At 41.3% G+C, this 57,671-nt stretch carries 51 protein-coding genes (1 of these 51 running past the window's edge); 10 read left to right on the forward strand and 41 right to left on the reverse strand.

The genetic code is table 11. From position 1 onward, the window contains the following. Window positions 1-344: 344 nt before the first annotated feature. From I4V44_RS00005 to I4V44_RS00035, 7 genes are all read right to left on the reverse strand, one after another. Window positions 345-2,789, reverse strand: a complete 2,445-nt coding sequence (locus I4V44_RS00005) for an ABC transporter permease (RefSeq protein ID WP_196002110.1) — start codon at window positions 2,787-2,789, stop codon at window positions 345-347. Continuing rightward, window positions 2,786-3,460, reverse strand: coding sequence for an ABC transporter ATP-binding protein (locus tag I4V44_RS00010; RefSeq protein ID WP_006426335.1), 675 nt, complete (start codon window positions 3,458-3,460; stop codon window positions 2,786-2,788). The genes I4V44_RS00005 and I4V44_RS00010 overlap by 4 nt, the downstream gene beginning before the upstream one ends. Before the next feature lie 177 nt (window positions 3,461-3,637). After that, complete coding sequence (locus I4V44_RS00015) at window positions 3,638-4,903, reverse strand: sensor histidine kinase (RefSeq protein WP_008706583.1); 1,266 nt, start codon at window positions 4,901-4,903, stop codon at window positions 3,638-3,640. Further along, window positions 4,879-5,568 carry a response regulator transcription factor gene (locus I4V44_RS00020; RefSeq protein ID WP_196002111.1) on the reverse strand — a complete coding sequence of 230 codons (690 nt, stop codon included), beginning with the start codon at window positions 5,566-5,568 and terminating at the stop codon, window positions 4,879-4,881. Before I4V44_RS00020 ends, I4V44_RS00015 begins: the two co-directional genes overlap by 25 nt. A 20-nt stretch (window positions 5,569-5,588) precedes the next feature. Continuing rightward, the gene (locus I4V44_RS00025; protein WP_117576305.1) at window positions 5,589-5,831 is read right to left on the reverse strand and encodes a tRNA (uracil-5-)-methyltransferase; all 243 of its coding nucleotides are present in this window, start codon (window positions 5,829-5,831) and stop codon (window positions 5,589-5,591) included. A 26-nt stretch (window positions 5,832-5,857) separates the two neighbouring features. Next, window positions 5,858-7,237 (reverse strand): 23S rRNA (uracil(1939)-C(5))-methyltransferase RlmD, encoded by a 1,380-nt coding sequence (rlmD, locus tag I4V44_RS00030; protein ID WP_055052661.1) that lies wholly within the window; start codon window positions 7,235-7,237, stop codon window positions 5,858-5,860. Between the two features lie 66 nt (window positions 7,238-7,303). Continuing rightward, window positions 7,304-7,525 (reverse strand): hypothetical protein, encoded by a 222-nt coding sequence (locus I4V44_RS00035; RefSeq protein WP_008706577.1) that lies wholly within the window; start codon window positions 7,523-7,525, stop codon window positions 7,304-7,306. Window positions 7,526-7,813: 288 nt separating this feature from the next. On the opposite strand from I4V44_RS00035, the gene I4V44_RS00040 reads away from it, so the two are divergent. Further along, entirely contained in the window at window positions 7,814-8,497 is a 684-nt protein-coding gene (locus I4V44_RS00040) for a YjjG family noncanonical pyrimidine nucleotidase (protein ID WP_118330153.1), read from the forward strand. Window positions 8,498-8,574: 77 nt separating this feature from the next. Here the strand turns inward: I4V44_RS00040 and pcrA are convergent, their stop codons facing one another. Continuing rightward, the gene (gene pcrA / locus I4V44_RS00045) at window positions 8,575-10,809 is read right to left on the reverse strand and encodes a DNA helicase PcrA (RefSeq protein WP_118617435.1); all 2,235 of its coding nucleotides are present in this window, start codon (window positions 10,807-10,809) and stop codon (window positions 8,575-8,577) included. A 293-nt stretch (window positions 10,810-11,102) separates the two neighbouring features. Here pcrA and I4V44_RS00050 point away from each other — a divergent pair, with 293 nt between their 5' ends. Then, window positions 11,103-11,720, forward strand: a complete 618-nt coding sequence (locus I4V44_RS00050; protein ID WP_026649969.1) for a DUF1836 domain-containing protein — start codon at window positions 11,103-11,105, stop codon at window positions 11,718-11,720. Window positions 11,721-11,860: 140 nt separating this feature from the next. Here I4V44_RS00050 and I4V44_RS00055 read toward each other — a convergent pair whose 3' ends face one another. After that, complete coding sequence (locus tag I4V44_RS00055) at window positions 11,861-14,062, reverse strand: alpha-galactosidase (RefSeq protein WP_178688248.1); 2,202 nt, start codon at window positions 14,060-14,062, stop codon at window positions 11,861-11,863. A gap of 88 nt (window positions 14,063-14,150) precedes the next feature. Continuing rightward, entirely contained in the window at window positions 14,151-14,816 is a 666-nt protein-coding gene (locus tag I4V44_RS00060; RefSeq protein ID WP_196002112.1) for a YesL family protein, read from the reverse strand. 79 nt (window positions 14,817-14,895) lie between these two features. Between I4V44_RS00060 and I4V44_RS18440 the strand changes: the two genes are divergently transcribed. Continuing rightward, a complete protein-coding gene (locus I4V44_RS18440; RefSeq protein ID WP_370793401.1) occupies window positions 14,896-15,009 on the forward strand; it encodes a DUF6783 domain-containing protein in 114 nt (37 codons plus the stop codon). A 73-nt stretch (window positions 15,010-15,082) separates the two neighbouring features. Here I4V44_RS18440 and I4V44_RS00065 read toward each other — a convergent pair whose 3' ends face one another. The 3 genes from I4V44_RS00065 to I4V44_RS00075 all read right to left on the reverse strand — a co-directional run bounded on the left by I4V44_RS00065 (window position 15,083) and on the right by I4V44_RS00075 (window position 18,244). Next, the gene (locus tag I4V44_RS00065; RefSeq protein WP_008706570.1) at window positions 15,083-15,907 is read right to left on the reverse strand and encodes a carbohydrate ABC transporter permease; all 825 of its coding nucleotides are present in this window, start codon (window positions 15,905-15,907) and stop codon (window positions 15,083-15,085) included. A gap of 12 nt (window positions 15,908-15,919) precedes the next feature. After that, complete coding sequence (locus I4V44_RS00070) at window positions 15,920-16,813, reverse strand: carbohydrate ABC transporter permease (protein ID WP_020993601.1); 894 nt, start codon at window positions 16,811-16,813, stop codon at window positions 15,920-15,922. A 165-nt stretch (window positions 16,814-16,978) separates the two neighbouring features. Further along, window positions 16,979-18,244: an ABC transporter substrate-binding protein gene (locus tag I4V44_RS00075; RefSeq protein ID WP_055059362.1), complete on the reverse strand. Its 1,266-nt coding sequence runs from the start codon at window positions 18,242-18,244 to the stop codon at window positions 16,979-16,981. A 243-nt stretch (window positions 18,245-18,487) separates the two neighbouring features. Between I4V44_RS00075 and I4V44_RS00080 the strand changes: the two genes are divergently transcribed. Beyond that, complete coding sequence (locus I4V44_RS00080; protein ID WP_196002113.1) at window positions 18,488-19,393, forward strand: AraC family transcriptional regulator; 906 nt, start codon at window positions 18,488-18,490, stop codon at window positions 19,391-19,393. 83 nt (window positions 19,394-19,476) lie between these two features. Here I4V44_RS00080 and I4V44_RS00085 read toward each other — a convergent pair whose 3' ends face one another. The 18 genes from I4V44_RS00085 to I4V44_RS00170 all read right to left on the reverse strand — a co-directional run bounded on the left by I4V44_RS00085 (window position 19,477) and on the right by I4V44_RS00170 (window position 43,767). Beyond that, on the reverse strand, window positions 19,477-21,699 hold the full coding sequence (locus I4V44_RS00085; RefSeq protein ID WP_196002114.1) for an alpha-galactosidase: 2,223 nt from the start codon (window positions 21,697-21,699) through the stop codon (window positions 19,477-19,479). A 174-nt stretch (window positions 21,700-21,873) separates the two neighbouring features. Continuing rightward, entirely contained in the window at window positions 21,874-22,785 is a 912-nt protein-coding gene (locus tag I4V44_RS00090; RefSeq protein ID WP_178688113.1) for an AraC family transcriptional regulator, read from the reverse strand. Between the two features lie 52 nt (window positions 22,786-22,837). Then, window positions 22,838-23,833: an L-glyceraldehyde 3-phosphate reductase gene (mgrA, locus tag I4V44_RS00095; RefSeq protein WP_055149566.1), complete on the reverse strand. Its 996-nt coding sequence runs from the start codon at window positions 23,831-23,833 to the stop codon at window positions 22,838-22,840. 58 nt (window positions 23,834-23,891) lie between these two features. Then, window positions 23,892-24,569, reverse strand: a complete 678-nt coding sequence (locus tag I4V44_RS00100; RefSeq protein ID WP_118339232.1) for a hypothetical protein — start codon at window positions 24,567-24,569, stop codon at window positions 23,892-23,894. A gap of 1 nt (window position 24,570) precedes the next feature. After that, entirely contained in the window at window positions 24,571-24,990 is a 420-nt protein-coding gene (locus I4V44_RS00105; RefSeq protein ID WP_226852626.1) for an ATPase, read from the reverse strand. Further along, window positions 24,962-25,414: a DUF4869 domain-containing protein gene (locus I4V44_RS00110; RefSeq protein ID WP_118758734.1), complete on the reverse strand. Its 453-nt coding sequence runs from the start codon at window positions 25,412-25,414 to the stop codon at window positions 24,962-24,964. Before I4V44_RS00110 ends, I4V44_RS00105 begins: the two co-directional genes overlap by 29 nt. A 306-nt stretch (window positions 25,415-25,720) precedes the next feature. Continuing rightward, on the reverse strand, window positions 25,721-26,767 hold the full coding sequence (locus I4V44_RS00115; protein WP_243102213.1) for a TIR domain-containing protein: 1,047 nt from the start codon (window positions 26,765-26,767) through the stop codon (window positions 25,721-25,723). A gap of 18 nt (window positions 26,768-26,785) precedes the next feature. Then, window positions 26,786-28,918 (reverse strand): type I restriction endonuclease subunit R, encoded by a 2,133-nt coding sequence (locus I4V44_RS00120; protein WP_207666110.1) that lies wholly within the window; start codon window positions 28,916-28,918, stop codon window positions 26,786-26,788. Window positions 28,919-29,082: 164 nt separating this feature from the next. Next, window positions 29,083-32,265: a glycoside hydrolase family 2 TIM barrel-domain containing protein gene (locus I4V44_RS00125; protein WP_196002115.1), complete on the reverse strand. Its 3,183-nt coding sequence runs from the start codon at window positions 32,263-32,265 to the stop codon at window positions 29,083-29,085. Window positions 32,266-32,661: 396 nt separating this feature from the next. Continuing rightward, window positions 32,662-32,967, reverse strand: coding sequence for a YerC/YecD family TrpR-related protein (locus I4V44_RS00130; protein WP_008706557.1), 306 nt, complete (start codon window positions 32,965-32,967; stop codon window positions 32,662-32,664). A 237-nt stretch (window positions 32,968-33,204) separates the two neighbouring features. Next, complete coding sequence (locus tag I4V44_RS00135) at window positions 33,205-33,927, reverse strand: phosphatase (RefSeq protein ID WP_118758736.1); 723 nt, start codon at window positions 33,925-33,927, stop codon at window positions 33,205-33,207. Between the two features lie 479 nt (window positions 33,928-34,406). Then, window positions 34,407-35,579, reverse strand: a complete 1,173-nt coding sequence (mmsB, locus tag I4V44_RS00140) for a multiple monosaccharide ABC transporter permease (RefSeq protein ID WP_118758737.1) — start codon at window positions 35,577-35,579, stop codon at window positions 34,407-34,409. Window positions 35,580-35,584: 5 nt separating this feature from the next. Beyond that, entirely contained in the window at window positions 35,585-37,123 is a 1,539-nt protein-coding gene (gene mmsA, locus I4V44_RS00145; protein WP_025578092.1) for a multiple monosaccharide ABC transporter ATP-binding protein, read from the reverse strand. Window positions 37,124-37,265: 142 nt separating this feature from the next. Beyond that, window positions 37,266-38,282 carry a multiple monosaccharide ABC transporter substrate-binding protein gene (gene chvE / locus I4V44_RS00150; protein ID WP_420314063.1) on the reverse strand — a complete coding sequence of 339 codons (1,017 nt, stop codon included), beginning with the start codon at window positions 38,280-38,282 and terminating at the stop codon, window positions 37,266-37,268. A 268-nt stretch (window positions 38,283-38,550) separates the two neighbouring features. Continuing rightward, a complete protein-coding gene (locus I4V44_RS00155) occupies window positions 38,551-39,648 on the reverse strand; it encodes a sugar ABC transporter substrate-binding protein (protein ID WP_020993603.1) in 1,098 nt (365 codons plus the stop codon). Beyond that, complete coding sequence (locus tag I4V44_RS00160) at window positions 39,648-41,243, reverse strand: helix-turn-helix domain-containing protein (protein ID WP_055052672.1); 1,596 nt, start codon at window positions 41,241-41,243, stop codon at window positions 39,648-39,650. The genes I4V44_RS00155 and I4V44_RS00160 overlap by 1 nt, the downstream gene beginning before the upstream one ends. 26 nt (window positions 41,244-41,269) lie before the next feature. Further along, entirely contained in the window at window positions 41,270-42,751 is a 1,482-nt protein-coding gene (locus tag I4V44_RS00165; RefSeq protein ID WP_055059352.1) for a sensor histidine kinase, read from the reverse strand. Next, window positions 42,748-43,767: a sugar ABC transporter substrate-binding protein gene (locus tag I4V44_RS00170; RefSeq protein WP_196002116.1), complete on the reverse strand. Its 1,020-nt coding sequence runs from the start codon at window positions 43,765-43,767 to the stop codon at window positions 42,748-42,750. The genes I4V44_RS00165 and I4V44_RS00170 overlap by 4 nt, the downstream gene beginning before the upstream one ends. Window positions 43,768-43,958: 191 nt before the next feature. On the opposite strand from I4V44_RS00170, the gene I4V44_RS00175 reads away from it, so the two are divergent. The 5 genes from I4V44_RS00175 (at window position 43,959) to I4V44_RS00195 (ending at window position 48,536) form a co-directional block, all read left to right on the forward strand. After that, window positions 43,959-44,711: a polysaccharide deacetylase family protein gene (locus I4V44_RS00175; protein ID WP_243102214.1), complete on the forward strand. Its 753-nt coding sequence runs from the start codon at window positions 43,959-43,961 to the stop codon at window positions 44,709-44,711. A gap of 124 nt (window positions 44,712-44,835) precedes the next feature. Continuing rightward, window positions 44,836-45,543: a YesL family protein gene (locus I4V44_RS00180; protein WP_196002117.1), complete on the forward strand. Its 708-nt coding sequence runs from the start codon at window positions 44,836-44,838 to the stop codon at window positions 45,541-45,543. Then, window positions 45,540-46,466: a TIGR01212 family radical SAM protein gene (locus I4V44_RS00185; RefSeq protein WP_118758739.1), complete on the forward strand. Its 927-nt coding sequence runs from the start codon at window positions 45,540-45,542 to the stop codon at window positions 46,464-46,466. The genes I4V44_RS00180 and I4V44_RS00185 overlap by 4 nt, the downstream gene beginning before the upstream one ends. A 36-nt stretch (window positions 46,467-46,502) precedes the next feature. Beyond that, on the forward strand, window positions 46,503-47,015 hold the full coding sequence (locus I4V44_RS00190; RefSeq protein ID WP_008706534.1) for a DUF4364 family protein: 513 nt from the start codon (window positions 46,503-46,505) through the stop codon (window positions 47,013-47,015). A gap of 201 nt (window positions 47,016-47,216) precedes the next feature. After that, entirely contained in the window at window positions 47,217-48,536 is a 1,320-nt protein-coding gene (locus tag I4V44_RS00195; protein ID WP_118758740.1) for a replication-associated recombination protein A, read from the forward strand. Window positions 48,537-48,577: 41 nt separating this feature from the next. Here I4V44_RS00195 and I4V44_RS00200 read toward each other — a convergent pair whose 3' ends face one another. The 9 genes from I4V44_RS00200 to infC all read right to left on the reverse strand — a co-directional run bounded on the left by I4V44_RS00200 (window position 48,578) and on the right by infC (window position 55,624). Next, window positions 48,578-49,201, reverse strand: a complete 624-nt coding sequence (locus I4V44_RS00200) for a cytidylate kinase-like family protein (protein WP_008706532.1) — start codon at window positions 49,199-49,201, stop codon at window positions 48,578-48,580. A gap of 14 nt (window positions 49,202-49,215) precedes the next feature. After that, window positions 49,216-49,926 carry an ABC transporter ATP-binding protein gene (locus I4V44_RS00205; protein WP_020993607.1) on the reverse strand — a complete coding sequence of 237 codons (711 nt, stop codon included), beginning with the start codon at window positions 49,924-49,926 and terminating at the stop codon, window positions 49,216-49,218. 12 nt (window positions 49,927-49,938) lie between these two features. Continuing rightward, a complete protein-coding gene (locus tag I4V44_RS00210; RefSeq protein ID WP_022380173.1) occupies window positions 49,939-50,697 on the reverse strand; it encodes an ABC transporter ATP-binding protein in 759 nt (252 codons plus the stop codon). Between the two features lie 3 nt (window positions 50,698-50,700). Then, window positions 50,701-51,756, reverse strand: a complete 1,056-nt coding sequence (locus tag I4V44_RS00215) for a branched-chain amino acid ABC transporter permease (RefSeq protein WP_196002118.1) — start codon at window positions 51,754-51,756, stop codon at window positions 50,701-50,703. A gap of 10 nt (window positions 51,757-51,766) precedes the next feature. Next, complete coding sequence (locus I4V44_RS00220) at window positions 51,767-52,654, reverse strand: branched-chain amino acid ABC transporter permease (RefSeq protein WP_008706530.1); 888 nt, start codon at window positions 52,652-52,654, stop codon at window positions 51,767-51,769. Window positions 52,655-52,902: 248 nt separating this feature from the next. Continuing rightward, on the reverse strand, window positions 52,903-54,057 hold the full coding sequence (locus I4V44_RS00225; RefSeq protein ID WP_196002119.1) for an ABC transporter substrate-binding protein: 1,155 nt from the start codon (window positions 54,055-54,057) through the stop codon (window positions 52,903-52,905). A 435-nt stretch (window positions 54,058-54,492) separates the two neighbouring features. After that, window positions 54,493-54,849, reverse strand: a complete 357-nt coding sequence (gene rplT / locus I4V44_RS00230; protein ID WP_196002120.1) for a 50S ribosomal protein L20 — start codon at window positions 54,847-54,849, stop codon at window positions 54,493-54,495. A 47-nt stretch (window positions 54,850-54,896) separates the two neighbouring features. Then, complete coding sequence (gene rpmI, locus I4V44_RS00235; protein WP_008706525.1) at window positions 54,897-55,094, reverse strand: 50S ribosomal protein L35; 198 nt, start codon at window positions 55,092-55,094, stop codon at window positions 54,897-54,899. 35 nt (window positions 55,095-55,129) lie between these two features. Continuing rightward, the gene (gene infC, locus I4V44_RS00240) at window positions 55,130-55,624 is read right to left on the reverse strand and encodes a translation initiation factor IF-3 (RefSeq protein WP_008706524.1); all 495 of its coding nucleotides are present in this window, start codon (window positions 55,622-55,624) and stop codon (window positions 55,130-55,132) included. 606 nt (window positions 55,625-56,230) lie between these two features. On the opposite strand from infC, the gene I4V44_RS00245 reads away from it, so the two are divergent. Next, window positions 56,231-56,560, forward strand: a complete 330-nt coding sequence (locus tag I4V44_RS00245; protein ID WP_008706523.1) for a DUF1540 domain-containing protein — start codon at window positions 56,231-56,233, stop codon at window positions 56,558-56,560. Window positions 56,561-56,706: 146 nt separating this feature from the next. Here I4V44_RS00245 and ftsZ read toward each other — a convergent pair whose 3' ends face one another. Beyond that, a protein-coding gene (gene ftsZ, locus I4V44_RS00250; protein ID WP_008706522.1) for a cell division protein FtsZ crosses the window boundary here: on the reverse strand, window positions 56,707-57,671 show its 3' portion. It continues 214 nt past the right edge of the window; only the last 965 of its 1,179 coding nucleotides appear in the window; its start codon lies beyond the right edge, outside the window; it ends in the stop codon at window positions 56,707-56,709.

The raw sequence follows: 57,671 nt of genomic DNA on the forward strand, positions 1-57,671 counted from the left end.
AAATAAGCCCGCCAAAAGGCGAGCTTATTTAGAATGCTTGTTTATAGGTTATCGCTGAACTACGTTTTCAGGACAGCCCCTCAGGAAATGTTGCTAAAATACTGTTTAGATTTATCATACATACAAAATGGAAATTATCTATTTCTCCTCTTCGTTAAGATCTAGTACAGCGAAAATTAAGTTTCTGCTATATTGATGCAGGATGATTTCTTCAGCTGCAAGGCGGAGGAATGAGGCGTAGCGGTGGCTACGGTGATTGACGACAACGCCGCAGATGAAAAATCAGACAAGTCAATATAGCAGTTACTTAATATTCGCTGTACTAGTTCATTACATATTACTTGCTATCCCTGATACCTTATTCTTTCTACCAGCGTTTCCTTTTTCAGATTACTGCTTAAAACGCAGGAAAGTACAATCTGCAACAGACCGACCAAAAAAATCATAATAAAAATTGGTACGATTGGAACATGATAGATATTCATTCCAAATATTCCATTATGTTTTGCATAGGAAAAAAGTGCATAGCCGAGCGGCAGACCAATGATCAAAGCTACGCATATGGTACCAACCGTAAACATCATTCCCTGTAACTGCAGACATAAATTTAATTGTTTATTTGTCATACCTACTGCCTGTAATACACCATATTCCTGCTTTTTTGTCGTAATATTCATGATTATGGTGTTTGCCATATTCATAAAACCGATGAGTCCTACAACCGCCATAAACAGATAACAGCCAAGCTTCATCATGCGAGCTGTGAATTCTGCAGATTGTAACTGTGCATGATAGGTATCCATTTTTATATGCGAAGTATTAGAAATCAAAGTATTCAGACTCTGTTCCACAGATGCAACATCTTTTTTATCACAGTCCACCCACAGATAGCCATAGGCTGTTCCCCTCGGATTCATGGAACGATATACACCTTCCGGAATGACAAGATAAGTGTCCGCACTTACAAAAGATCCTGCAATCTTTCCCTGATAGGTATAGGTTCCACTTCCATTCTCAAAGTCAAATGCAATGGATTCACCCAGAGCATATCCATCTTGTTCCATCCACGTTGACCAGCCAAAGAAAATATCACCATTCTTTACCGCCTGATCATAGTCCATAGAGCCAATATCCCCTTCTTGGCGCATAAAATCAAAATCATTTTTACTCACAATATCAGCCGGAAATCTTGTTCCGTTCAGATTTACAGAGACAATCTCTCTCGTCATGACATCTGTCACTCCTGGAATGCTTTTGATTTCTTCAATCAGCGAATCATTCAATGGATCATCCGTCAGAATCGTATCCAGATTATTCTCCGGATATCTTTCATCATACTCAGCAGAATAGTCAAGCTGCAGTTCAAATTGTCCATGATTAACTGAAAGACGTGCTTCATGCTCCGTGTCAATATTTCCCACATAATTAGAGATAATCACAAACAATACGCAAGAAAAACCCATTGTGAGGATAGTACCAATGGTTCTTTTGGGATTACCCGTTATATTTGCCATTGCCATAGAAAACACGGTGACATTTTTTCTGCCATTTCGTTTTCCTTTTTTGTGTGTTTCTGCATTTTCTAAATACCGTGTTGCTTCGATAGGTGAAATCCGTGAAACAATTTTCATTGGTTTACGCAGTGCCAAAGCAACGGTAAGAAATGATACGAAAATACAGAGAAGCATAACAGGCAGGGAAAACAGAGGCACCTGCTGATTTTGAACTCCCATAGAGCCAGTTCCGGTTGATACAAGGTTCCCCTGTTCTATCAGCCAGTTAAAACCGCATTTTGCAATCAGAAAACCAAGAAGCAATCCAACTGGTATTGAAGAAATTGTCAAAAACATACCCTCTCTGAAGATCAGTTGTTTCATCTGCTTTTTTGTCGCTCCCAGAGCCTTGATTTTTCCATACTCCTGTATCTTGTTGGCAATACCGACTTGAAAAATATTATAAATGACCACAACAGAGAAAAGTACAATTGCAAGAATCAAAACCCCGCATACCGCAATCATTTCATAACTCGGCTGCAAGACCCATTGCAAATAGAGATCATTGACTATAACGTTTTTTTCTTCGATCCCACAAGCTGCTGCAATCTGCTTTATAACCGAATCAATATTATTCATAGATACATTTGCAGAATCATTTAAAGTAAAATAAATATTATACTGTCTGTCATTCTCTGCGACGTGCTCATCATAAAACTCCTGTGACCCGAAAGCAACATAAGATGCCTCGATGGTATACTCATCCCGATCATATAGGATTCCGCTGACAACAAATTCTTCCGGCTTATATTCTGACTGCATCCCTGCGCGGTAATCCAGTGTAACTGTATCTCCGATCTTTACATCACCATACCCCATTGCACGAAAAAATGCTCTTCCTGCGGCAATTTCCTGCATTTTTTCCGGATACTTTCCTTCCTTCAACTCATATTCTTTATTATAAGGAAGCATTTTTCTTGCAGTCTCATCCATGCAGACAAACCCGCCTTTTTCATTGCCTTTTATGATACCTTCGGTGCACATAGTGCCTATAGCATCTATTTCCGCACGGCGGTTTACTTCTTTTAACTGCGATCCGTCTGCGGAAACAAACAGACCATAATTGCTTCCATATGATCCTGCCGCCTGACTTTTCTGTAAATGAATTACCCCATTTCCCACAGTACTGATGATAACAAGCAGCATCGTGGTCAGACAGATTGCCATCATGATCAGTATACTTCTTGTCCTGTTCCTTTTGTCATTGCTATATGCAATCCTGCTTATTGTCTTCATCTGAAATCCACCACCTGTCCGTCCTCAATCACCAGAATACGGTCAGCGACCTGTGCAATTTCGTCATCATGGGTAATCATTACAATTGTCTGTCCATATTTTTTTGCTGTCATCTTAAGCAGAGCGATTACCTCATCACTGGTCTTAGAATCAAGATTTCCTGTCGGCTCATCTGCAAATATAATTTCCGGACGATTCACCAGTGCTCTTGCAATTGCTACTCTCTGCTGCTGTCCTCCGGATAACTGATTTGGCAGATTATAAATCCGGTTTTCAATCCCCAGAGTTGCAATAATATCATTTACATACGCTTCATCCACTTTTCTTCCATCCAGCCCCAGTGGCAGTACAATATTTTCCCAGACATTAACAGATGAAACCAGATTAAATGCCTGAAAAACAAATCCGATTTTTCTTCTGCGGAAAACAGCAAGGGCATCTTCCTTCATCCTGTATAAATCTTTCCCTGCTAAAGTAACACTGCCTTTTGTCGGGGTGTCTAGCCCTCCAAGCATATGAAGTAATGTACTTTTACCGGAACCTGACTTTCCAACAATTGCGACAAATTCTCCCTGCTCAATCTGAATGTCCACCTGATTGACCGCTTTGACCTGATTCTCACCTGCGCCATAAAACTTACAAAGCTGCTTGGTTTCTAATATCACACTCATGTGTTGCCTCCTTTTCAATTCTGTAAAGCGTACCTTTTCAGCACGCTTTCTTTGCCTGTTTATATATTTGGTCATTTTTCAACCTACATCCAAATTGTATCAGGACAATCTTTCATTTCACTTTCAAAAAACGAGCAGAAATCTTACAGAATTGTAAGATTTCTGCTCACTTAAAATTTAACCAACATATGGTAATTGAATCACAAACGTGCTTCCTTTTTTCTTTTTGCCGGAGGTTACCGTAATCGTACCTGCGTGTTTTTCGATAATTTCTCTCGATAGAAAAAGTCCGATTCCTGTACCACTCTTTTCCATGACCTCCTTGGAACTTCCTCTGTAAAATCGTTGAAAAATTTTGTGATACTCATTCTGCGGAATACCAATTCCCTGATCCTCAATTTCCATTCTTACAAGATCGTTTCTTTTTTGTAACCGGATAAATATTTTTGAACCACACGGACTGTACTTGACCGCATTATCCAGAACGTTGATCACAGCTTCACCAAGCCACCTTTTATCCTGCATAATCGTGCATGTTTCCAGCTCTTTTTCATAGTCAAAAACGAATTCAATTTCTTTCTCATCCGCTTTAGGATAAGTGCGGTTCACAGCAGATATGACAGTATCCATAAGCGGAAGTTTTTTCTTATTAATCTGAATCAGTCCAGTTTCCATCTTGGATATTTCAAGAAGCGACTGCAATAATGTCTCCAGTCCATCCAGAGCACTCCGACAACGGATACGAAACTCCTCCTGTTCTGTGGCACTTAAGTCATTCTGCATCAGCACACTAAAACATGTATCCAAAGCTGCAACCGGTGTCTTTAACTGGTGAGAAATATCAGAAACCATTTCTTTCGTGTTCTCCTTTTCTGCCCTTGCTTCTTCCTTTATCAACTGAATATGATGTCCGATTGCTTCAAGCTGGTCATTCAATTTTTCCAGTTCTGCATGATTTTCCGTTTTCAGTAAATCATCAAATTTATTTTCACGGAATCTGATCAGAATTTCTTCCAACTGGTCTAAAATTTTCTGATGACACGCATCTTCTTTTTTCTTCCAATAAAGTAAAAAAGTCAAAAGAAGCACGCATATCACAGTGCTTACAGCACCGGTCACCATAACCTGATGCCGGAATTGCGAATAAAATGCATTCCCTTTATTCCCCCAGTATCCATATTGCTCCAATAATCGCCTTCCCTGTTCGTTAGTTTCAATATCCTTATCCTTAAGCAATTCCGAAACAGCATCCAGCCCGGAAAATTCTTCCTTTGCAGCAATCTCTGTCATAAGATTCATTTTATATTTATAATCTTCATAAAACACATACGTGGTAAAGCAATTTAATATTGCAAACAATAATATGACAGGTAATACCAAGGAGAGCACTACTGTAATCTTCTTGCGATATCTCTTTGTCACTGCCTTACCTCCTGATTCCATATATACCCAAGACCTCTGATATTCTTTATATAGACCGGTGCAGCCGGATTGTCTTCGATTTTCTCACGGAGTCTTCTGATATTGACAGCGATTGTATTTTCATCCACAAAATCCCCTTCCAGATCAAACACATTTTCCAATATTTGTGTTTTTGAAAGAATCTGTTTCGGATTCTGAAGAAAAAAAGTCAGCATTTTCAACTCCGTTTTTGTCAGACTGATTTCACGACTCTTTATCAGGACTTTCATTTCTCCTGCGATAAATACGATATCTCCCGAAATCATCTTTCCGGCTTCCGTTTTCTCCTGTCTGCGGCGGAAATGTGCTTCTATTTTCAAAAGAAGTACCGAAAGACTAAACGGCTTTGTAATATAATCATCTGCCCCTGCTTCATATCCCATGACCTGATCCATCTCCTGATCTAGTGCTGTAAGACAAATAATGTATGTATTATAATTGCATCTCATCCACCTTACAAATTCCAGTCCATTCCCATCCGGAAGATTCACATCACAAATGGTAACATCCACATTATTATCACTTGCAATTCTTTTCGCTTTTTTCACTGATTCTGCTGAAAAAACCTCATATCCGGATTTTTTCAGTGAAAATGTAATTCCACGATTTAAATTTTCATCATCTTCAACCACGAGTATACTTGGCATAGCATCTGCACCTCTCTTTATTAACTATTCATCTTAAAATGCTTCAATGCCTCCACAATTGCACTCTCTTTATCTTCTGGACACTGCGGTTGCCTGCTATCTTCATTTTTAGGTAAATTATAATTCTTTCCAACCTCAATTCCGCATTTTCTCTTTACCTGTGAGATATACAGATTGGAAACCTTCATGCCGGCATTATGTTCAGCCACATACTTCTTTATCTCATCATATGTAGCCTTAGTCTCTGCAGATGTTATATCCATATCATCAAGTTCAATCGTGACATTAATTAATCATCCGGCTTTTGTTTCAGTTGGGACAAAAGAACAACCGTCTCCACATGAACAGTCTGACAAAATTGATCAACGCAACAGGCTTTTTCCAGCTTATATCCTGCCGCCAGAAATGCCGGAAGATCTCTTGCCAGGCTGGTCGCTTTGCAGGAAATATATACAATATGGTCTACCCCATAAGAAAGAATCTTCGGCAATGCTTTGGGATGGATTCCATCCCTTGGCGGATCCAGAATGATCACATCCGGTTTCTCCGTCAGATCATCCAGGACTTTAAGGACATCTCCTGCAATAAATTTGCAATTACTCAGGTTATTCAGTGCTGCATTCTGTTTTGCAGCTTCTACTGCCTCTTCCACAATTTCCACACCTATCACTTCGTCCGCTACGGAGGCTGCAAGCTGGGCAATCGTTCCGGTTCCGCTGTAAAGGTCGAACACTACTTTATCCTTTGTATCTCCGATATACTCACGTACAATAGAATAAAGCACTTCCGCAGCCAGTGAATTAGGCTGGAAAAATGAAAATGTACTGATCTTAAATCGCAGTCCCAGAAGCGTTTCATAAAAGAAATCCTGACCGTAAAGGATACGTGTCTCATCACTCTGCACCACATCAGAAAGAGAATCATTGATAATATGCATGATTCCCACAATTTTACCCTCCAACGGAAGTGCAAGAAGTTCTTCTTTCAGAGATTCCAGATCATGTTCTTCCTGACTGGTGGTAATCACATGGACCAGAATCTCTCCTGTAGTCACACCGCGGCGGAGAAGCAGATGGCGCAGATATCCTGTATGCTGCATCTTTTTATAATAGGAAACGTTTCGTTTCAGGAAGTATTCATGCACACAAGTCAGGATTTTCGTCATATCTTCATGAACCAGTTGACAGTCATCTGCTGTAAGAACATCATAGGTACTGCCTTTTTTGTGCAGACCCAGCGTCAACGGACCATCCTTATATGCATCACCAAAGGAGAATTCCATTTTATTTCGATATCTGAATTCAATGGGACTTCCATGAATTCCCTCCCACTGGTAATCAGTGCCGTTCAATGCACCATCCAACAGTTCACGAACCTGACATTCTTTCATTTTGAGCTGGTTTTCATAGGACATGGTCTGATACATGCATCCTCCACATTCCGGAAAAATGCTACAGACCGGTTCTCTTGTTTCAAGCGGAGACTTCTCCAACACTTCCAGAAGTCTTCCCTCTGCACGTCCGGAACGCTTCTTATTGATCATAAAACGAACTTTCTGTCCGGGCATTCCGTTCTTTACGGTAACTTTTTGTCCGTCTGTTATCACAATTCCCTTATTGGGAAAATCTACTTTCTCAATCACGCCTTCATAAATTTCGCCTTTTTTCATATAACCTCCATAAAAATAGCCCCGGTATAAGCCGGAGCTATTCTTCCATTTTCATATTACAGGTAATTATTCTTCTTCATCTTCGAAATAATCGTCGAAGTCATCGTCAAAATCCTCTTCAAAATCTTCCAGATAATCCGGAGCAAAGAAATGATATACAGCAAATGCGATACCTGCTACTGCTGCAACTGCGCCAATGATTGCCAGTACCCAGAGGACTGTATTTTTTTCTTTCTCTTCTTCTTTTCTGTTTAATGCTGATAATAATTCTTCAATTTTGATATTCATAATCGCACCATCCTCTCAATAATTCATCAGCTGACACTTAACACTTCTGCCGTCTGCTGTTTAATGAAATTATTATAACACTTTTTCTGTAATTTTACCATAAGATATCTGCATTTATTCTATACTTTTGTTAGTTTCTTTATTATAATGATATCAGGGGGTTACTGTTCACACAATCCCGAGATATACAATCCAAAATTCCATTGCCGCAGGCAATCTGGAATGAATTTTGCCCCTGACTTAAAAATATGCCGACAGCAACGATCTGATAAGAGAGGATAAATACTTATGGTAGAAACACTTTTTTTTGATCTTGATAATACATTACTTGATTTTAACCGGGCAGAAAGAGCAGCTATCGCAAAAACTCTGGAAAGTTTTCACATTGCTCCCGAGCCTTCAATTCTGAAACGTTACAGTGAGCTCAACCTCGCCCAGTGGAAGCTTCTTGAACAGGGCAAGATCACCAGAGACCAGGTAAAACTTCGGAGATTCCGGCTTCTTTTTGCAGAGCTGAATGTGGATGTACCTGCAAAAGAAGCTGCACATACCTATGAAACTCTTCTGTCCCAGGGACACTATTTCATAGATGGTGCAGAAGAATTGCTCGAAACTCTTTACGGTCAATACCGGATGTATCTGGTTACAAACGGTACCTTAAGTGTCCAGAAGGGACGGCTTAAAAGTTCCGGAATTTCCCGTTACTTTGAGGGTATTTTTATCTCCGAAGAACTGGGATACAATAAACCGGGCAGGGAATACTTTGACTGCTGTTTCTCCAGAATCCCTGATTTCCATAAGGAAACAGCAGTAATCATCGGGGACAGCCTGACCTCTGATATCCAGGGCGGCATCAATGCCGGAATCCGCACGATCTGGTTTAATCCCAGCCATGAGAAGACTTCAGAAATCATCCCTGATCATGAATTTGACAGTCTTATGAAACTTCCTGAACTCCTGTCTCATATATAAAGCGGATAAAATCGTTCGCCTTACTGCTTATTGCTTTTCGCAGCCTCCGCAGGTGACTTAAGTCACCTGCCCCATTACTATATTTTTTTCAGCTTTGCAAATCCTGCGAACATTTTCTTTATTCCCACTTTGTCAAAATCAACAGTGACTTCATAATCTCTTCCGCCATCTACAATATCTTTGACAATTCCTACACCAAATTTAATGTGGCGGACAGTGTCTCCCACTTCGTAATCCAGTGTAGCAGCCTTCGTCACTTTAAATTCTCTGGGCTTGAATGTTTTCGTCTCAAAAGCCATTTTCATTTTTGCAAGGTTTCTGTCTGCCTGAATCATCTCTTCAATCTTTTTCTTCTTTTCCTGAGCTTCCTGTCCCAGATCCACAAGCTCCCGCGGAATTTCACGTACAAATCTGGATACTTTATTATACTGTACTTCTCCCCGGAGCATCCGCTGTCTGGCACTTGTCAGCGTCAGATCCTCCATAGCTCTTGTGATACCCACATAACAGAGCCTTCTCTCTTCTTCCAGATCAGATCTGTCATCTGATATAATGGACATATAAGACGGAAACATCCCATCTTCCATTCCTGCGAGAAATACTCTCGGAAACTCCAGACCTTTGGCACTATGTAGTGTCATAAGAAGCACATAATCCTGATCCGGATCCACGCTGTCAATGTCTGCGATCAGTGCAATCTCCTCGAGAAAACCTGAAAGCGTGGCAGTCTGTCCCTGTTCTTCCATTGCTTCCTGATAGGATTCTGTCTTGGAAATAAGTTCATCAATATTCTCGATTCTTGCCTTCGATTCATCTGTATCTTCAGCCTGCAGCTCTGCCACATATCCGGTAAGTTCAATCACTTCTTCCAGAAGTTCACGTACTGTATAAGACTCTGCCTTACTTTTTAAACTCTGAATAAAGGTTACAAATCCATCAATCTTTGAAAGGCTTCTTCCAATAGACGGGACCTCCTCTGCCACACGCAAGGCATCATAGAAACTCACACTCATTTTATCCGCATAATCCTGTATTCTGCCAAGAGTTGTGGCTCCGATTCCACGCTTCGGTACATTGATGATACGGCGGACTGCCAGATCATCTCTGGAATTGTCAATTGTCTTCAGATAACATAACAGGTCTTTGATTTCTTTACGCGCATAGAAATTCACACCGCCTACAATCTTGTAAGGGATATTCGCAAGAAGACACTTCTCTTCAAAGAGTCGTGACTGTGCATTGGTCCTGTACAGAACTGCACAGTCTTTATACTTCGCACCATTCTCTCTGTGAGCTCTGGAAATCTCGCCTACCACATACTCTGCTTCCTCATATCCGTTCATGAACTGGCGGAAATGGATTCGTTCCCCCTCCGAATTCTCAGTCCAGAGTGTTTTTGATTTACGTGAAGTATTGTTTGCGATCACCGCATTGGCTGCATTCAGAATATTCTTTGTGGAACGGTAATTCTGTTCCAGACGGATAACTTTTGCATCTGGAAAAACATGCTCAAATCCAAGAATATTTCCTATATTTGCACCGCGGAATTTATAGATAGACTGGTCATCATCACCGACTACACAGAGGTTTTCATATTTAGAGGCCAACAGGCTTATAAACTTAAACTGTGCAGTATTGGTATCCTGATACTCATCCACCATGATATATCTGAAACGTTCCTGATAGTTTTCCAGAACATCTCCGCAGTTCTGAAAAAGCTCTACGGTCTTTACGATCAGATCATCAAAATCCAGCGCATTATTTCTGCGCAAAGCAGCCTGATATTCCCGATATACCTCAGCAACCTTCTTTTTAACAAAGTCCCCACCTGCATTCAGTTCCATCTCATCCGGTGTGATCAGTTCATCTTTTGCATGGGAAATCTGTGCCAGAAGAGAACGTTCCTTTGTTTTCTTGGTGTCAATATTCAGTTTTCTGCATACTTCTTTCATCAGAGTTTTCTGATCTTCTGTGTCATAAATAGCAAATCTGGTATCATATCCAAGACGGTCAATATAACGACGCAGAATACGCACACAGGTAGAATGGAATGTGGAAACCCATACGCTCTCGGAACCAAATCCGACTATTTTATCTACACGTTCTCTCATCTCACTGGCTGCTTTATTTGTAAATGTGATAGCCAGAATGTTCCAGGGATTGATTCCCTTTTTATCTATCAGGTAAGCAATGCGGTGGGTTAGTACTCTTGTCTTTCCCGAACCCGCTCCCGCAAGGATCAGCAGTGGACCTTCTGTATGGTAAACCGCTTCCTGCTGCTGAGGATTTAATGTACTATAAATATCGCTCATATTTTCTCCTGTCTTCTTCCTGTACGGTACATTATTTTACAAACAACCATGCTGATCAACAAGTTGATTCCTGCAACAATCTTTCAGATTCAAAATATGTACCGGTTACCGTTTACATCTCTCGAAATATTTTTTGTGCCTGAACAGGCATATATCTTTATGATTATACACAAAAATCTGTTCGCCTACAACTGATTCCTGTAAATTCAAGCGGATATAATTTTGTAATTAGTGAAAAAAACATTTACAAGTAGTATTTAAAACTATATAATAAGGAACAGAGGTGATGAAAGATGACAATCGATGATAAAGATATGATAAACAGCATTCTGGAAAGTGTATCCAGGATTGACTATATTAAACCGGAAGACATCCCAAATATTGATTTATATATGGATCAGGTGACAACCTTTATGGAAGAACAGCTCGTTTCTTCTAAACGTTACGCAGACGACAAGATTCTCACCAAGACTATGATCAACAATTATGCAAAGAATAAGCTCCTTCCCCCGCCTGAGAAGAAACGTTATTCCAAAGAACATGTGCTGATGCTGATTTTTATTTACTATTTCAAGAATATTCTTTCCATCAATGATATCCAGACTCTGCTCACACCGATTGCGCAGAAATATTTTAAATCCATGACTGAGAAAGATATGACTTATATTTATAATGAAGTTTTCAGCATGGAAAAGGAACAGATTGAATCCCTGAAAAAAGACCTTCTGCGCAAATACAAAACAGCACAGGATACTTTCGGGGACGCAGATGAAGAAGATCAGGCGAATCTGAAAAGATTTTCCTTTATCTGTCTGTTAAGCTTTGATGTTTATGTAAAAAAGATGATGATCGAGCATATAATCGACGGGATGAATCCGGAATCGGAGCATAATTCCAAAAAGAAAAAATAATATTTCAAAAAGCAGCAGATTTTTCCTGATTTTGAAAATCTGCTGCTTTTATATGTCATAGAAATAATGATTATGCTATTTTTCCCTCTGCCGTCAGAGCCGCTTCCTTATCGACTGTGTTGATACCGATAATAACTGTATTATTTTTCCACTGCCTTAAATGTAAATCTGATTGGCTGGTAGTCACCTGTTGTCAGTGGCAGAGGCAGACCTGCCTTCATAAGAGCTGCACCTGTATATACTTTTCCTGTTGCTGTGTCTTCGTATTTCATATCAGCATCCAGCCCCTGTGGGTAGAAAAGATAAATATAAGGATTTGCTTCACTGTGGAGTCTTACTCCGCATACAACCGTTTCTTTCTTATCTTTTGATACGAACTGCCAGAGTACATGGTTGTTGTTTTCGAATGGATTCACCAGACGATAGTAGTCTCCGGACTGTACCAGATGCTCCATTTCTTTATACTTCAGAATCTGCTCTCTGGCTGTCTTTTTCTCTTCTTCGGACATCTTCATCAGATCCAGCTCATAGCCAAAGGTACCTGCGGATGCAACAATTCCTCTTGTCTCAAAAGGAGTCGTTCTTCCGGACTGATGGTTCGGGCATACGCTGACATGTGCGCCCATTGCACTTATGGGATATCCGAAGGATGTACCATACTGGATTTTCAGTCTGTCAATAGCATCTGTATTGTCACTGCACCAGATCTGCGGAGAATAGTAAAGCATTCCCGCCTCAAATCTTCCGCCTCCGCCTGAGCAGGACTCAAACAGAAGATCCGGATATCTCTGTACCAGGCTTTCCATCATTTCATAAACAGCCAGCACATATCTGTGGTAAACCTCTCCCTGACGTTCCTTTGGAAGAGCTGCTGAGAATACGTTATCTACGCTTCGGTTCATATCCCATTTCACATAATCAGCCTTGCATGCATCCAGAACCTTAAAAATCTGATTCATAATATGTTCGCGTACTTCTTTTCTGGTAATATCCAGATTTAACTGATGTCTGCTTCGGTTCATGGCACGTCCCGGGATCTTTAGTGCCCAGTCCGGATGCTCTCTGTAGAGATCACTGTCCTCAGAGATCATCTCCGGTTCTACCCACAGACCGAATTTCAATCCAAGTCCATGAATCTTCTCTGCAAGTGCGGGAAGTCCGCCTTTAATCTTCTCTTCATTTACTTCCCAATCACCAAGTGCACACCAGTCATTGTCTCTCTTTCCAAACCATCCGTCATCCAAAACAAACATATCCAGTCCGATATTTTTTGCCTCTTCTGCAATGTGGTAAATCTTATCTGCGTCAAAATCAAAATAAGTTGCTTCCCAGTTATTTACCAGGATCGGTCTTGGCTGCTCTGTATATTTGCTGCGGATCAGATTGCTTCTGTATGCATCATGATAAATCCTGGAAAGCTTTCCGAAGCCTTCTGCTGAGTATGCCATGATCACTTCCGGTGTCTCAAAACTCTCTCCCTGTTCCAATGTCCAGGAGAAATGATATGGATGGATTCCCATTGCCACACGGGTATGTCCTACCTGGTCCACTTCTGTTTCAAATAAGAAGTTTCCACTGTATGCAAGTGCATATCCATAGCAGTCTCCATAAGTTTCCTCTGTATTTCTATCACAGAGGATTACAAATGGATTGTGATGGTGGCTGGAAGTTCCGCGGATACTTCCCACAGACCAGTTGCCATGACCAAGGTGAGTTCTCTCCATCTGGCGTTCCATAACGTGCCTGCCATAGAAATGGACTGCATCCAGTTCTCTGTATTCATAGTCCATTTCCATAGACATTGCTTTTTTTACTGTAACCGGTGCTGTACCTGTATTTTCCAGGCGTACCGCTCTGGTAATCACATCAAGATGAGGAAATACACCATAGAGAAGATGTGCTTTCAGTCCGCTGACACGGTCTGTCAAAACAATTTCCAGTGTCTCTGCCTCATCTTCCTTTGCAAACATTGCAGGAAGCCCTTTCAGGCTGTACTTTCCTTTTGTAATCTCATAGGACTCAAATTTCAGATTTGCAGTATCACTGCCGTCTGCCTGCTCTGTCTCCAGGCCATTGATACGATAATCACCATTTCCATATGCAGTATATTCCTGTGGCAGGGTATCTAATGAAAATGTTCTGTCCTTTTCTGCCTCATAAGGATTTCCTGAAAATCCTCTGTCCACACATACGATCCTGTCTGTGATCAGTGCATCGCCTACCGGACTTCCATAATACAGATGAACCAGAGTATCATACTCTCTTACCTGCATCTGATAAGTGCTGTGCTCTGTTCTCAGGTCGAATACTTTCTCTGCCTCGTGATATTTAATCCATTCCATACTCTGTACCTCTCATTTCTTTGTTCTTTTTATTTTATAGATGTTCTATCTATTTTTTTACGTAACCAGGTATCGCTGCTTGTTTCGGTTAAAACGCATACTGATCAGGTTCTGTGTCCACATAGTGATGTTCCTCTTCATCTTCTTTGAAGTAGGGTTTGAACAATTTCCACATAAACCAGGAGTCTGCATAGGCAGTCAGAGAGAATCCAAACATCAGCCAGATCAGCAGATATACCGGGAAAAGTTTTGCATCTACAAGTGTCATTGTCATTGGCAGGATTGTGATCACTGCCACAGCTAAGGCATAACCTATATGTTTAACCGCAAAATAAAATGCGTTTGTGATCAAAGTCATTGTTTTATTTTCAAATGCTGCAACTGTTGGAAATACATACAGTGCAACTGCCACCAGAGGAATATATACCGCAAAGATCACATAATTAAAAATCTGTGACATGGATCCCGGCATTGTTGCCAGAGCTTCTTTTTCCATATAAATAAATATTCCTGCTGCAGCCATCAGAATCCAGATCAGTGTGGACTGCCTGAAATTCTGCTTAAAACTCTTAAAAAAATCATGAAGTACTCTGATATCTCCATCTTTATGGAGCTTCAATGTACAGTAAAATAATGCAGTGGTGGATGCCCCTGCTGTGATAATCGGAAGAGAGCACACGATCCACAGCAAATTTAATGCGATCAACTGACCTAAAAATCCAAATATTCTGTCAAAGAGACTTCCTAGTTTCATTTCTATCTACCTCTTCCTTTCATTTATCTTTTTTTATTTTATATTTCAGTTTTCTTTCTCTAGAGCATGTTAAAAAAACATTCCCACAAATTGTGACGCGCATCTTGAGGAAAGCATTTTTCAGACACACTCTAAATATTATCAAATCCAGTTTCAGGCAAGCCCTGCTACAATCTCTGGTCTGATTTTATAACAAAGCCTGCCTGTGCTGCTCAGATCAAGAGAAAACTCTGTCTGAACACCTGAACTTTTACTTAATATTTATTTTACAGCTTACCACCGGATGTTGCAATACCTTCGATGAACTGTTTCTGGAAAATCAGATACAGTACGATCATCGGGATACATGCAAGCAGAGATGCTGCCATCAGCTGCGGATAATTGTTGGTGTACTGTCCCTGCATTTTTGCAAGTGCTGCTGACAGAGGCATTACATCTTTGTTACAGATCAAAGGCCACATCAGATCTTTGTATGCAAATACTGCTGTGAAGATTCCCAGTGCCACCATGGAAGAACGTGTCAGAGGAGCCATGATGAACAGGAAGGTCTGACCGATGTTACATCCGTCAAGACGTGCAGCCTCTTCCAGATCTTTTGGAAGTCCCATATAAGCCTGTTTGAGGAGGAATGTACCAAATGCAGTAACAATACCGGGAAATACCAGGGCAAAAATGGTATTGAGCATTCCCATTTTGCTTACCATTAAGTACTGTGGGATAATGAAAATCTGTCCAGGAACCATCATCTGGAAAAGGACCAGAGAGAACATCAGGTTTTTCCCCCTGAAGTTCAGACGTCCAAATGCATAGCCTGCCAGTGTTGCTGTCAGAACCGCACATACAACACGACCCAGGATCAGAAGTAAGGTATTGATATACAGATGTAAGAAATCCATATTTGCGCTTACTTCTCTAAAACTGTCCCATCTCCATGTAGACGGGAGGATTACGAACGGGTTGACAGAGGTTGCCTCTGTCATAGTTTTGAAAGCTGTCAGGATCATCCATAAGAAAGGAACCAGCATGGTAATAGATACCAGTATCAGGATAACATGGATCAGAACTCTGTTTGCTTTATCTCTTGCTGACATAATTATCCCTCCTTAGTTATAATGAACCCACTTCTTCTGCGCAATATTCTGGAATACTGTCATAATCATAATTACAACCAGAAGAAGTACGACGATTGTTGAACCATAACCTTTGTTATTCTGTACAAAGGAATTCTGGTAGAACAGGTAAACAAGTGACTGTGTTTTGTAAAGTGCAGGACTGTTTCTGTCCATAACCATGAAGATCAGGTCGAATACCTGCATGGCACCGATGACACGGGTAACCATTACAAAGAAGATGGTCGGTGAAAGCAGCGGGATTGTAATGTGGAAGAACTGTTTGATTCCGGTTGCTCCGTCAATGCTTGCTGCTTCATAATAATCTCTTGGGATTTCCTGCAGACCTGACAGGAAAAGAACCATATTGTAGCCAATGATGGACCATACACCGATCACTGCGATCGCATAGACTGCAATCTTCGGATCAGAAATCCAGTTAATCTTTGTATGAAAAATGTGATTGAGAAGACCAAACTCTGAGTTAAACAGCCATCTCCATACCATGGCGATCGCAGCCGGAGCAGCAACCATAGGCAGGAAGAAAATAGTTCTGTAAACAGCACGGCCTTTCATTTTACGGTTTAATAAAACTGCCAGTACAAGTGCAATGGCAATGGAAAACGGAACTTCCACAATGGCATATTTAAATGTATTTAATAATGCCTGCCATACTTCCGCATCGTGGAACAGCTTTACGTAGTTGTCAAAACCAATGAAGATATTTCCCTTACCGAAATCTCCGGTCTTGAAAAAGCTCTCATAAATGGTCTTAAAAATCGGATAGATATTTAAGATGATCAGACCAAGCATTGTAGGAAGAATGAACGCCCATCCCCAGATGAATTCATTCCGCGCCTGACTGGTACCTTTTTTTGGATTTGCCACGGCTCTCACTCCTTCTTATCGTAAAATTCTGTTGCTGATTTGAACGGAAAACTGCCGCACATCTGCATATCTGTTGTGACTTCTGCGGTTATCACATGATCGGAATCTTTTCTGCGGCAGCTTTTCTGTTTCTTATTTTTTATGAATGGTTTTGTTGAATATTAATTAATAGGACTCTTCTGCGATGGCATCGTTCATAATAGTAACGATATTCTTGCATGCATCATCCATGCTTTCTTCATCATTCCATGGTTTCTTCAGTTCTTCGCACATTGGGTTCCACCATGCAAGTGTTGCATTTGTATGTGGCCTGAATACGATGTTATCCATTGCATCCATGTATGGCTGTAAGTTGAAGCAGTCAACACTGTTAACCCATCCATCGGATATTCCTTCGTAAGCTGCCATTGTTACACCAAGGTCAGCCTGTTTCTGCTGCATATCTTTGGAACCGAACCACTCAATAAGCTGGAAAGCTTCGTCCGGCATATCTGTGTTTGCAGATGCTGCCCATCCAAGACCATTGTAAAGAGATACGCTCTCTCCTGTTTCAGCATCTTTCGGAAGTCTTGCCACATCACAGTGTTCTTTGATATAATCGTTGTCTTTGAAAGCAGATACCATCCAGGATCCCTGAGAGATCATAGCTACTTTACCAGATCCGAAGAGTACGTCTGTACCTGTTTCGGACATTGTAGATGCAGGAGGCATTACATTTTTAACGCATTTGTCAACAAATTCCATTGCCTTGATGGTATTAGGATCATCAAAACCGGATTTGTTGTCATCTGTCAGTACACATCCGCCCATGGAGTAAACAATATTCATCCATGTATCCTGCTCGTTAGATGGGTTTGCTGCGAAACCATACTGGCTTCCGTCTTCTTTTGTAAGTTTCTCTGCAATATCATAGAATTCATCCCATGTCCAGCTTCCGTCCGGATAGTCGATTCCTGCTTCATCAAACATATCTTTGTTGTACCACATAGCAATTGTATCGATGTCCTTCGGTACTGCGTATGTTTTTCCGTCCCACTGATACATTTCTTTGATATCTTCCGGGAATTTGTCCATTTCCAGTTTGTCGCTGTCTGCAATCTTGTCAGTCAGATCAAGTAAGATATCATTGGACATATATCTTACAGCTTCATTGGAATGCATCCAGAATACGTCCGGCATGTCTCCGCCTGATGCACCTGCTTCAAGAAGTGTCCAGTAGCTGCTCCACTCTACTACCTGAAGTTCAGTTTTGATTCCGGTCTCTTTTGTAAACTCATCCATGATTTCCTGAAGTCCGGCTTTCTGTCCGTTATCCCAGATTGCAACTGTCAGAGTTTTGTCTTTCGCCTGTGCGCTTACTGGTGCAAGTGCAGTAACTGTCATAGCACCGATCACTGTTGCGACTGTGAGTTTTTTCATGTTTTTTCTCATATACATCCTCCTTTATTCGTCGTTTCGACGTGTTCCTTGTGATTCTTATTATACGTTTTTGTCTATTTTTTTAAATGGACTAATGAAATGAATTTATGTCATAATCGTTATGGAAAAAACGCTGAATTTATGGTAAAATGTCAACTAAGGCTTGAATTTATGCGTATTTGCATGATATCAGTCCTTATGTCTTTATATCAACAATATCTGCAGTCAAAGAAAATAGAAAAAGGAATTGCGCAAATGCCAAATGTAAAATATACGGACAGCGCTACTTTCCGCTGTCTTGAAAACCTGAAAGAGGGCTCCCTTGATATCAGTCTGATCCATACGGGCAAAGAACACTGCCCGCCCGGACATATCTGTTCCATGCCAAGAGATGAGTTCATCATCCATTTTGTGCTGAACGGTACCGGATTCTATTCTGCCGGAGGTCAGACCTGGAGCCTTACTCCCGGACAGATGTTTGTAATTTATCCAAATGAACCTATCACATATGGTTCAGACGAAATCAATCCCTGGACTTATGCCTGGATTGGTTTTCGCGGAATCCGAGCTCATTCGATGGTAAAAGAATGTGGATTTTCCAAAAATCAATTAGTGCTTCCTGCACCGGATCAGAAAATAATCCTGAAACATATTGATTATATGCTGAATCATAAGCAGCTTTCCAGAGCCAATGATCTAAAGCGCCAGGCTTATCTGATCCTGTTGTTAGCCGAGCTTGCCGACTTTCATGAAAAACAGTCTGCACAGAACAAAAAAAATATCAAATATGCTTACAGCACCAGTGTTTACGTGGAGCTTGCCATTGAATATATTAAAGATATGTATCAAAAGGGAATCGGGATTTCTGATATTGCAGATAATATCGGAATCAGCCGTGCCTATCTGAACAGTTCCTTTCAGAAAGAGCTTGGAATGTCCGCACAGACCTTCCTCATTGATTATAAGATGCATAAAGCAGCCAGTCTTCTGGTCAGCACCAGTCTGTCTGTTAAAGAGATTGCTAATAATGTGGGCTATGAAGACCAACTTGTTTTTTCAAAAGCTTTTAAGAAGAAGTTTGGAATGAGTCCGAAGAATTATAAGACTCATAAAGAAATGATGGATAAATTTAACGAAAAGCAGGTAGACGATCCCGTGTGATCGTTCTGCCTGCTTTTTGTTGATTTTTTATTTCTATCTATTGCTTTTCGCAACCTCCATAAGGAGCTTACCTGATTCGGTTATTATTTTGCAGTTAAAACATAAATTCTGGACTCATAGTCTGTGCATGGTTCGTCTTCACTTGTAGGTTCACCTGCTGTACAGTCTGTAGTGAGCAGTCCCAGATTCATCAGCTCATCCCCGTAGTTTTCTGTTTCATTATACTCATTTCTGTAGATAAGATCCGGATCCAGTCCCTGAAGCCGCACTCTGGTAAAATCTGCGTTTACTACATTTCTTTCCCTGTACCAGAATACCAGCGCTGTTTTTTTGTCCTCGCTGACTGTCATCCACACAGTTTCATTGCCCTCAAAAGGACTCTTCAGTCTGTAAAAAGTTCCAAACTGGATCAGTTCTCTGTATTCTTTCATAAAGGTAATCTGCTGTTTTACTTCACTGATTTCCTCATCAGACAGTTTATTCAGATCCAGCTCATATCCGAAAGTTCCAAAATAAGCTACATTTGCTCTTGTATGTAGCGGAGTTTTGCGGTTTAACTGATGGTTTGGTACTACAGAAACATGACTTCCCATGGAGCTTACCGGATAACACATGCTTGTGCCGTACTGGATTTTCACACGCTCTGCCGCATCTGTATCATCACTGGTCCATCCCTGTGGCGCATAATAAAGGATTCCCGGGTCAAAACGCCCGCCGCCGCTTGCGCAGGACTCAAAGAGGATCTGCGAAAATGCAGTATTTAACCGCTCATACAGATCATAAACTCCGAGAATATATCTGTGAAATACTTCTCCCTGACGGTCTGCAGGAAGTGCAGCCGAATAACATTCCGTGATACTTCTGTTCATATCCCATTTGATGTAGGAAACCTTCGCTTCTGAGAGAATTTTATACATCATCTCATAAATACAGTCCACTACTTCTTTTCTGGAAAAGTCCAACACATACTGGTTTCTGCCATGACAGGAATGCCTCTGCGGTGTCTGCAGAATCCAGTCCGGATGTACACGATAAAGATCTGAATCCTTGTTCACCATCTCCGGCTCAAACCACAGACCAAATTTCATACCCATCTCTTCAATCCTGTCTGCGATTCCCTTGATTCCCTGGGGAAGACGCTCTCTGTTTGCCACCCAGTCACCAAGTCCTGCATAATCGTTGCTTCGTGCACCGAACCATCCGTCATCCAGTACAAATAATTCAACACCGCATTCCTTTGCCTTTGCTGCGATTTCTACCAGACGGTCCTCTGTAAAATCAAAATAAGTAGCTTCCCAGTTATTGTTAAGGATTGGTCTGGGACGGTCTCTCCAGTAACCTCTTGCCAGTCTCTTCTGATATAATTTATGGAAGGTCTGGCTCATTCCATTCAGACCCTTATCAGAAAATACTACTACTGCTTCCGGAGTCTGAAAGCTCTCACCACAGTCCAGCTTCCAGTCAAAATTCTGCGGATTGATCCCTGCAGTGATACGGGTTGTATCATGAGTATCCACCTCTGCCTGCATTCTGTGATTTCCGCTGTAGATCAGGCTGAATCCCATCACTTCTCCTGCGTTTTCTGTTGCTGACGGACGTCGGAGTACAATAAAGGGATTATGTTCATGAGAGGAATTTCCTCTGATGCTTCCCACAGACTGGATTCCCTGCTCTAATCTGCGTTCTTTCACATGACGTTCTCTGGACCATGCGCCGGAAAACTGCATCCACACATAATCCTTGTCCGGCAGATCAAGGCTGAGGCTCATTGCATTTAACAGATGTACTGATGATGTACCCTCGTTTGTAAATCTGGCACTTCTGGTGATGATTCCCCCTTGTGCAAAAATAGTATAAAGCAATTCCAGTACAATTCCTGTTACTTCATCTTTCAGTTTTATACATAAGGTCTGGGCTTCTTCGTCTTTCTCAGTATAAGTAGCCGGAAGTCCCTGAAGTTTTGGTTTTCCAGCTGCAATTGTATAACTTACATAAGTAAAATCAGAAATCCTGCTGCCGTTTTCCTGAAGGATTTCCATTGCCGGATAACGGTAATCAGAACTACCATACACCGGATATTCCAGTTTCAGATGCTCCAGCGAAAATTTGCGGTTTTCCTCATAAACACAGGCTGTCATTGGTCGCTGCTTCATCTCAAGAAGATATGAAAAATCTTCTCTGTCATGGATTCTTTTCCCAAAATAGAGATTTCCAAGATGTCCATTTGGAAGCACACACATAATATAACTGATGTCACTGTTGTATAAATGGAATGTGTTTGAACTTTCATGAAAAATAATACTCATAACTGTCCCCTTTCTATAATAAATTCAATATACATGAAGTTAGGGGCAAAAGGTTTTTTGACCCTAACTTGATATCACGGATTGCTCCGCGGCTGTGCTGATATCATATACATTATTATAGAGAAAGTTATTCTGAGGCGTTATGGCATTATGTTTGTCTGAACCTTCAAAATGTTAACTGTTGATCAGCTGTTCCAGCCCATCCTCTGACACTTCCAGGTTTCTTCGGTTTTTACTTCTGTCCTGCCTGCGAAACTGAGTTGGTGTCAGTCCTGCTTCATGTTTGAATGCCCTGGCAAATCGTTCTGCATTTCCATAGCCACAGGATTTTCCAATTGATTCTACAGACAGTTCCGTAAGAACCAGCAATTCTCTTGCCCTTGTAATACGGTATTTCTGCAGAAAGTCCTTTGGTGAGATGTGAAGTTCATTCATGAAGATTGTGTACAGATAACTGCGGTTAACATTTAAATGCTCTGCCAGTTCCTGCACTCCGATTCCACAGGCATATTCATTTTTTATAAATGCCATGGCTTCTTTGATATATTCTCCATACCCGTTTTCTTTTCCATATTTCTTTTCTTTTGTGTTGCCCAGATAAGTATCAATCACCACATCTTTTGTAAGAACTGAAAAGAAATCATATAATCGTCCCTGCAGATAATACAGATTTGAAGTGGTACTTTCTGTATGTTTCAGAATATCCAGCACAATTTTCTTTAACTCTTCTCCACTTTCCGAACGGAAGATCAACTGCTCGCTGTTTAATCCGATATCTCGAATATATTTTCCTGCATTGGTGCCGCCTACTCCGATCCAAAGATAACTCCAGGGATCATCTTTATCTGCCTGATAGAAAGTCTGTGTACCCGGCTCGATCAGAAACCCCTGTCCGGCAGTGAGATAATGTTTTTGTCCGGACACCTGATACATTCCTTTTCCTTTCACTACAAAATGGATCAGATAATGTGGACGGGATGCCGGGCCATAGCAATGCAGCGGCCCGCATTGTGCGTAGCCGCTGTAGCTTAGATAAAATTCTCTGAATTTTGGTTCCTGTAATTGTAAGACATATGAATCTTCCATAATATATAGTCTGCTCTCCTGTTTTATAAACAACCATTAACTTCCGGCTATATCATAAGGCCAGCGAACACTCATCTATCTTCTTTAATTCCTCTTCACTGAAGGATGCACTGTCCAGCACTTTCAGATTCTCAAGAATCTGCTGTGGACGGGATGCTCCTATAAGCACACTGGTTACAATTCCATCACGGAGAATCCATTTCAGTGCCATCTGAGCAAGGCTTTCGCCTCTTTCTGCTGCAATTGCATTCAGACTGCGGATACTGTTAAGACGTTCCTCGCTGAACTGATCTGCATGGAGAAAACGTCCGTCTGTGTTAACACGGCTGTCCTTCGGAATTCCGTTCAAATAACGGTCAGTAAGCATTCCCTGGGATAACGGGCTAAATGCAATAATTCCCTTTTTCCTCTCTGCTGCAGCCTGTTTCAGGCCATTTGTCTCGATGGTACGGTTAAAGATATTATATCTGTTCTGATTAATGATAAACGGACAATGCAGTTCTTCCAGAATATCTGCAGCGCGTTTCATTGTCTCACCATCATAGTTGGAGATTCCAACATACAATGCCTTTCCGCTTCTGACAATTTGTGCAAGAGCCTCCATGGTCTCCTCCAGAGGCGTCTCCGGATCCATTCTATGATGATAAAAGATATCTACATAATCCAGACCAAGGCGTTTCAGGCTCTGGTCAAGACTGGCGATCAGATACTTACGGCTTCCCCAGTTTCCATAAGGTCCCGGCCACATATCATAGCCTGCCTTTGTGCTGACGATCAGCTCATCTCTGTATGCAGAAAATTCCTCTCTCAGGATTTTTCCAAAATTTTCCTCCGCACTTCCGGGCTGTGGACCATAGTTGTTTGCAAGGTCAAAATGAGTAATCCCATTGTCAAATGCCGTAAAGCACATCTGCTTCATATTCTCATAAACACCGGTATCCCCGAAATTATGCCATAAACCCAGAGACAACTCCGGCAACATCAGCCCACTGGCACCACAGCGGTGGTATTTCATAGTTTCATAACGTTTTTCATCTGCCTGATACATAAGATAATTCCTCCCTTTTCGTACAGTTTTCAAATCTTCACTTTTATTAAATCCTACTCTAATCTGCAACTTTGCAAATCACATTTTGCACCTTCTCAGACTGTATCAGCATCCTCATCTTCTCATCCCCATCCTCAATCTCAGGCTTACCACATCTAAGACTATCTGGATGCTCCGACACACAGCAATTCTTATACCAGCATTCACCCATAAGAGTCCCTTTAACAGACCACTTTTCATTTTGTGTAAATTCGCCTGCCAATGACTTCATCACTCGTTCTGTAGAATATCTTTTAAAACCTGCTATATACTGCAATGTCTTCTCGTCATCAATCTTTGATAAATTGATTCTATGATTCTCAACTGCTGCCAAGACTTCTTCACGAATTTTGATTTTATCTGTCTTTCCGGTGCCTGTCCATGCTATTAGCTTGTCAAATGCAAGAATCAGATATTCAAAACAAATCATATCCAGAATTACAATTTTTCCTTCCGACTTATCTGTTATTGATTTCAACATACGATACTTGTTACGAATATCCTGATTATCAACCACATAATCAAATGCAACGTAATATTTATCGTCATCTTTAATGTCCAAGTCTATTACCGCATCCAGTAATCCCTGATTGCTTCCTTTACTTTCGACTACAAGCTCATTATCAAAGAAAAACTTGTTAACTAATTTCCAGAAGTGAAGCCCTGCACCAGTATCCTCCGTCCATAAATATCTCATATCACAGCTCCTCTTCCAGCGTTATTCTGTTGTTATCAAACTTCAGCACCTTAAAACTTTTATCAGATACATTGAGTCCGTCACAATTTCGCAGAAAAAGCATATACTGATTTGAGAACTCAAAATTAATGAATCTCCTGATATCATCATTAATCAAGTAATCTGCATTATCTACCACAATGAAACTATCCCGGCACTGTTTTATTGCTTTTAAAAAATCATCTGATTTATAGTTAAATAATTTTATAGCCTTGTATTCGTCTGTTAGTCTTATATCTTCCAGCATTTCATAAAGGACTGTTTTACCGGTGCCGCTGTCTCCGCCAACAAGAGTAATTCTATCCTCAAATTCCAAATCGTATGAAAATGGATCTGCTTTAAAAGTAATGTTCTTATAAATCATCTGCTTCTCTCCTTTCATACTCCTTACTCCACCAGGCATTATAGCCTCTCCCGCCGATAACTATATCAGAATTATTAAATCGGATTTTTGCATTGTCCGGGATATCAAAAAGTGTCGGTCTTGACATATAAATCTTTATATTTTCCATAGTAAAAATGATCCTTAACACATTCGGACCACATTCCTCGACACTTACCACCTTATCAGGGTGTTTTACAATATTTATCAGTGTCTTGCAGCCTGATGATAAATTACGTATTGTACCCAATCCATATTTTGTTTCTATATGCTTGTCCGGAGTCAGCTTTGCCTCATCTATTTGCCAGATTAAATCCATTTCTTTTTGTGACATTTCTTCATTACCTGTGTTCAGATTAAAGTACAGGTCGTTTTGAAGTATCCAGTCTTTTGAATTAATCTTATTTGTATATATATCTATCATTTAATGTTACTCCTTTTCATTGTCGATCGCCGACTTTTGAGAATCGTTGGACCACTATAATACCCACGTTTTCGCCCTGCATTATAAATCAAAATTTACTTGTATATCATATCACATTTTCAATGTTATAAATATCATTTTTTGTTGTCTATTTATCTATAATAGTATAATAGCTAAAGTGTTACTGTTCATTTGAAGAGCTCCGATAGGGATTAACCAAAATCAATTGTTATCGGAGCCTTCAAACGGAACGCAAGAACAAAATGACCATACTAGAGTATTGATTAACTCCGGTGTGGTCGTTTTTTATATCATTTTATTTGCATCAACTGTTAATCCAGCTGCTTGCATATTTTTACATAATTGCATTTTCCATGCACCATTTTCATCCATAGGAATATACACAACACCTGAAATATCGCCAGGAGTTTCAACATTTCCCTTTACTAAAGCGCAAACATTACCTCTGCCAAGTTTGCCAATTAAGTATCCGTGCTCAAACACAACATTTTGACGTGCTCTATATTTGTTTTCAGATTCGTTCAGTTCCTTTGCGCGCCCCAGATTACATTCTGTATATAGTACAACAGCAAATGAAACATCTGTGTATTTTTCGATTTTCTCAATTATTGTCATTCCAGCATCTGCTTGTTCGTGAAGTATAATTGCTTCAAAACCAGCTTTTTCCAAAGTTCTAGCCATAGATTCTTTTGCAGATGTATCGTGCCCATGTACAATAAATACTTTATTACTCATTTCTTGGTTCACCTCTATTTCTTTAAATTTATAATCAGATGAAATTGGTTCATCCCAGTATTCATTATCTAAAAGCAAGGCTTCAAGATACCCAACCATATCATCAAAAGATGACGGTCTATTGGCTCTATGAAAATACGTGGAGTCAATACTTTGATGAAGCGGATGGTCTTTAAGATGTCGTTCATTAAAAATACTAATTTCACTCATCCAAGCATTATATTTTGGTCCTGATACATAAGATATTGCAAACCCATCCCCAGCTGGGTGATATTCCTCAGCCTTGATTCTTTTACTTCTCTCTAGGAATTGTTCGACTTTTCTTTTGTTCGGATTTTCAGTCTCTTCTTTATTTAGCAAAAGTATCATTCTCAATTTTTGAGATATTGCCTTCAATTCAGGTCTGTAATCAAATGGTTGCCCTACAGCAACGGCTTTTCCATTCGTAGAAAGATTGACCAAGAATTTATCATCAATCGTTGAGTATTTAGCAACAAGCTCAGAATAGAAATCTTCTGAGCCCTCAGTAGTAGAAAAAGCGTCACAAGCATTTATATCTTTCTTAATTTCTTCTAATATTTGTTTTGATAACCTCATGTAAACTAGCTTCCCTCCTTATGCAGCTCCGATCCAACCATATCCCTGAACTGCCATATCCACAAAGTGGTTCATGAGCAGAGATACCTTAGAATCAAATGCTGCTTTATCATAACTTTCAGGCAGATCATCATTCAATGATAATTCTACCTCGTATTTAAGCTTGGCACGTGGCTGCTCGTCCTTGTACCAATCTACCACTAGAAGGCTACTACGATTATCCACTAATTTCTTATAAAGGTTTTTAGCAGAAAGTTTTACTTTTCGATCTTCATCCTGTGTTAATTTCTTTCCGACAATCAGCAAATCGTAAATCTCAAGTTCTTCTTCCGTAAGACCTTTGGTATTTGCACGATTATCTTCCTGACGAAGCTCTTCAAGGAGTTTTAAAAGCTGCTCATAATAATCCTCGTTTTCAGTGCCGCCTGCGTTGTAAGAATCAATAATACGCTTGAACCTTTCTGAGAACTTGGTTCTTGTGCAGTTTTTGTTAAGCATCTGTTCCAGTGCTTGCTCGATATATTCCTTCAAATTGTTAATTTCAATCGCCTTGTATTTAGCTACCTTGATTTCTTTTCTCAATTGCTCAACATCAACCTTAGAAAGGTCGATGACTTTTGTGCCTTTACTCATGTACTGTGCAGGTTCCTCGCGCACATAATTAACGAAATCTTGACTTGCGGTAACACTACCATCTAGAATTTGGTTCATTTTCTGTCTTGCACGAGCTACTTTTTCATCATCGATAGTGTGGTAGAAAAGGCCATGCAAATACACAAGTGGTGCAAACTTATCGTTGCTCCAATTCTTCTCAAAGATTTCCGGCTTTGATGCTTCATAGAGATTTGTCAACGTATTAAGGATAACCTTGAATTTTTCTTTGTCGTCATCTTTTGCAACGATAGTATCATAGGCACTTCTTAATGCATCCAGTTTATCGAGAGTATTTGAATCAGCGATTATCTTTTTCAAATCAATATCAAGAGACAACAAGAAAGAATCTGCTTCATCGATTGTGCCATCGATATAGCTTATTAATTGGTCAATATCCTTTGCCGGGAACTCTGTACCATCATCTCCAGTCGCATATTCAGTCAATGCTTTTTTCATGTACTTGAATACATTTACATAATCCACGATGATTCCGGCAGGTTTTCCCGGATATACTCTGTTGGCACGAGCAATCGCCTGCATCAGCGTGTGTCCCTTCATTGGCTTATCAAGATAAAGTGTAGATAAGTTCTTTACATCAAATCCTGTCAGCCACATTGCACAAACGAAAACAAGTTGCAGTGAGTCATCAGGATCTTTGAATCTATCCTCAATATCTCTGCCGTTCGGCGTGATTTCTTTCATCTTTGCACGATGCTCAGATATCTTTAATCCTTGCTTAGCAAACTTGGTTTCTTCATCATTTTCCTCTGAAATAATAACAGCCATTTCAACCTTGTTCATATAAGCAAGAATGCGAGTGAGCTGATCACGCTCTTCTTTGGTAGAAGCCGTGTTTCGCTCTTTCATGATATTTTGCTTTTCTATAGCCCAGTAATGCTGAACCTTGTCATACATTTTGACAGCAGTGTATTTGTCGACAGATACAACCATACCTTTTCCAAGGAATCCTCGTCTTGGGAAGTGGTAGGCAATATCCTGTGCCACTTTATCTAAGCGGTCTTCTCTCTTGATAACTTCAAAGATACGCGATGATGCATTCTCTAAGAGACGAGTTTCATCCTCGTTAAGTTTTTCTTCTTCAATAATGTCCACAACGTCATCGTCAAGGAAATCATTCTCAAGTCCAACTTCCGGAACTCGTCTAGAATAGAATAAAGGCACTGTAGATCCGTCTTCAACAGACTGTTTAAAATTATACTCTGATACATAATCTCCAAACCACTGATTTGTAAGATGTTTTGTACCAAGAAGAGGTGTTCCTGTGAATGCAACAAAGTTAGCATTCGGAAGTGCAGTTCTCATGTTTTCTGCCAAATCCTTATACTGTGTTCTATGTGCTTCATCAACAAGGACAATAATATCGTCACGTGCAGAAAGCACCGGATATTTCTCTGTCTTATCGTATCCGAACTTATAAATCAGCGTGAAGATAAAAGCCTTATACCAGAACGAAAAACTATGGTCACGTGATACCAAGAAGCTGAAAATCGTTTTTAACTTTATTGAGAATATTCAAATACCGAACAATAAAAAAACGGCATAGCCGATATTTCACGACTATGCCGAATTTTTCAAGCCACAGTTAATCCCTTACGGAACTTACCTTTCCGACAGCCCCTTTTCAAAATAAATAAACTATATTAAATTCCTTTAAAGCTAAAGGAGAATTCCATCTTTCCGTCTGCATTCAGCAGATATTCCGGATGGGTATATGCTCCCCAGCTGTCGTCGCCGCCGATTCCCATCTGGCCTTTGGCTACACGTACTACTGTGTAATGAATCTGTGGGAGTTCATATGGATGCATGGCATTTTCCATCTCATGTGGAGTGTATGGGAGTGCAGAGAACATCATTGATTCTCCATCCATTTCAAAGTACATTCCTCTGCCCTTGCGGTCTGTAACCTTCGCCCAGCGTACTTCCTCTTTTGCTCCACATTCCTGCGGTACCATGTATCTTGCCATGTTGTCCACAACTTTGTTCTGATAAATGCCCAGTTTTGCACCTTTTTTTCGGTCTGCATAGGTTTCAGCTTCGCCCAGTCCATACCACTGAACATTGTCGTAATCTGCATTGAATTTGAAAATCACCCCAAATTCCGGCATATCACCAAGTTCTTTTACAGGATCATAAGTTAAAGTTGTCTTCACTTTTCCATCGCCGAATACTTCGTAGGTGAGCTGACACTCACTGGCTGGTGTGGTTGGCATCAGATAGGTAAATGTTACTTTTACAGAGTGGTCTGTTTCTTCTGCCTGTGGTAAATTGGATGGGCCATATGCACCTTTTCTGTATTCTTTGTGGCTTAAATACATGCTGGCAATTTTCCACTGTGCGTAGCGCATCTGCATAAGATTCCCACAGTCATTATCTGTTGGTGCACGCCAGAAGTTTGGTTTCGGGATTGCCTCGATCATCTCTTTGCCCGCATATTTGTAAGAAACCAGACCACCATTGAGGACGGAGAACATTACTTCAAAGTGCTCGCCGCGGACACCAATGTTGTGTGTGCTTCGGATGATCTGTGGCTTCTTTACAAACGCATCTGATACACATACATCTTTTTCCGCTGTAATCGCTGTTTCTGCTGAATCTGATTTTCCATCCGGAACATCCTCTTTCACCTGATATACATACTGTCCAAACGCAATCTCATGGCCTGCAGGTGCCCATATCTCTTCCTCTTTCAGATGGAAGGAAACAGTAATTGTATATTCTCCGGCTGCCTCAGCCTTTTCAAAAGGCTGTTTATATTCTTCCTCACTCAATGGCTCAACTGCTGTTTCCAATGCTTCTGTACGAATCACTTTTCCATTCTTTGCAAGTGTTACCTTACAGTCAAAAGTATTTGTGTTTACAAATAGATTCTTGTTAATCACTTTTACTGTATCAGCTGTCACCTCTGCTGTAATATTCTGATAATTGAATTTCACTTCCTGCATCTTTGGAGATGGCTCTCTGTCACCGCCATATGCGATTCCGTTACCACTGAAATTATAGTCTGTAGGGCGTTCTCCGAAATCGCCGCCGTATGCCTGGAACTCTTTTCCATAGCGGTCTTTCTTATAAATAGACTGGTCAATGTAATCCCAGATAAATCCGCCCTGATATTTGGGTTCTGTATCTGTCAGGTCTGTATATTTGTGCATAGCACCGCAGGAATTTCCCATGGCATGTGTATACTCACAGCAGATAAACGGTTTGCTGTCATCCTTTGCCAGAAACTCTTTGATTGCTTCTACAGACGGATACATCTGACTTTCCATATCACTGGTATCATTATAACTGCGGTCATGGAAAAGTCCTTCATAATGTACCAGACGGGTAGGATCATTCTTACGGAAAAGCAGAGACATTTCATAGATATCTTTTCCGCCAAAAGATTCATTTCCACAGGACCAGATCAGGATTGCCGGATGATTCTTGTCTCTCTGATACATGGAGTTGGCACGGTCAAGCATCATATCCAGCCATTCCGGTTTGTTGTGAGGAACAACATGAGTATAATCCTTTGTAAATTCCGCCACATCCCAGGAACCATGGGATTCCAGGTTTGTCTCATCGATCATATAAATACCATATTCATCACAAAGCTGATAGATCAGTGATGTATCCGGATAATGACAGGTACGAATGGCATTGATATTATTCTGCTTCATAATGCGAAGATCCTTGCGGAGTTCTTCCTCTGATACATGTCTGCCGCTGACAGAACTGAATTCATGACGGTTTACGCCCTTAAACACGATACGCTTTCCGTTCAGAGTCATAATGCCGTCCTTCATCTCGAAACGGCGGAATCCAACCTTCTGAGGAATCACTTCCTGAATATTTCCTGCTTCGTCATAAAGTTCAATTGTAAGATCATAGAGCTGCGGATCTTCTGCACTCCATAATTTTGGATTATTGATTTTCCATGCAAAACTGTTCTGTACAGTCTTGCTGCTATTTGTTTTCTGAATATAAAATGGCTCTGCATTTGCTTCTTCATTTTCAGCTTCTGTAAGAGATTTTTTCTCTTCCAGCACACATTCTCCATCTTTCTCAAGTCTGAAAACAATGCTTCCCTTTCCCCATGTCTTTACCTTAATTTCAAGATCTGCTACATCCAGATTCTCTTCCGGGATTGCACGGATCTGGAGATCATATGCATGGGTATCCGGAACTGTATAAAGATACACATCTCTGTAAATTCCGGAGAAACGGAAGAAGTCCTGATCTTCGCACCAACTGCTGGAGGTCCATTTGAACACCTGTGCTGCCAGCTTATTCTGTCCATCTTTAAGATAATCTGTCAGTTCAAATTCAGATGGGGTGAAAGAATCCTCACTGTAGCCAACAAAGGCTCCGTTCAGCCACAGTGCAAGTCCGCTCTCTGCTCCCTGGAAAGAAATAAACAACCTCTTTCCCTTCATATGTTCCGGCACTGTAAAATATTTCACATAGCTTGCAACCGGATTAAATCTCTCCGGTATCTGACCCGGATAAATTTCCTCATGTCCTTCCCATGGATACTGGACATTAGCATACTGGGGTGCATCATATCCTTCCATCTGGATATGTGCAGGTACATGAATGTCATCCCAGTCATAACAGCAGTAGTCCTCTTTCTCAAATCCCTGAACTGCACTTTTGTAATTGCGCGCATAATGAAACTTCCATAAACCGTTCAGACTATAGCGAAAAGAAGTTTCCGTCCCATCCTGCACAGCAGTCTGCATTTCATTCCCATCTCTATAATATACATGATCTGAATGAGCTTCCATTCGGTTATCGCAGAAATACTGTGGATCTTTTACCAGTAAATAATCAAATGCCTTCATACTCTTATGTTCTCCTCATGATTTGTTGTTTTATAACTTTTCTCTCTGCCTGCAATATTACATTTCGCCATGCATTTGTAAAATACTTCCAGCAAAATACTTTATATATGACTTTTTTCATAAAAATATCTTATACGATATTGCCAACAGCCAGTTATCTTTCATAAGCAAAATTATAACATTATACCAATCCGCATAGTTTGCATATTTGACTATATAATATTCATTTTCGACTTTTATAGATTGATCCTTCGCAGCATTTTCTCAGCCTGCACAACACTCTCCCAGAAGAGGAATAATCGGACTTCTCTTTTATCCGAAAACTCCCTATACAAAAAGGCAGGTGATCTTCACCTGCCCCACAATAGCACTGCATTTATTCAGCCTTCCGCTATCTTATTCCCCTTTAGTTTCCTTCTCTGCCATTCTTGAAAAAACCATCTCATATCCGTCATTTCCATAATTCAATGAACGATTCACACGACTGATCGTTGCTGTGGAAGCTCCGGTTTTCTCCGAAATATCAAGATAGGTTCTCTTGTCCATCAGCATCTTGGCAACCTCAAAACGCTGTGATAAGGAAAGAAGTTCATTGATCGTGCATACATCTTCAAAGAAAGTATAACACTCTTCTTTATCCTTCAGACATAAAATCGCTTCAAAAAGCTGATCTACAGCCTCTGTTCTGATTTTTTTACTCATTTTCATGCTCCTTTTAGAACTCTGTACTTCACTGGACGGACATTTGTCTTTAAAATGTCCGTGTTATATTTCTAACAGTGATATTTTACCACGTTAAATTATAGGAAGCAAGCCTTTAACCTAAAAGAAATTACAGATTTTTTTATTTTCTCACAAAAACCTCTTTCGAAGAGTAAGGCAGATAAAATCATCCTCTTTGTGACGCAGCTCTACACCAAATAACTGCTTCTCAGTTTATCAGAATTTACGATTCACATACTTCCTTATTGCATCCACAGACCGATTAAGAACCAGCTCTTCCGGAAAATCCAGTTTTTCCAGCAGATCTCTCGCCCGATCAAACTCCCCGATCAGAAGATCAAAATGAGCATCACTGTCCATCACCACCGGAACCTGATATTTCTTACACAGTTCCAACATCACAGTATCATTTTCCACAGCATTCTGCCGGTTACAGTCCGGATCCATAGAATGATTATTCAGTTCCAGAACCTTCCCATATTCCTTCGCACCCTGAACCAGTGCCTCATAATCGATTTCATATCTCCCATCATCCGGATGCCCGATAATATTTACATAAGGATTCTTCATCACATTCAGATAGCTTTCTGTATTCTCCAGCTTAGATCCCGGCTTCATGCATGGCATATGCAGACTGGCGATCACCACATCCATCCTCTCCAACGTCCGCTGCGCCAGATCCACAGTCCCCTGTGCATCCAGAATATTCACCTCAGACCCCAGAAGCAACTGAATCCCATACATCTCCCTGGGCACAATTTTCAGATTCTCAAAATAATACTTATGACAGGTCCCCGGCATAGCAGGCGCATGCTCCGTAATCCCCAGAACCTCCAGTCCCTTATCTGCGGCCGCTTTCGCCATCTCCCTCAGAGAACAATATGCATGACCACTCACCAAAGTATGTGTATGCAAATCCAACACAGAACTATATCTCATAACAACCCACTCCTCACTTCGTACAATATTCCCCCTCATTATACGACCATCCTTCTACCTCCACAAGCAAATTTTCCGTCCACCCATTTTTATCGTCCATTTTTACTCAATCCAACACCCCAAAAATCGCCAGCAGCCAGCGCAGAAAAATAGTGTGTTTGATGTGCATTTGCAGGTATCTTAGATATTCTTAGGTCAAAAAAATCTGCGTTATGAGCCGGCTGCATCACTGTCTGAGCGGAGTCTGCGACGGAGCGAGTTTGAGAAGCCGGCTCATGCCTTTAGCAGATTTTCTTGGCCTTAGAATATCTTAGATGCCGAAACCGCACATCAAACACACTATTTTTCTGCGCGTCCCCTGTCAAGTCAAACAGATATTCGCAATTAAAGCAGGAGACTTACTTGATTCGGTAAAAAAACAGGGCCTGCACCCTGCAAGCCCTGCAAAAAATTTCCATTTAAGAATGAATATACAATTTTTATTTTACGATAAAAGATTTTCTCTTACTAACAACATCAAAGATAACCGCTGCCAGCAGAACCAGACCTTTAACAACCTTCTGCAGGTTCTGGTCAATACCCATGATACTCATACCTAAGTTCAGAACACCCATCAGCAATGCACCAATGATAACCCCCGGAACTGTACCGGTTCCGCCATAAGCAGAAGCACCACCAATAAAACAAGCACCGATAGCATCCATCTCAAAGTTTGTACCAGCCTGAGGATTGGCAGAATTCAGACGAGCCATAGTAACCATACCTGCAATAGCAGCCAGAAGACCCATATTCAGATAAGCAAGGAAATAAACCTTATTTGTATTAATACCGGAAAGCTTTGTAGCCTTCTCATTACCGCCAACTGCATAGAAATAACGTCCTGTAGTTGTCTTGGAGGCAATATATGTATAGATTGCAATAATTACAGCTACCCAGATCAGAGAATTCGGAATACCTTTATACTGAGCCAGACGGAACATAAAAGCAAGAACAACTACACAGATCAGAATCATCTTAACTGCAACACCACCAAAAGCATCTACACTGTACCCTTTCTTCACACGATCTGCACGATTCTTCAGAACAAGTAACACATATACAATACAGACAATAATACCAACTACAAAACAGATAAGATTAAATCCCTCTTTCCCAAATGGATCCGGAATATAATTGTTAAACAGTGCCAGGTAAGAATCAGGCATTGGTGCCAGTGTCTGTCCTTGTAAAACTACGTTTGAAAGACCACGGAACGCAAGCATACCAGCCAGAGTTACAATAAACGGTGGGATTCTTACATAGGCAATCCAGAATCCCTGCCATGCACCGATGGCAATACCTGTAAGCAACATAACCAGCATTGTAAGATATGGGTTCATACTGTTGAGAACCATCATCTTACCGCCAACTGCTGCTACAAAACATACAACAGAACCAACAGAAAGGTCAATATTACCACCAGTCAGAATACAGAACAACATACCTGTTGCAAGGATAAATACATACGCATTCTGGGCTACAAGGTTATTCACATTCTGAGGAAGAAGCATAACCCCATTTGTATTTACAGCAAACATGATGACTACCAGAACAAGAACAAGCACCATGGTATATTTCTTTAACATCTCTGAAAAACTAATCTTTTTTTCCATCTTTTTTACGCTCCTTTTCCTGATTTTACGATCTTGGACATGATCAGTTCTGATGTGGCCTCTTCTTTGCCGACCTCACCTACGAACTTGCCCTCATTCATGATATAGATTCTGTCTGACATTCCAAGTACTTCCGGAAGTTCAGAAGAAATCATGATAACAGATTTTCCTGCTGCTACCAGATCGTTAATAATACAGTAAATTTCGTATTTCGCACCTACGTCAATACCACGGGTAGGCTCATCAAGGATCAGAATATCCGGTTCTGTAAACATCCATTTTGCAAGAAGGACTTTCTGCTGGTTACCACCACTTAAGTTGCCTACATTCTGCTCGACAGACGGACATTTTGTTTTCAACTTCTTTCTGTAATCCTCTGCCACCGCATATTCTTTATCTGCGTCAATAACCTTTCCATTACTGACTCCCTTCATATTTGCAAGAGAAGTATTCATCTTAATGGATTTGGAAAGTATCAGACCATTTCCTTTTCTGTCCTCTGTAACATAAGCAAGCTTGTTATCGATTGCTTCCTGTACAGTATTCAGCTTCACTTCTTTTCCGTTCATGAATACCTGACCGGAAATCTTAGTTCCATAACTTTTTCCAAAAATACTCATTGCAAGCTCTGTACGTCCTGCACCCATAAGTCCGGAGATACCTACTACTTCTCCCTTATGCACCTTAAATGATACATTATCTACTACTTTTCGCTCTGAGTACAGCGGATGATAGACATTCCAGTTCTTAACCTCCATGGAAACATCCCCGATCTTTACATCCGGACGTTTCGGGAATCGATCTGTCATCTCACGACCTACCATACCCTGAATAATACGCTGCTCGGAAAAGTCATCTTTCTTCTTATCCAAAGTCTCGATAGTAGATCCATCACGGATAACTGTAATCTTATCCGCAACATAGGAAATTTCATTTAGTTTATGGGAAATGATAATAGATGTCATTCCCTGTTTTTTGAACTTCAGAAGCAATTCCAGCAGAGCCTGAGAATCATCCTCATTTAAAGATGCTGTCGGCTCGTCCAGGATCAGAAGCTTGGCATTTTTTGCCAGTGCCTTGGCGATTTCTACCAGCTGCTGTTTACCTACACCAATATCCTTGATCAAAGTTCTGGAGGATTCTTCAAGTCCTACTATTTTCAGATATTTATCTGCTTCTCCGTAAGTTTCATTCCAGTTAATAGATAATGAACTTCCTCTTTCATTGCCCAGATACATATTTTCACCGATCGTCATATATGGGATCAGCGCCAGTTCCTGGTGAATGATTACAATCCCTTTTTCTTCACTGTCTTTAATTGTATTGAATTTACAGATTTCACCGTTATAAATAATATTACCATCGTATGTTCCATACGGATAAATACCACTTAATACATTCATCAGGGTAGATTTACCGGCTCCATTTTCACCGACCAGAGCGTGAATCTCGCCCTCTTCCACCTGAAGATTAACGTTATCCAGTGCTTTTACACCTGGGAAAGTTTTGGTAATATTTTTCATTTCCAGAAGTATCTTAGCCAATTTTGTTTCCCTCCCTTTATAAATCATGCCTGCGACGGGCAGTCCTATAGCAATCCCAGGAAATACTGAATTACATTATTTTCTGGGATTGCTATAGATTAACACAGGCGGGTGGTATTCCCGCCTGTATGATCAATTTTTATTACTGAATCTGATCTTCTGTATAGTATCCGGAATCGATCAGCATTTCTTTGTAATTGTCAACAGTGACAACAACCGGATCGCAAAGGTATGTCGGGATAACACCTGTGCCGTTATCATAGGATTCTGTATCATTAACTTCCGGTTCTTCACCTTTCATGATGGAATCAACCATTCCAACAACTGCTGTTGCAAGAGCACGTGTATCCTTGAATACGGACATAGCCTGTTTTCCTGCTACAAGGTTCTTAACATTTGGTGTATCACAGTCCTGACCTGTGATGATCGGATATTCTCCTGTATAGGAAGCTGCAAGAGCATTTTCTACGCCAAGTGCTGTAGAGTCATTGGAGCAGAGAACTGCATCAAGATTTGAACCGTCTGAGTAGTTACCTGCGATAATTGTATCCATTCTGTCCTGAGCCTTTGCACTGTCCCAGTTAGCAGTTGCAACCTGCTCAAATTCTGTCTGTCCGGATTTAACTACCAGCTTACCTTCATCAATATATTTCTGAAGTACATCCATTGCTCCACCGAAGAAGAAGTTACAGTTATTGTCACCAGGATCACCTGTGAACAGCTCAATATTAAACGGTCCGTCCTGATTGTCGAGATCAAGTGCATCTACTAAATATTCGCCCTGTTTCTGACCTACCTTGTAATTATCAAATGTTGCATAATAAGTAACTGCATCTGAGTTCATAAGCAGACGGTCATAGGAAATAACCGGGATTCCTGCTTCTTTAGCCTGTTTCAGCGGCTCACCAAGACTGCTTCCGTCGATAGATGCCACAACCAGAAGATCACATCCGTTTGCAACCTGATTCTCAAGCTGTGAAACCTGTGTGCTTACATCGTTGGATGCATACTGAAGGTCTACTTCATAGCCGGCTGCTTCCAGCTCTTTCTTCATGTTCTCGCCATCCTGATTCCATCTCTGAAGATCTTTTGTAGGCATTGTAACACCGATCAGTTTCTTGTCATCCGCTTTAACAGCTACTCCCGGGATAACTACCATTCCAGCTACCATTGATGCACAAAGAATTGCAGATACGACTTTCTTTCTCATTGTAAAAATCCTCCATTTCTTTTTACGTTTCTCACGTTTTCTTGATAACGTTACTATAGCACAGGGCAATCTGGACATGGTTGGCAAAAAACAAGACATTTTAAGAAAAACAAAAAATGCCCTGCACAGGACAGGACATTTTTGTTGCAAGATAATGCTATATACTGATTTACTCTTACCTCTGCAAAAGCAGCCGGATAATCTCTGAATATTTTATTTAACTGTAATCCGCATTCAGATAAACTTCATCTCTGCGGTGGAAACCTCCTTCAATAATCACCTTATCTATATTCTCTTTTGTCACTGCAGTTGGTTCAAGGATGCAGGAAGGAATCTCATAAGTTCCGTCATTTACTGTTTCTGTCACATCTTCCAGTTCTGCAACTCCCTTTCCACTACCCATTTCCACTGCATATTTCGCTGCTTTTCTTGCCAGATCTTCAATTGGTTTAAAAGCAGTCATATACTGTGTTCCTTCTACTATTCTCTGACAGGCTGCAAGATCTCCATCCTGACCTACGACAACCACATTTCCGGCAAGCTGATTCTCTGCCAGTACCTGTACGACCTGACTGGCAATGTCATCATTTCCGCACATAATTCCCTTAACATGAGGATATTTTTCCAGGGCTTCCTCCACATATCCGGCAGCCAGTTCTGCTGTCCAGCCATCACAGTTAGCTTCATAAACCACATGCAGATCTGTGTCTGCAAGCATATCATCAAACCCCTGTTTCACCATCTGGACATTATTATCTGAAGAGGATCCCTGTATCATAAAGACATCTCCTCCCTGAGGAAGTGCATTGACAAGTGCCTGTGCCATGATCTCACCCACCTTACGGTTATCAAAGGAAATGTACAAATCTGTATTGGCATTATTGACCATTCTGTCATAGGAAATAACCGGAATTCCCGCACTCTGTGCCTTCTGTATGGCATCTGAAAGTGCTCCACAGTCTCTTGCGATCACAACGATCACATCCACCTGCTTATTTATAAAGTATTCAATCTGACTGATCTGCTCTTTGACATCTGCACCTGCATCCTGCACATTTACCTCTGCTCCCAGTTCTCTGGCAGTCGCCACAAATACATCTCTGTCGCGGATCCATCTTTCTATAACAAAAGAATCCACTGTAAGTCCGATCTGAACCTTATCCTCTTCCTTATTCTCTTCTGCTGTTTCTTCATTCTTATTCTGTTTTTGTTCTGAAGAGGAACCACATCCTGTCAGCAGTATCATCCCTGTACAAAATGCCAGTATTCCAAGCAGCAGCTTTCCGCAATTCTTTTTTGTCTTATATAATTTCATCAGCCTAACCTCTCTCTGAACTCACTAGGCGTAACTCCTTCATACTTCTTGAAAATCCTGCTGAAGTAATTGGGATCACTGTATCCTGACTGTGCACATATTTCCTTAATGGAAAGTCTGGAATCCTGCAGAAGTTCTCTGGCATTTTTCAGACGTATTTCTGTAAGATATTCAATAAAGTTCTTACCTGTTTCCTGTTTAAAAAGTTTACTGAAATAATACGGACTGATATCTACCTCTCTTGAAACATCATCCAGAGAAATATCCCTGCGGAAATTTTCATTGATATATTCCTTTGCTCTGTCAATAATACTGCCAGCTTCTTTTTCCTTGGAATTCTCCAGTTTCGTACAGATTTCTCTCGTCTTATCCAGAAACCACTTCTTCAGATTTTCTATATCCGTACAGGACTGAAGCTCCCGGATATAGCTTCTCCTGCTGTTAACATTATATTTCAAAGTTCCTGCAAAGAATGCCCTGCGTTCCGCATTCATCACCATCTCCAGGATTTTAATCTCAATGTCTTCTCTTGTGACGGCCTGCTGACTGTGCATCCATTCAAAAAATCCCTCTGCGCAGTTCATCGCTCCCGCAGCATCCTTCTCAAGGATCCTCTTCTGATATCTGATTTCCAGGTCTCTTGGATATTCCCCGTCATATTTCTGTGCCGCCGGTACATCCTCGATATGCACTACATGACTGATGCTCTCTCTCAGTGCGACCACCGCTTCCTTAAAAGATTCCTTCACGCTTCCAAGTTCTTTGACTCTTCCGATTCCACAGCGGAACATACTGTCGATCCGGTTTTCAAATTTATGTACCATATTTCTGGCTCTTGTGACAATTGCAACTCTGTCTTCGTAATCTTCTTTCGCATTTTCATAAGGAACAAGCAGTACGATCCTGTTTCCCATAATAGGACCTACAAGGCATTCAAAGAATCCCTGTGCGATTTCACGAAAAGTAGAATAAAATTTGTTTGCCTTTACACTTGCACCTACTGCATTACTGAGCACCCCATTTTCCATAGAATCTCCAAATTCTATGACCATCATATAACCGTATTTCTGACGGATATCAAGAAGCTGTGTATAATTATCCTGATAAGTAACAAAATCATCCTGCAGAAGAATATTATTGATATATCCACTCTCAATCATAGGTACCACTGTCTCCAGTTTCTCTCTGATCAGGAGATCATCGCTTCTCTTCTGCCGTATCTGATCTACCTTTGTCATCATCTTCGCGCAGGTTTCCAGAATTACTTTCTTATTTACAGGCTTTGTGAGAAACTCCTGAACTCCCAGGTTCACTGCTTCTTTTGCATAATTAAACTTATCATATGCAGTTATGATCACAAAAACTGCTGAGCTGTTAAATTTCTGAATTTCCCTGATTGCCTGGATTCCGCTTATTCCCGGCATCTGGATATCCATAAAACAGATATCCGGCGGATATGCCTGTGCCATCTCCACCACAACTCTGCCTGACTTTGCACAGTGGATTTCACATTCATTTCCATATTCAGTTTCAATAATTTTCTTTAATGATTCCAGCATGATACCTTCATCATCTGCCAGCAAAATTCTATACATCTTCTCTCACTCCCATAATACTTCTCTTAGTTTTCATGCACAGGTATATAGATTACTGCTTCTGTGCCTTTTCCTTCACCTTCACTGTTAATCTCCATAAGCCCTGATTCCTCATAATAAAGTTCCAGACGACTGATCACATTATTCATACCGATTCCTGTAGAATCACCTTCTTCATTTCTGCGCTCTCTGTTTCCTGACAGAACACCCTCTATCTGTTCCTGCGTCATTCCCTTTCCATTATCTTTCACGCTGATACGTATATAATCTGCATCTCCTGTAACTGTGAGATGTATTTTTCCTTCCCATTCAATGTCACGTATTCCATGATTGACTGCATTTTCCACAACCGGCTGCAAGATCATACTTGGCATACGCACATTCTCCAGTGATTCATCCACCTCCTTGCTGAAATGGATATCTCCGGCGAACCGGACATTCAGAATATAAATATAGTTATCAACAGCCTCCAGTTCTTCTCCCAATGTGGCGTCTTCCTGTCCTTTTTTTACATTATAGCGAAAAAAATCCGCCATTTTCTCTACAAAAATCCCGGTCTGCTCTGCATCCTCCATCATTGCAAGCTGTGCTCCTGCATTCAGGGAATTAAACAGAAAGTGCGGATTGATCTGTGACTGAAGATATTTCAGCTGTGCTTCTTTCAGATGATTTTCCATAAGAAGCTCCCTCTCCATCATCTGCTGCTCTTTCTCCATACTTGCTTTCGTCCTTGCCATATACAGATCAAGATTCTCTACCATTGTATTAAACGCTCTGGTTACTGTTCCCAGTTCATCCTGTGCATCTGTATCGTGCATCTTTACATGGAAATTTCCCTGACCTACCAGTTGTGCTGTCTCTGCCATATTGGAAAGGGGAACAAACATATTTCTGGTGGCCTGGATGAGCAGAAGCATTCCACCGGCTACAATTATGATCATAATAACTGAATTGCTTATCTCCAGATATCTCATCACTGCACGAAGTACTGCATAAGTACTGGAGTTCTCCTGAAACATCAGGTTATTCAGTTCGTCAATAGATGACTGGATATATCTGTAAAGCTTTGTTGCATCATCATATTTACGCTTATACTGCTCAACGTTCCTTCCTCGTTTGGCAGCTACCGTTTCCGCAGTACAGTCCAGATATGTTTCCGACATTTTCCGGATATTCCGTTCCAGAAGCTTTACGGGATCATTGATATTATCTTCATTAAGTTTCTCAAGTTCATTTCTGTATTTTGCCTCATTCTGATAATAATCAAGAAGTGTCTGAGAATTCTTAACCTTAAGATACTTATACATATTATCCTGTACTTTCTCAAATACCTGTGAAAGTTCGGTAAGCTCTGCATTACTGGCATAAACATTATCCATCTTTTGCATGGAATTATTGATCCGCACATAAAAAAGCATATTCATGGCAAAAAGAAGGACAGCGATCATACCCACCTCTATAACGATTTTACTGACCAGTGAAAAATCTTTCCAGCGCAACTGCTTCATCCGGACACCCCCTTCCTTCTCATTTCCCGTACTGCATTTTTGTCCAGGAAATTAATATCTACATTATAATAGGAATTGGTCCTTCCATCCTTCTGATATGCTGTCAGAGCTTCTATACTGTATCTGCCAAGCTGCTCTGTATCCACATCACAGGTAACAGAGATTACTCCCTTTTCCACTGCTGTAAGAATATCTTCGGAACTGTAATATCCTATGATTGTAACCTTTCCTGCAAGATTAAAATCCAGCACTGCCTGACGTGCACATTCTGTAGTCTCTTCATCCATACACACAAGAATATCGGGTATTTTATCTCTCTGCTGAAAAATATCTGTTACCGCTTCTTCTGTCTCAAAGGTTCCGGTTAAGCGAAGATTTTTTCCTGTTATCTGGATATTTTGCAAAGAGCCTGCCTTTGCCTGGGCTGCATTGCTGATCTGTGTATATATCTGGCTCTGGTTCATATCATCAATATTTTTCTTCAACAGAATAAGAATACTTTCCGTATCCTCAGTCACATATTCCGCTACCTTTTCGCCATAGACACTTCCAAGCTGATAATCACTGACACCCACGAAACTCTGACGCTTGCTGTGAACTGCATCTCCCATTACAGTAACAACCGGAATTCCTTTCTGAACAGCCTCATTTATCTTCTCTTCCAGTCCCTGCTCCCCACTGTACTGCAGGATAATCCCATCTGAATTTGAAGCAATACTCATATTCATATAATCAAGCTTACTGTAATCGCTCTCTCTTCCACTGCCTCTCAGTTCAAGAATTGCACCATTCTTCTGCGCCCATTCCTGTGCACAATCATAAACCGCTTGCCAGAAAGAAGAATTCGGACTGTCTACGATCATATCGTATTTATATTTACACATCACCTCATTCTTCTCTTCCAGACTACTCCCCCCGGACAGTCCCTCACAATAAGACTCTCCTATCATATAAAAAAGCACTAAAATTCCTGCCAGTGCAAAGAAAACCAGCAGTTTTGTCCGTTTCTTTTTCATCTCAATCTCCGTAAATTCTTTCTTCTATATTTTGCAGAATCTATTATACAATAAATCGGTATGAATTGCTTTCTTTTTTTCATATACTGTAATGATTACATCTGCCACCTGCTGTTTCTTTCGTTCTGACACAGATATTCATACTCTGTGTTCCTGAATCAGAGAGATATTTTTATGAGGAGTATCTTTGCATGAAGCGGACTTTAATATTTTTTGAAATATTATGCATGATTTTTTTCCTGCTCTTTTCTTCTGCTGACAAACGCACACAGTTCCTTACTTCACTGGCAGGTCCCGGTATGCTTTCCCTTGTAAAACAGGCATCTGCAAAAGCTACAGCTTCTGAGGATTTTTCAACTGACACCACCGCCGGGATTCCCGTCGAAGAACCTCCCAGAATCGCACTGACCTTTGATGACGGTCCCAATGCCCGGTATACCCCCATACTTCTGGATGGATTAAAAAAAAGAAACATCCGGGCATCTTTCTTTCTGATAGGCGAGAACATTGAAGGAAACGAAGACATACTCCTGCAAATGCGAAAAGACGGACATCTTATCGGAAATCACACCTGGGATCATGTACAGCTTGACAAGATACCGGCGGAGAAAGCCAGACTGGAAATTGAAAAAACAAATAACAGAATCTATGAAGCTTCCGGAATTTACCCTTCTTATGTACGACCGCCTTTCGGCGCATGGATCAAGGATATGGAACTTTCTGTCACCATGCTTCCCGTATTCTGGGATGTAGACACCCTGGACTGGAAAAGCAAAAACATCGATTCTATCCTGTCTATCGCCCAGAAACAGGTGCATGACGGTTCTATCATCCTGATGCATGACGGCTATCAGACATCTGTGGATGCAGCCCTGAAAATCGCTGATCTTTTTACTGAAAAAGGCTATGTTTTTGTCACTGCAGACCAGCTCCTGCTCACATAAAAGATTTGCTTTTTCCTGCCTGATTCGTTATACTGTTATACAAAGCTTGTACAGATTTCTCTGTAGCAGGATTATTCACAGAGTATGCTGTACATCATTATATACAAAAGGAGTAATTAAACGAATGGACAGACTATTTAACATGGACAACAAATTCTTCACCGTCATGGGACGCGTGGCTGATCTTATTATGCTTAATGTGGTCTTTCTGATCTGTTGTCTGCCGATCGTGACTATTGGTGCGTCACTGACTGCACTCCACTATGTCACACTGAAAATGGCACGTAACGAAGAATCTTATATTATCAGAAGCTTCTTCAAATCCTTTAAGCAGAACTTCAAACAGGCAACTGTCATCAATCTTATCATGCTTGTAGTTGCAGCTATCCTTTACATGGATCTGCGTATTGTAGGCAATATCGGCGGAACAATGTCTCAGGTATTGTATATCGTTTTCTTTGCATTTGCTATCCTTTATATGATGGTATTTCTGTATATTTATCCGGTGCTTGCCAAATTCTACAACTCCATCAAAAACACCTTCCGCAATGCATTCCTGATGGCTATCCGTCATCTTCCGTATACAGTCCTGATGGCAGTCATCACTCTGTTACCTGCAGGCGTGTTTTTTATCAAAAGTTTCCGCATACAGTCCATGGCCATCATGCTCCTGTGCATGTTTGGATTTGCACTGGAGGCATTTATCAACGGACATTTTCTGGTAAAGATCTTTGATAATTATATTCCGGCTGATGCAGATACCCAGGATACAGACCTTCAGAACGGAAACTCTGCTGAAACTTTATCAGCAGAAAATGATCACACAGTATGACCAAATGGGGAGAGAAACCATACCACTCTCTGGACTATATGCTGAGAGAGCGGTTTGGAGAAAAGGTTTATAAGGTCACGCTAAATGGCGGCATGTCCTGTCCCAACAGGGACGGTAAGATTGGAACCCGCGGCTGCATCTTCTGCAGCGCAGGAGGAAGCGGAGATTTCGCTGCAGATGCCGCACTTTCCATCACTGACCAGATAGAAAGCCAGATCAGTATCCTTTCACAGAAACGTCCGATTCATAAATATATTGCCTATTTCCAGGCGTACACAAATACCTACGCACCTGTAGAATATCTGGAGAAAATTTTTACAGAAGCAATCTCTCATCCAAAGATAGTTGCTCTTTCCATCGGCACCAGACCAGACTGCCTCAGTCCTGAAATCGTGACACTTTTGTCCCGGTTAAATAAACAAAAACCTGTCTGGATTGAACTTGGACTTCAGACGATCCATGAGTCCACTGCCAGGTATATCCGAAGGGGATATCCTCTCTGCGTTTTTGATGATGCCGTAAAACGCCTGCGAAAAGAAAATATCGAAGTAATCGTGCATACAATCCTCGGATTGCCCGGTGAAAACACAGCAGATATTCTGGAAACTATGGAATACCTCAACCATATGGATATTCAGGGAATCAAACTGCAGTTACTTCATGTGCTTCGCGGCACTGATCTGGCAGCAGATTACGAGAAAGGACTGTTTCAGACTTACGAACGGGATGAATACATCTCTCTCCTTATAAACTGTCTGGAACATCTCAGACCGGATATGATTATACACCGCATCACAGGCGACGGCCCCAAAGATCTGCTGATCGCACCACTGTGGGCAAGCCGTAAACGTGAGGTATTAAATATGCTGCATCACAGGATGAAAGAAGAACAAAGCTACCAGGGAAGACTGTTTTCACACTAAAAGATTCTCTGCTACTCTATGCAAAGGAGGGATAAAATGGCAACACCATTCACAGTTTACAAATTAATCGTGTTATACATGCTTCAGAATACCGAAAATACCCTGACAAATTCGCAGATTTCGGAATTTATCCTGGACCGGGAATACACAAACTATTTCCATCTCCAACAGGCAATCTCAGAACTGGTAGAAGCAGAACTGATCACCATGGACACCCGTTCCAATGTCTCCCATTACCGGATTACCGAAGATGGCATAAAGACTCTCTCCTTTTTCCAGAAAGATCTCTCTCCTGAGATCAAACAGGAAGTCAGGGAATACCTGAAATCCACCGGCTTCAAAGCCCAGGAGCGAATCGTCACTCCTGCCGATTATTACATCACCAAACAGGGAACCTATTCTGTAAGATGTCAGCTCATCGAAAAGGGCAACTCCCTCATCGACCTGAACATCGCAGCTCCTAACCTTGAGGCAGCACAGTCGATCTGTAAAAAATGGTCCACACATTACCAGGAAATATACGGTAAAATAATGGAAGAGCTCTTATAATGCTCTTCCTTTTTATTTCCTAATCTTTACAAAAAAACAGGGATACGTTATACTAAAACAAATATACGTTCTATAGCACTCCTCGTAAATAATGTATATTGATTAAGAGACTTGCTATAATTTGTCAGAAATACTTTATGTTACTATAAACACGAAATGAAATGTGACTGTTTTATCATCATATTCTATGGAGAAAAAACTATGGATTTATTTGAATACGCCAAATCAAAAACTCTGGACCGGGAATCCCCTCTGGCATCCAGACTGCGCCCCACAACCCTGGATGAAGTTGTAGGGCAGCAACACATCATCGGAAAAAATACCTTATTATACAGGGCTATCAAAGCTGACAAGCTGACCTCCGTCATCTTCTACGGTCCTCCCGGAACCGGCAAGACCACCCTGGCAAAAGTAATCGCCAACACTACCAGTGCAGAATTCACCCAGATCAACGCCACTGTAGCAGGCAAAAAAGATATGGAAGCAGTTGTAAAAGAAGCCCAGCAAAACCTGGGTATGTACGGCAAAAAAACAATCCTCTTCATAGACGAGATCCACCGCTTCAACAAAGGCCAGCAGGACTATCTCCTCCCATTCGTAGAAGACGGAACCATCATCCTCATCGGTGCCACAACAGAGAATCCATACTTCGAAGTCAACGCTGCTTTAATCTCCCGTTCCATCATCTTCGAACTGAAATCCCTGGAGATCTCCGAAGTCAAAGAACTCATCCTTCGCGCAGTCAACGACAAAACAAAAGGAATGGGAAACTATAAAGCCCGGATAGATGAAGACGCCCTCGACTTCCTTGCAGACATGGCAGGCGGCGACGCCAGAAATGCCCTCAATGCCATCGAACTGGGCATCCTCACTACCCCCCGTAGCGAAGACGGTCTCATCCACATCACCCTGGATGTGGCATCTCAGTGCATCCAGAAACGCGTCATCCGCTACGACAAAAACGGAGACAACCACTACGACATCATCTCCGCCTTCATCAAAAGCATGCGTGGCTCAGACCCTGACGCAGCAGTCTACTACCTTGCAAAAATGCTCTACGCCGGAGAAGACGTCAAATTCATAGCCCGAAGAATCATGATCCTCGCCTCCGAAGACATCGGAAACGCCGATCCACAGGCCCTCTGCGTAGCAGTCGCCGCAGCCCAGGCAGTAGAACGCGTAGGAATGCCCGAGTCCCAGATCATCCTCTCTCAGGCAGTCACCTACATGGCCTGCGCCCCCAAAAGCAACTCTGCAGTCAACGCCATCTTCGCTGCCATGGACTCCGTCAAACGCACAAAAACCACAGTCCCGCCACACCTCCAGGACGCCCACTACGGCGGCCACGAAAAACTGGGCCACGGCATCGGCTACAAATACGCCCACGACTACCCAAACCACTACGTACACCAACAATACCTCCCCACCGAAATCCAGGGAGAACACTTCTACGAACTCTCAGAAATGGGCTACGAAAAAAAACTAAAAGAATACCAGAACAAAATCAAATCCCAGTCTTAATCCAAAAAAGGGCAGCCTCCAAAGAGAGACTGCCCTTTTCATCATTTAATTCCCATAACGTTCATCTGCGCCAAAATCGCATCCACACACTTCTCAAATCCAAGCTTTCCTGCATTCAGACACAGATCATAATTCGTCGCATCACTCCAGTCCCCACCGGCAAATTTACGATAATAATCCTGCTTTCTCTTATCATCCCTACGAAGAAACTTCTCAATCTCCTCATCACTGCCGCTGATCTTCTCTCTGGACTTCTCCACACGAAACTCCCAGGGTGCATGAACAAACACTCTCAAAGTATTCGGTCTGTCCTTAAACACATAATTCACACAACGCCCAACGATCACACAGGATTCCTTCTCTGCCAGATCCGTTGCAATCTTCGCCTGATAATTAAAAATATTCTCATCAGAAACAAACCCCTTCTGATCCGGTGCGATCAGATCTCCTTTATATAACCCTGTCTTATTAAACAGAGATGCCTTCACACTGGAGCCTTCTTCCACCTGTCCAAAAAGCTTCACATCAATCCCGCTCTCATCAGAAGCCATCTGAATGATCTGCTTGTCATAGAAAGAAACTCCCAGTTTCTCTGCCAGCATCTTACCGACGGTACGTCCGCCGCTTCCATACTGTCTCGCAATGGTAATTACAAAATTCTCCATAAAATCCCTCCTGTTTACTCTCCAAGATAAGCCTTCTGAACAGATTCATCATGAAGAAGATCACTTGCCTTACCTTCCAGTGTAATCCTTCCGGTTTCAAGGACATAAGCTCTGTCAGCAATAGAAAGAGCCTTCTTCGCATTCTGCTCAACCAGAAGAACCGTTGTTCCACTCTCACTTACCTCTTTAATGATATCAAAGATCTCATTTACAAAGATCGGTGAAAGGCCCATGGACGGCTCGTCCATCAGAATGATCTTCGGCTGGCTCATCAGCGCACGTCCCATGGCGAGCATCTGCTGCTCACCACCACTTAAGGTACCTGCAGTCTGATTCTGACGTTCCTTCAGACGCGGAAAACGTTTATATACTTTCTCAATGGTCGCATCAATCTCATTTTTATCAGATCTTGTAAAAGCACCCATCTTCAGATTCTGAAGAACAGTCATATTTGCAAACACACGTCTTCCTTCCGGAACATGTGCCATACCCATTGTTACGATCTTGTGAGGCGGAACCTTTGTGATATCCTGTCCGTCATAAATAATATGTCCTGATTTTGCCCGGAGAAGTCCTGTCACTGTATGCAGGGTAGTTGTTTTACCTGCACCGTTTGCACCGATCAGAGCAATAACTTCGCCTTCATTTACAGAGAAAGAAACACCCTTCAATGCCTGAATCATTCCATAATAAACCTGTATGTCCTGTACTTCCAGTAATGCCATCTGTCTCTCCTCCTATTCTCCAAGATATGCCTTGATAACTTCCGGATCATGGAGCACATCTGAAGTCTTGCCCTGTCTCAGAACATGACCGAAGTTCAGTACAGTCAGCTCCTCACAGATACCTGAAACCAGCTTCATATCATGCTCGATCAGAAGAATGGTCATATCAAAGTTATCACGAACAAAACGGATGGTATCCATCAGTTCCTCAGTTTCATTGGGGTTCATACCTGCAGCCGGCTCATCCAGAAGAAGAAGCTTTGGCTTTGTTGCCAGTGCTCTGGCAATCTCCAGCTTTCTCTGTTTACCATAAGGAAGGTTGGATGCAAGGATATCTGCCTCTTTGTCCAGATCAAACACTTTAAGAAGCTTCATTGCTTCCTCATTCATGGTTTTCTCAACCTTAAAGTATTTCGGAGTATGTACAATACCTGTAAAAAGGCTGTATTTATCATGATTGTGAAGTCCTGCCTTTACATTGTCCAGCACACTCATCTGATGGAACAGACGGATATTCTGGAATGTTCTGGCGATTCCTGCCTTGTTGATATCAATGGTACTCTTTCCGGTGATATCCTGTCCGTCCAGATTGATGATTCCCTCGTCCGGCTTATACACACCTGTAAGAAGGTTAAAGATTGTAGTCTTACCGGCACCATTCGGACCGATCAGACCATAAAGCTGTCCTTTCTCGATGGAGACATGGAAATCATCCACTGCATGAAGACCGCCGAATGAAATATTTAAATGATTTACTTCCAGCAATGCCATAGCTTATGCCTCCTTTTTCTTAAATTTACTGAAAAGACGCTCTCTCATCTCGATTGCCTTAGGTGCCCAGTTAATCAGCATCATTACGATCAGCACGATTGCATAGAACAGCATACGGTAATCACTGAGTCCACGCAGAAGCTCAGGAAGAAGGTTCAGAATCACTGCTGCAATAATAGAACCACGCATATTTCCAATTCCACCGAGAACTACGAATACCAGGAACATGATAGACATGTTATAACCGAAGTTCTTCGGAAGTGCTGTTAAAGTTGCAAGATTATGAGCATAAAGCACACCGCCGATACCGGCTAATGCTGCTGAGATTGCAAATGCTTTCAGTTTATACTTTGTGATATCAATACCAATTGATTCCGCTGCAATACGGTTATCACGGATTGCCATGATCGCACGTCCGTCTCTGGAATTGATCAGGTTCAGAACTATGAATAAAGTAACCAGGATCAGAATCACACCTATAGTAAAGGTTGACTGTCTCGGTGTACCTGTAATACCCATGGCACCACTGATGATCATTTTTCCACCAGGCTCCATTCCAAGAGACATCTGGTCTTTCATGGAAAAATGGATTCCGTTGCTGTCAATTCCTACATAAAGCACATTGATGATATTCTTAATGATCTCACCAAATGCCAGTGTTACGATAGCAAGGTAGTCACCTTTCAGACGAAGTACAGGAATACCGATCAGGAATCCAAAGATACCTGCACATACAGCTCCGATGATCAGAGCAACGAAGAAACGAAGTCCTGCATTTGTAAATGTATCCATAGTTGCCTTTGTAAATGCTGCACTGGTGAAAGCACCGATACACATAAATCCGGCATGTCCAAGACTTAACTCACCCAGAATACCAACCGTCAAGTTCAGGGAAAGAGCCAGGATAATATATACACAAAGAGGCACCAGAAGACCCTGCATCAGGTTGGAAAGCAGATTCCCTGCGATCATTCCCTGTACGATCAGATATGCTGCAAGAACCATTCCGTATGTAATGAGATTGCTTTTTGTTGTTTTGTTTAATTTCTTCTTTTCCATGTCTGCCACCTCACACTTTCTCCTGAATGTTCTTACCAAGAATACCGGTAGGTTTCACAACCAGAACTACGATCAGAACACCGAATACAATGGCATCAGCCATCTGTGAAGAGATATAAGCTTTACCAAAAATCTCCAGGATACCCAGAACAACACCTCCGATAAAGGCTCCCGGGATAGATCCGATACCGCCAAATACAGCTGCAACGAATGCTTTGATACCAGGCATAGCACCTGTATATGGTGTCAAAGACGGGTATGCAGAGCAGAGAAGCACACCTGCGATTGCTGCAAGTCCGGAACCGATTGCAAAAGTAATGGAGATTGTTTTGTTTACGTTAATACCCATTAACTGGGCAGCGCCTTTATCCTCAGATACGGCAAGCATTGCCTGTCCTGTTTTTGTCTTGCTGATAAAGAGCATCAGACCTGCCATGATCAGGATACCACCGATAATGGTTACGATGGTTACACCAGTGATCACGATAGAACCACCTGCAAGTTTCAGGGATGGAAGACTGATCACGTTACTGAATGATTTGGTATCTGCTCCCCAGATCAGAAGGGCCACGTTCTGAAGCAGGTAGCTGACACCAATTGCTGTGATCAGAACAGCCAGAGGTGAAGCTGCATTACGCAGTGGTCGATACGCAACGCCTTCGATCACAACGCCCATGAGTGTACAGATGATAATGGACAGCAGGATGGCTAAAATCGGATTTAATCCCATGCCGCTGACTGCGACATAAACTACATAAGAGCCGACCATGATAACATCTCCATGAGCGAAGTTCAGCATTTTAGCGATTCCGTATACCATGGTATAACCAAGGGCGATGATCGCATATACACTTCCGAGGCTGATACCACTGATAAGATATGATATAAAACTACTCATAGAAGTCTTTCCTTTCTTATATTTAAATAATTTTATTGTGTGTAAAACTGGCAGATTTGCCTTTAGCGAAATCTGTCTTGTTTATTTTGCCAAAAGTAAATCTGTCATTAACGCATTAATGTAATAACGTATTAGGCAACAGGGCTGTCTGCATAATTCAGACAGCCCCGTTGGCATGCAACCATTGTCCACTCCAGGAACAATCGCATTTTATTTCTTATGAAATCTTTTCAGTTATTTCAATTTCATTATTCCATTGCTGCGTAAGCACCATCTTTGATTTCTACAGCTTTCGGAGCTTTGTTCGGCTCACCGTCTTCTGTCCATGTGATTTCGTCACCTGTAACACCTTCAAGTGTGATCTCGGTCATGCCTTTTTCAAGTGCTGCACAGATATCTGCAACATCCATGTCTGCTTTTACATCTTCTTTTTCTGCTGCTGCTTTGACTGCGTATACTGCATCATAAGCATCTGCTGCGAACTGGTTTGGTGTGTCTTTGTAAGCATCTTTGTATGCTTTTACAAAGTTCTGGGTTTTCTCATCTGTAGAATCTGCTGCAAATGGTGTAAGAAGCATCAGCCCCTCTGCAAGAGATGTATCAAAGTTTTCTACACCAAGGATACCGTCCATACCGTCGCATCCGAAGAATTTAGTTTCAAATCCCATGCTGTCTGCCTGTGCAAGAATCAGGGAAGCTTCTGTATAATAAATCGGAAGGAATACTAATTCAGCACCACCGTCTTTTGCTTTCTGAAGCTGTACGGAGAAGTCTTTATTGTTATCAGCAGTGAATGCTTCGGAAGATACGATTTCAATACCCTGATTAGCTGCTTCTGCTGTGAAGTTCTGTGTAATACCTGATGAATATACATCAGAGCTATCGTAGATAATAGCTACTTTTGTAGCAAGTTTATGCTCTCCAATGTACTGAGCTGCTGCAGTACCCTGGTTCGGGTCAGAGAAGCATACACGGAATACGTTCGGATTAGCAACACACTCTGTTGCAGATCCGGATGGAGTAAGCTGGAACATATTGTCTGCTGCTGTTTCATTTGCTACAGCTACACAAGGTGTGGAAGTAACTGTACCAACCAGGACGTTCATTCCCCAGTCTTTTAATGCGTTGTAAGCGTTCAGGGTTTTCTCAGCATCGTTTTCATCATCTTCAAATTTGAACTCTACCTGATATCCGTTGATTCCGCCGTCTTCGTTTACTTCATTGATTGCAAGCTCTGTTGCATTCTTTACAGCCTGTCCATAGATTGCTGCTGCTCCGGTTACAGGTCCGATTCCACCGATCTTAAATGTAGCATCATCTGCAAATACGGATACAGGTGCAACTGTTGTCATTACCATTGCTGCTGCCGCAGTAACACTGATGATTTTTTTCAGGTTTTTCATAATAAAATCCTCCTTATATTTTGTCAGTCCTTTCGTCCCTCTTACGGCTCATAAGGTTAGCTCCCGTTACCATTCATTCCATCTGGTACATCATTTTCGATGTGCTAAATTCCGCAAGTTCATTTATTATGTAGAGGAACTGAAAAGTAACAAAAAGCCAACTGGGTTCCCAGCCGGCTTTGGCTTCCACTGACACTTTAATATGTTGCTGTTTTAAATTATATCACCATATATTTGACCATGCAAGAAAAACTTTATGGAAATTTAAGATTTTTCCGTCTTTCATGGACACTTGACCGTACCGCACACGCAATTTTATCCCATTCATCGAAAAATGCATTAAAAAAGGTACACACAGAAACCGTAACAATTTCTATGTGTACCTCAAAATTCTGATTTAATTTATTAAATCTTATGTCTCTCTAAAACCGACAATTATGCAATTGCTTTTTTAGCAATCTCAGCAAGTGCTGTAAATCCTTCTGCATCGTTTACTGCAAGTTCAGCAAGCATCTTTCTGTTGATGTCGATGTTTGCAACTTTCAGTCCGTGCATCAGTTTGCTGTAGGATAATCCGTTCATTCTTGCTGCTGCGTTGATACGAGCGATCCAGAGCTGTCTGAACTGACGTTTTCTCTGCTTTCTTCCTGCATAGGAGCTAGCAAGTGCTCTCATTACAGACTGTTTAGCAACTCTATACTGTTTGGAACGGGCTCCTCTGTAGCCTTTTGCCAGTTTTAATGTACGATTATGTTTTTTCTTTGCGTTTAATCCGCCTTTAATTCTTGCCATTTCTTAAATTTCCTCCTGTTTGTCTATCTTCAATGAATAAATGCTTCTTATAAATATGGTAATGCTTTCTTCATGCTCTTAACATTAGTAGCATCAACAACAGTAGATTTTCTCAGATTTCTTTTTCTTTTCTGAGATTTCTTTGTTAAGATATGGCTCTTATAAGCTTTATTTCTTACTAATTTTCCTGTACCTGTTTTTTTGAAACGCTTTGCTGCTGCTCTGCAAGTTTTAATTTTTGGCATTGTTAATTCCTCCTTAAACTGTATCTCTATTATATTTAACGTTTTTCCGTTAAAAACATGGTCATGCTTCTGCCTTCAACCTTCGGTGCCTTCTCCACTGTTGCCACATCTGCAAGCTGCTTTGCAAAATCATCAAGCACATGTCTGCTGCTTGCCATATGTGCCATTTCTCTTCCGCGGAAACGTAATGTTACCTTTACTCTGTCACCCTTGGAGAGGAACTTTCTGGCGGCGTTGACTTTCGTATTCAGGTCATTGGTATCAATGTTTGGAGAAAGTCGCACTTCTTTGACATCGATGGTCTTCTGCTTCTTCTTGGCTTCTTTTTCTTTTCTTGCAAGCTCATAACGGTATTTACCATAATCGATGATCTTACATACCGGCGGTTTCGCCTGCGGGGCAATTTTTACCAGGTCAAGCCCTGCCTCCTGAGCTTTGAACATTGCTTCTTTCGCGGACATGATTCCAAGCTGTTCTCCGTCCGAACCGATTAAGCGTACCTCTTTGTCTCTGATCTGTTCGTTAATCATTAAATTGCTAATTGTAGTGCACCTCCATACCTGTTAGATAGATTCTAATGACTTCTCGTCGCCCTCATATTTACATAAAAAAAGCGTGGACAAAATCCACACTCCGCTATCACACTACTGATATCTTTTCTTCTTAATCTGGGGAACAATCTCCTTATTCCTGCCAAACTTAAATATCAGCCTTCTCTGTGCAATATAAACCCAAGCCGCTAAACTAAATGCGCTGAGGTGAGAGTGGAACTCTGCTTTGTTTTCTTACGTACTTGTATAAGATACCATGTTCAGTCTGCTATGTCAAGTACTTTTTACATTTTCTTTATTTTTTTAGATCTCATGTTACTGTTCACACACCACTATTCCGCGAGGTGTTTTGGCATGAATATGCCAAAATCCCGAGACATACAAGCCAAAATTCCATTGCCGCAGGCAATCTGGAATGAATTTTGGCTACGTTACTGTGAACGGAGTGAACAGTAACGATCTCATGTATATTTTCTCTCAAACTGCACATCCTATCTCCGAAACTTATTCAATGTAACTGTTCAGTACTCTTGCACTACAGCAGTATTGAATAGTTATCTCAGATTTTTTCAGGAGGGTAACTCTATGACAATTCTTAAATGTTCAGCAATGACCTGTGTTTACAACAAAGAACAGCTCTGTTCAAAGGGTGATATTGACGTGACAGGCGAAAATGCTACTTCTGCAAATGAGACAAGCTGCGGCAGTTTCCGAGAGAGAACTGGCAGTTCCATGAAAGACAGCTATACAGATGACTGTGGCTGCGACAAAATCCAGATCGACTGCAAAGCCCATAACTGTACCTATAATGATAACTGCAAATGTACAGCATCCTCCATTCAGGTAGACGGCTCTAATGCACATGCATCTTCCGATACAAGATGTGACACCTTCCAGTGCCATTGTGGCGCATAATATCAACACCATGGCAATAGGATTTTCACCCGTATATCAGGGATAATAAACTTCCCTGATCTGGTCAAAAAAAGAGACATGTCCATCTATATGGAATATGTCTCTTTTGTCTGTCTGTAAATTATTTCACTGCAAAACAGATAATCCTATCTGTTTCTTAAGAAATCCGGAATCTGGATATCCTTCTTCTGAACAGTGCTTGACGGAGTCTTAGATGCTCCAAATGGTGTGGCATTCATAGTTGGAAGGCTGAAGCTAGGCATGTTCATACCGCTTCCTGCTGCAGTTCCGGCTGTTGCTGTACCTGTCGTTGCTGTGGAAGAAGGTCTTCTTGCACCAAAGGAAGAAGCTGTGCTTCTTTTTCCGAAAGGGGTCTGCTGAAGGTTATCATCATTCAGACCTGTTGCAATCACTGTGATTCTGCAGTAGTCTGCAACTGTATCATCATACATGGCACCAAAGATGATGTTTGCTTCCTCACCTGTAAGCTCCTGTACATAGCTTGCAGCATCATTGGCATCCATAAGAGAAATATCTCCGGAAATATTAATGATAACATGTGTAGCACCTTTGATGGTTGTCTCAAGAAGTGGAGAAGATACGGCCTGCTGTACAGCTTCCATAGCTTTGTCGTCTCCTCTTGCTTCACCGATACCGATATGGGCAATTCCCTTGTCTGTCATTACAGTCTGAACGTCTGCAAAGTCAAGGTTAATCAGAGCCGGCAGATTGATCAGGTCTGTAATGCCCTGTACTGCCTGCTGCAGAACTTCATCAGCCTTCTTCAGAGCTTCCGGCATGGTTGTTCTGCGATCTACAACTTCCAGTAATTTATCATTCGGGATAACGATTAATGTATCCACTGCTTTCTTCAGATTCTCAATGCCTGCAAGTGCATTATTCATACGAGTTCTTGCTTCAAAACGGAAAGGTTTTGTAACAACGCCAACTGTAAGGATACCCATTTCTTTCGCTGCTGCTGCGATAACAGGTGCAGCTCCGGTTCCGGTTCCGCCTCCCATACCACAGGTAACGAATACCATATCCGCACCTTCCATTAACTGTTTTACTTCTTCAATGCTCTCCTCTGCTGCTTTCTGTCCAACCTCAG

Source organism: Blautia sp. 1001283B150304_161114_C9 (assembly GCF_015668165.1).
Taxonomy (GTDB): Bacteria; Bacillota; Clostridia; order Lachnospirales; family Lachnospiraceae; genus Blautia_A; species Blautia_A wexlerae.

Bases quoted from the DNA above. Each gene is read 5' to 3' on its own strand.
- I4V44_RS00190 (WP_008706534.1), top strand. From the start codon at position 46,503: ATGGCAACACCATTCACAGTTTACAAATTAATCGTGTTATACATGCTT.
- I4V44_RS00155 (WP_020993603.1), bottom strand. From the start codon at position 39,648: ATGAAATTATATAAGACAAAAAAGAATTGCGGAAAGCTGCTGCTTGGA.
- I4V44_RS00170 (WP_196002116.1), bottom strand. From the start codon at position 43,767: ATGAAAAAGAAACGGACAAAACTGCTGGTTTTCTTTGCACTGGCAGGA.
- I4V44_RS00035 (WP_008706577.1), bottom strand. From the start codon at position 7,525: ATGAATATCAAAATTGAAGAATTATTATCAGCATTAAACAGAAAAGAA.
- I4V44_RS00205 (WP_020993607.1), bottom strand. From the start codon at position 49,926: ATGGCATTACTGGAAGTACAGGACATACAGGTTTATTATGGAATGATT.
- I4V44_RS00050 (WP_026649969.1), top strand. From the start codon at position 11,103: ATGACAATCGATGATAAAGATATGATAAACAGCATTCTGGAAAGTGTA.
- I4V44_RS00160 (WP_055052672.1), bottom strand. From the start codon at position 41,243: ATGTATAGAATTTTGCTGGCAGATGATGAAGGTATCATGCTGGAATCA.
- rpmI (WP_008706525.1), bottom strand. From the start codon at position 55,094: ATGCCAAAAATTAAAACTTGCAGAGCAGCAGCAAAGCGTTTCAAAAAA.
- I4V44_RS00015 (WP_008706583.1), bottom strand. From the start codon at position 4,903: ATGGAATCAGGAGGTAAGGCAGTGACAAAGAGATATCGCAAGAAGATT.
- I4V44_RS00220 (WP_008706530.1), bottom strand. From the start codon at position 52,654: ATGAGTAGTTTTATATCATATCTTATCAGTGGTATCAGCCTCGGAAGT.
- I4V44_RS00195 (WP_118758740.1), top strand. From the start codon at position 47,217: ATGGATTTATTTGAATACGCCAAATCAAAAACTCTGGACCGGGAATCC.
- I4V44_RS00130 (WP_008706557.1), bottom strand. From the start codon at position 32,967: ATGAGTAAAAAAATCAGAACAGAGGCTGTAGATCAGCTTTTTGAAGCG.
- I4V44_RS00110 (WP_118758734.1), bottom strand. From the start codon at position 25,414: ATGATAGATATATATACAAATAAGATTAATTCAAAAGACTGGATACTT.
- I4V44_RS00085 (WP_196002114.1), bottom strand. From the start codon at position 21,699: ATGAGTATTATTTTTCATGAAAGTTCAAACACATTCCATTTATACAAC.
- I4V44_RS00090 (WP_178688113.1), bottom strand. From the start codon at position 22,785: ATGGAAGATTCATATGTCTTACAATTACAGGAACCAAAATTCAGAGAA.
- I4V44_RS00225 (WP_196002119.1), bottom strand. From the start codon at position 54,057: ATGAAAAACCTGAAAAAAATCATCAGTGTTACTGCGGCAGCAGCAATG.
- I4V44_RS00165 (WP_055059352.1), bottom strand. From the start codon at position 42,751: ATGAAGCAGTTGCGCTGGAAAGATTTTTCACTGGTCAGTAAAATCGTT.
- I4V44_RS00200 (WP_008706532.1), bottom strand. From the start codon at position 49,201: ATGGAGAATTTTGTAATTACCATTGCGAGACAGTATGGAAGCGGCGGA.
- chvE (WP_420314063.1), bottom strand. From the start codon at position 38,282: ATGGTAGTTATCCCGGGAGTAGCTGTTAAAGCGGATGACAAGAAACTG.
- I4V44_RS00215 (WP_196002118.1), bottom strand. From the start codon at position 51,756: ATGGAAAAGAAGAAATTAAACAAAACAACAAAAAGCAATCTCATTACA.
- pcrA (WP_118617435.1), bottom strand. From the start codon at position 10,809: ATGAGCGATATTTATAGTACATTAAATCCTCAGCAGCAGGAAGCGGTT.
- I4V44_RS00210 (WP_022380173.1), bottom strand. From the start codon at position 50,697: ATGGCATTGCTGGAAGTAAATCATTTAAATATTTCATTCGGCGGTCTT.
- rplT (WP_196002120.1), bottom strand. From the start codon at position 54,849: ATGGCAAGAATTAAAGGCGGATTAAACGCAAAGAAAAAACATAATCGT.
- rlmD (WP_055052661.1), bottom strand. From the start codon at position 7,237: ATGAAAAAAGGCGAAATTTATGAAGGCGTGATTGAGAAAGTAGATTTT.
- I4V44_RS00125 (WP_196002115.1), bottom strand. From the start codon at position 32,265: ATGAAGGCATTTGATTATTTACTGGTAAAAGATCCACAGTATTTCTGC.
- mmsB (WP_118758737.1), bottom strand. From the start codon at position 35,579: ATGGAAAAAAAGATTAGTTTTTCAGAGATGTTAAAGAAATATACCATG.
- I4V44_RS00075 (WP_055059362.1), bottom strand. From the start codon at position 18,244: ATGAGAAAAAACATGAAAAAACTCACAGTCGCAACAGTGATCGGTGCT.
- I4V44_RS00020 (WP_196002111.1), bottom strand. From the start codon at position 5,568: ATGCCAAGTATACTCGTGGTTGAAGATGATGAAAATTTAAATCGTGGA.
- I4V44_RS00060 (WP_196002112.1), bottom strand. From the start codon at position 14,816: ATGAAACTAGGAAGTCTCTTTGACAGAATATTTGGATTTTTAGGTCAG.
- I4V44_RS00175 (WP_243102214.1), top strand. From the start codon at position 43,959: ATGAAGCGGACTTTAATATTTTTTGAAATATTATGCATGATTTTTTTC.
- I4V44_RS00185 (WP_118758739.1), top strand. From the start codon at position 45,540: ATGACCAAATGGGGAGAGAAACCATACCACTCTCTGGACTATATGCTG.
- I4V44_RS00065 (WP_008706570.1), bottom strand. From the start codon at position 15,907: ATGTCAGCAAGAGATAAAGCAAACAGAGTTCTGATCCATGTTATCCTG.
- I4V44_RS00055 (WP_178688248.1), bottom strand. From the start codon at position 14,062: ATGGAATGGATTAAATATCACGAGGCAGAGAAAGTATTCGACCTGAGA.
- I4V44_RS00025 (WP_117576305.1), bottom strand. From the start codon at position 5,831: ATGGATATAACATCTGCAGAGACTAAGGCTACATATGATGAGATAAAG.
- I4V44_RS00100 (WP_118339232.1), bottom strand. From the start codon at position 24,569: ATGAGATATTTATGGACGGAGGATACTGGTGCAGGGCTTCACTTCTGG.
- infC (WP_008706524.1), bottom strand. From the start codon at position 55,624: ATGATTAACGAACAGATCAGAGACAAAGAGGTACGCTTAATCGGTTCG.
- I4V44_RS00245 (WP_008706523.1), top strand. From the start codon at position 56,231: ATGACAATTCTTAAATGTTCAGCAATGACCTGTGTTTACAACAAAGAA.
- mgrA (WP_055149566.1), bottom strand. From the start codon at position 23,833: ATGTATCAGGCAGATGAAAAACGTTATGAAACTATGAAATACCACCGC.
- I4V44_RS00010 (WP_006426335.1), bottom strand. From the start codon at position 3,460: ATGAGTGTGATATTAGAAACCAAGCAGCTTTGTAAGTTTTATGGCGCA.
- I4V44_RS00180 (WP_196002117.1), top strand. From the start codon at position 44,836: ATGGACAGACTATTTAACATGGACAACAAATTCTTCACCGTCATGGGA.
- I4V44_RS00080 (WP_196002113.1), top strand. From the start codon at position 18,488: ATGCCAAATGTAAAATATACGGACAGCGCTACTTTCCGCTGTCTTGAA.
- I4V44_RS00135 (WP_118758736.1), bottom strand. From the start codon at position 33,927: ATGAGATATAGTTCTGTGTTGGATTTGCATACACATACTTTGGTGAGT.
- I4V44_RS00115 (WP_243102213.1), bottom strand. From the start codon at position 26,767: ATGAGGTTATCAAAACAAATATTAGAAGAAATTAAGAAAGATATAAAT.
- I4V44_RS00040 (WP_118330153.1), top strand. From the start codon at position 7,814: ATGGTAGAAACACTTTTTTTTGATCTTGATAATACATTACTTGATTTT.
- I4V44_RS00005 (WP_196002110.1), bottom strand. From the start codon at position 2,789: ATGAAGACAATAAGCAGGATTGCATATAGCAATGACAAAAGGAACAGG.
- I4V44_RS00105 (WP_226852626.1), bottom strand. From the start codon at position 24,990: ATGAAAGGAGAGAAGCAGATGATTTATAAGAACATTACTTTTAAAGCA.